A 56,713-nucleotide genomic window follows, 5' to 3' on the forward strand; every position below is an offset into this window, starting at 1 on the left:
GATCTCCGCCGTCGGCGGCCTGGTGCTCTCGCTGGCGCCGGGCCTGCCGGTCTCCGTGTTCGCGACCACCATTTCTTTTGTCATTTACCTGTTCTGCCGGGCCATCGGCTGGCGCCGCGGGCGCCACGCCCAGCGCGACGAGACCGCCGCCCAGCAGCACTGTTCGGCGCAGGACTAGGGACTAGACTGGCAAGTTATGGGATACACGCTGCACCGGGAAGAACTAGAACACCAATCTAGGACGCGCAAATACCTGCTCATAGAGCCCGATAACCTCCCGGAGCACCCGGACGTCGTGCTGTATTTCCACGGTTCCTTGCAGTCCGCCAACGTCTCCCGCCGGTTTACCAACGGCACCTTCGACGAGCTGGCCGAAAAGTACGGCTGCCTGGTGGCCTACCCGGACGGCGTGGACCGCCACTTCAACGACGCCCGCGGCATCCTGCCGGTCACCGCGCGCGAGGAAAACGTCGACGACGTCGGCTTCACCCGCGCGCTGATCGAGCGCCTGCGCCGCGACTACTCCGCCGGGCGCGTTTTCGCCTGCGGGTACTCCAACGGCGGGCAGATGGTCCTGCGCCTGCTCTTCGACGCTCCCGGGCTGCTCAGCGCCGCCTGCATCTTCGCCTCGACCCTGGGCCGCGGCGACAACCACCGCCCAAGCAACCCGGACTCCGCCCTGCAGCCGACCCCGGTCCTGCTGCTGCACGGCACCGAGGACCCGTATGCCCCCTACGCCGGCGGCACGGCCGGGCTGGACGCCCAGCGCACTCGCGGCGAGGTGACCTCGGCCGGCGAGACCGCCGCCCGGCTCGCCGAGCTCAACGGCGCTTCCCCCGCCCCGGAGACCAGCCGGCCCTACCCCGGCGTGCGCGCGGAGACCTGGGGCGGAGATGCGCCCGTGGTGCTGTGGACCATGGAAGGGCTGGGCCACGTGGTGCCGTCGGGCAACGAGGTGGACCCGCGGCTGGGCCCCAACACCCAGGAATTCCTCGCGGCCGAGGTGGCCGCGGATTTCTTCGGCCTAACCGGCCGCGCGACGCTGCCGGGCGAACTCGGATAGCACGGCGCCGGCCGCGACGGAGGCGTTCAGAGACTCCACGCCCGCGGCCATCGGGATGGACATGATGACGTCGCAGTTCTCCCGCACCAGGCGGGAGATCCCCTTGCCCTCGGAGCCGATGACGATGACCACCGGGTCGGTGCCGCCGTCGTAACTGTCCAGGGTGTGCTCGCCGCCGGCGTCCAGCCCAACGACCTGGTAGCCGTTCTTCTGGAACTGCTGCACCGTGCGGGTGATATTGGTGGCGCGCGCCACCGGCAGGCGGGCCGCCGTGCCCGCGGAGGTGCGCCAGGCCACCGCGGTCACGGACGCGGAGCGGCGCTTCGGGATGATGACGCCGTGGCCGCCGAAGGCCGCCACCGAGCGCACCACCGCGCCCAGGTTGCGCGGGTCGGTGATGTTGTCCAGGATGACGAACATGCCGGCATCCCCGGTGTCCTGGACCTGCTGCATAAGGTCCTCGACCTCGGCGTACTTGTAGGGCGGGATCTGCAGGCCGATGCCCTGGTGCATACCGTTGCCGGTCATGCGGTCCATCTCGTGGCGCGGCACCTCGTGGATGGGCACGTTGCGGGTGTTGCACATGGCTACCGCCTCGGACAGGCGCTCGTCGTTCTTGGTTCCCTGGGCGATGTAGAGCGCCGTGGCCGGCACGCGGGCGTGCAGGCACTCGATGACCGGGTTGCGGCCCACCACCATCTCCGGGGTTTCCTTGACGTGGCGCCCGGAGTCGCGGCGCTGGCGGGCCAGCTTCGCCTTGTGCTTGGCGTGGTAGACGCGGTCCTCCGCCTTGGGCGTCGGGCCCTTGCCCTCTAGGCCGCGGCGGCGCTGCCCGCCGGAGCCTTTAACCTGGCCCTTCTTGTTGGTCTTGCGGGTACCTGCCCCGCCGCGACCGTGCGTGCGTGCCATTGGTAGTCCTTCCTGAGTATTTAAAAGTCTTAAGACAGCTGCCAGGTGGCGCCGTCGGGAGTGTCCGTGACCGTAATGCCCGCCGCGGCCAGCCGGTCGCGCACCGCGTCCGCGGTGGCAAAGTCCTTGTCCTTGCGGGCCTGGGCGCGCCGTTCCAGTTCGGCCTGGACCAGCTGATCCAAGGCGGCATCGGCGGCCGACGAGCCCGCGCCGGCTGCCCACTTCTCATCCAGCGGGTCGAAGCCCAAGACCGCGGCCATGGCGCGCACGGACTCCGCCAGCTTCCGGGCGTCCTCCTCGTTGCCGGCGGCCAGCTCCTTGTTGGCGGCGCGGACGGTGGTGTGGATTTCGGCCAGCGCCTTCGGCACGGCGATGTCCTCGTCCATCGCAGCGCCGAAAGCCTCGGTCCACTCGCCCAGCACCAGGTCCGGGAAACGGTTGACCAGGTCCTCGATACGGCGGTAGCCGGCCGCGGCCTCGGTAAGCGCGGCCTCGGAGTATTCCAGCACCGAGCGGTAGTGCGCGGAGCCTAGATAATAGCGCAGTTCCACGGGCCGGACTAATTCCAGCATGTTGTCCACGCTGAGCACGTTGCCCAGGGACTTCGACATCTTCTCGCCGGCCATGGTCACCCAGTGGTTGTGCATCCAGTACCGGGCAAAGCCGTCCCCGGCCGCGTGCGACTGCGCCATCTCGTTCTCGTGGTGCGGGAACTGCAGATCCAGGCCGCCGCAGTGGATGTCGAACTCGGAGCCCAGGTAGTAGGTGGACATCGCCGAGCACTCCAGGTGCCAGCCCGGGCGGCCCTTGCCCCACGGGGTGGGCCAGGCCGGCTCGCCCGGCTTGGCGGCCTTCCACAGCGCGAAGTCCAGCGCGTTGCGCTTGCCGGCGTTGTCCGTCTCGCCCTGCTCCATCTCCTCGACGCGGTTGCCGGAAAGGCTGCCGTAGTCGGAGCCTTCCGCCTTGGTCCAGGCATTAACGTCGAAGTAGACCGAGCCATCGGCCGCGTAGGCGAAGCCGTTGTCGATGAGCCGCTGCATGTAGTCGACCATCTGGGTCACGAACCCGGTCGCGCGCGGCTCCACGGACGGCGGCAGCACGCCCAGCATGTTGTAGGCGGCCGTGAACTCGCGCTCATAGGTGGACACCCACTCCCACCAGGGGCGGCCGTTGTCGGCGGCCTTGGTCAGGATCTTGTCATCAATATCGGTCACGTTGCGCACGAATGCCACGTCCCAGTCCTTGGCCAGAAGCCAGCGGCGCAGGATATCGAAGGCAACCCCGGAGCGCAGGTGCCCGATGTGTGGCTTGGCCTGCGGGGTGGCCCCACACAGGTAGACCGACACATGGCCGGGGCGAAGCGGCTCAAAATCGCGGAGGTTACGGGTAGCAGTGTCATAGATACGCAAAGTCACAACAGTGATTCTACCTAACCGTATCTGCCGTCCTAGTTGGGCTTATTCGCCTCCGCGAACTCGTAATATTCCCGGTTGCGCAAACCACTCGCGGCGGCCGCGTCCACCACCACCGTGGCGTGCCGGTGCCACTGCAGGATGGAGGCCGGGCAGGCCGCGCTCAGGGGCCCTTCCATCAGCCCGGCGACCGCGTCCTGCTTGTTTGAGCCGGTGGCAATCAGCAGCAGGTGCCCGGCGCGCTGGATGGTGCCCAGGCCCTGCGTGACGACGTGGCGCGGGACCTCGTCCGCGGAGGCAAAGAAGCGGGAATTGTCCGCCACTGTCTGCGGGTGCAGCGTCTTCCAGCGGGTCAGGGAGTTGAGCGAACTGCCCGGCTCGTTGAAGCCGATGTGCCCGTTTTGGCCCACCCCCAGCAGCTGGCAGTCGATGCCGCCGGCCGCCGCGATCTCGTCTTCGTAGCCCTCCGCCGCCCCCGCGTCCGGCACGTGCAGCCGCGCCGGCTCGACCCCGAGCGGGTCGATGAGCTCGGTACGCAGCGTGTGGTAGTAGCTCTGCGGGTGGTCGTGGCCCAGCCCGACGTATTCGTCCAGGGCGAAGAACTCCACCCCGCCGGTCTCCAGGCGCCCGGCCCGCGCGCGGGCGATGAGCTCGGCGTAGGTGGCCAGCGGCGTCGAGCCCGTGGCCACCCCGATGACCCCGCCGGGGCGGAAATAGCCGGACAAGATATCCGCGGCCGCCGTCGCGACCTCCGCCGCGGTCTTCCGGATGATGACTTCCATGCTGCTTTCCTCCAGTCCTGCCTCAGCGCGGTGCTTGAGCCCTATTATCCCCGCAATCGCTGCCCGTCGGCGAAGACGGTGCGAACGGCCCCGGCGGGGTCGAATTCCACGAATTCCGCGGGCTGGCCGACCTGCAGGCCGCGCGCCTGGTCCAGCCCCAGCAGGCGGCCGGGGTTAACGGAGGCTGCCCGCGCCGCGGCGGGCGCCCCGTGGCGGGCACTAAATCGCGCGAACTGCTGGGCCAGGGTGCTCGTCCCGCCCGCGATGGCGCCGTCCCCGCCGGCCAGCCGCGCCACCCCACCGACGACGACGACGTCGAGCGGGCCCAGCCGGTAGGCCCCGTCCGGCATGCCGGCGGCCTCCATCGCGTCAGTGACCAGGACCAGGCCTTCCCCGGCGCAGGCGGCGATGACGTCCACGGTCCCGTCGGCCAGATGCACGCCGTCGCCGATGGCCTCGACGGCCACCTCGCCGCGGGCGGCGGCCGCGAGCAGGGCTCCCACGGCCCCGGGCTGGCGGTGGTGCAGCGGCGGCATGGCGTTGAACAGGTGCGTGGCCGTGACCGTCGCCCCGCGGGCGACCGCGTAGTCGAGGATCTCGGCCGTGGTGGCGAAGTCCGCCGTGGTGTGCCCCAAGGAGACGATGACACCGTACTCGACGCAGGCGTCCACCAGCGCCCGGGCGTGGGGCGTTTCCGGGGCGAAGGTCAGCTGGCGGACCGCACCCGCGCCGCGCTCCAGGATGCGGCGCAGCATGGCCGGGTCGCCGTCCTGGATGCGGTCCGGGGCCTGCGCCCCGCACTTGGCGGTGTGGATGAACGGGCCCTCCAAGTGGATCCCGTCCACCACGCCCTCGGCCACCAGCGGCGCCAGCACGCCGACCTGGCGGGTCAGCTCCTCCTCCGTCCCGGAGACCAAGCTCGCCAGGAGGTGGACGCTGCCCTGCTGACGGTGGAATTCGGCCGCCTGCCGGCATTCGGCGAGCGTTCCCGTGGGGAAGGCCCCGCGCGCCCCGCCGTGGTTGTGGACGTCCACCAGGCCCGGCGCGATAATACCCAGCTTATCGGGGGAAGACTCGAGGCGTTCCACGCTTTCGATAACGCCCTCAGCATCCACGCGCACCTGCGCGGGGTAGGGCTCGGCCTGGCCGTCGGTGAGCCGGGCGGCGACGGTACAACCGGCCATTAGCGGTACTCCACTTCCATGACGTGCTGGCCCACGGCCACGTCCCCGGTGCGGATCAGCGTGGTCTCAGCGACTTTCTTCTTGTTGGTCACGACCACCGGGGTGGTCAGGTCGATACCGCGTTCGCGCAGGGCGGCCGCGTCCACGCGCACCAGCGGGTGGCCCGGCTCCACCGCGTCCCCGCGGCTGACCAGGACCTCGAAGCCCGCCCCGCGCAGGCCCACGGTGTCCAAGCCGATGTGGACCAGCACGTCCAGGCCCTCGGCGCTGCGCACCGCGACCGCGTGCTTGGTCTTGGCCACCATGGTGACCTCGCCGGCTATCGGGGAGGCCACGACCAGCTCGTCCTCGTTGCCCGGCACGATGGCAAACCCCGGGCCCACCTGGCCGCCCGCGAAGGCCGGATCCGCCACCTCCTCCAGCGGGATGGCCTTGCCCTCGGTGGGCGCGGACAGCTCCGTCATGCCCGCCTTCTCCGGGGACGCGGTCGCGACAGCCGGAGCGGGAGCCGAAACCGCCACCGGGTGCTCCATCTGGCGCCGCACCTCGTCGTGGACGAACTGCACGTTGGGCCCGATGATGACCTGCACGCCCTTGGCCGAAGGCCGGTATACCCCGGCCACGCCCGCGGATTTGAGCGTCTGCTCCTCCACCCGCTGCGGGTCGTGCACGGTGGTGCGCAGGCGCGTGGTGCAGTATTCCATCGTGTTGAGGTTTTCCGCCCCGCCGAGGCCGGCCAGGATCCGGGCGGCCTGCGCGGCCAGCTGGTCGTCGCCTTCCGCGCTGTCACCACCGTCTTCCGGCGCGTCTTCCTCGTCGTCGCCGCGGCCCGGGGTCTTCAGGTTGAATTTGCCGATGAGGAAGTAGAAGAGGCCAAAGTAGATAAAGAAGTAGGCCACGCCCATCACCAGCAGCATCCACCACTGGTTGGCCAGCGGGTTCTGCGAGGACAGCAGCATGTCGAAGAAGCCGGCGGAGAAGCCGAAGCCCGCCGTCCAGTCGAAGAAGGAGGCGATCGCCATGGAAATGCCCATCAGGATCGCGTGCACCACGAACAGCAGGGGTGCTGCGAACATGAAGGAGAACTCGATGGGCTCGGTGACACCGGTGAGGAAGGAGGCCAGCGCGCCGGCCAGCATCAGAGAGCCGACCACCTTGCGGCGCGACGGCTTGGCGCGCAGCGTCATCGCCAGCGCCGCGCCCGGCAGGCCGAACATCATCACGGGGAAAAAGCCCGCCTGGTACTGGCCGATAACGCCGATGACCTCGCAGTTGGCGCCGTCCCAGACGCCCGGGCAGGAGGCGGCATCGCTAGCCGCCTGGGCGGCGACCAGGGTGTCCGCACCGCCCAGGAACTTGCCGATGTCGTTAATTCCGACCACGTCGAACCAGAAGATGGCGTTCAGCGCGTGGTGCAGGCCGGTCGGGATGAGCAGGCGGTTGGACACGCCGTAGACGCCGGCGCCGATGGCGCCCATGCCCTGGATCCACTGGCCGAAGTTGAAAAACGCGGTGTAGAGCACCGGCCAGAGGAAGTAAAAGGCCCCGGCCAGCGCGATGGAAAACAGGGAGGTCAGGATGGGCACCAGGCGCCGTCCGGAGAAGAACGCCAGCGCATCCGGCAGCTTGGTGGCGTGGAAGCGGTTATAGGTCCAGGCGGCGAGCACGCCGACGAAAATGCCCAGCAGCACGTTCGCCGGGCCGACCGCGTCCCAGCCCTGGGCCGCCCAGTCGAGGGCCTGCTGGCCTTCCAGGGCGGCAGGATCCTCGATGCCGCGGTAGTTGGCCACGGCCTCCGGTCCGACCAGCTTGGTCACGGTGAAGAAACCGAGGAAGCCCGACAGCGCGGCCGCGCCGTTGGAGTCCTTGGCCAGCCCGAAGGAAATGGCGATGGCGAAGAGCACGCCGAGGTTATCCAGCACCGCCCCGCCGGCCTGCTGAAAGACGGAGGCCAAGAAGCTTAAGCGTTCACCTCCCCGGGCGTCGAGGAAATAGCCGATGCCCGTCATCAGCGCCGCGACCGGCAGCACCGCCACCGCGCCCATCAGCGCCTTTCCGAGCTTTTGCAGCGGTCCCATGACCTTGTCCATGGCGCTTTTACTCCTTAGCTTTGTGACAACCGGGCAGGTTTAGCCCCGGTCGGAATACACCAGGGCGGTGGCAATGGCCGCGCGGCCTTCCTTGCGGCCGGTAAAGCCCAGGTGATCGGTGGTGGTAGCGGAAACGCTCACGGGAGCGCCCAGGATCTCGGTGAGGGTGCGCTCGGCCTCCTCGCGCCGCGGGCCCATCTTCGGGGTCTGCCCGATAAGCTGCGCGGACGCGTTGCCAATCCGGTAGCCGTGCGCGGCCAAGAATTCCCGGCACTCGGTGAGCAGGCGGGCCCCGGATACGTTGTCGTATTCGGCCCGGCCCACGCCCACAAACGAGCCCAGGTCCCCCAACCCCGCGGCCGACAGGAGGGCGTCGACCAAGGCGTGGGAGACCACGTCCCCGTCGGAGTGGCCCTCGCAGCCGTCGTCGGCGGCGAAAAGCAGGCCGGCGATCCAGCAGGGCTTGCCGGCTTCGATCTGGTGGGCGTCGCTAGCGATGCCCACCTTGGGCAGGATCGGTTCGTTCATTAGGCACCTCAAATACTGTGGGTTCAGCCTCAGATACTACGGCCTGAGCCAACCGCAGATCTATAGGGGTAGTGATTTTAAATGCCATGGCATCACCTGTCACAGTCACGACCGGGCAGCCGAACCATTCCATGAGGCTGGCGTCGTCGGTGGCGACGAAGTCGCGAGAATCGGTGGCGAAATAAGCCTCGTTGGCCTGGCGCAGGGTGGCCAGGTCGAAGCCCTGCGGGGTCTGGACCGCGCGCAGCAGGCTGCGGTCCGGGGTGGAGAGCACCCGGGAAGTATCCGCGGCCGCCACCTCTTTAATGGTGTCGGCGACCGGCAGGACCGGGATGACCGCCGGCGCCCCGTCGAGCACCTTGCGCACGACCCGGCTAATCATCCCCGGGGGCGTTAACGCGCGGGCGGCGTCGTGGACCAGCACCACCGCGTCCTCGTGCTCGATGGCCTGCAGCCCGGCCCAGACCGAGTCGGCGCGCTCGCCGCCGCCGGCGACAAAGCGCAGCGGGATCTCTTTAGCCTGGCTAGCCAGGGCGCGCTCGGCGTGGGCGCGCATGACCGGGTTGATGAGAACGACGACCTCGTCCACCACGGCGGAATTAATTATCGCCTGGACGGAGCGTTCCAGCAGGCTGCGGCCGGCCAGCTCGACGTAGGCCTTCGGCAGCTCGGCGCCCAGCCGCGTGCCGCTGCCGGCGGCGGCGACGAGCGCGATAACCCGGCGAGTCACTAGTCTTCGTCGTCGAAGGACAGGTCGCCCAGGTCGACGTCGTCCGTGTCGACGTCGGTGGTCACCGAATTGTCCTCGATCAGGCCGGCGGCGCGGTGGCGCTCGATGGTGGCGTTGATTTCGTCCATCATCTTGTCCGCCTTGGCGTCATCGACCGGCTTGGCCAGGGCCAGCTCGCCGACGAGGATCTGGCGGGCCTTGACCAGCATGCGCTTCTCGCCCGCGGACAGGCCGCGGTCCTGATCGCGGCGCCAGAGGTCGCGCACGACCTCGGCGACCTTGTTGATATCACCGGAGGCCAGGCGCTCCTGGTTGGCCTTGTAGCGGCGAGACCAGTTGCCGGCCTCTTCCACGTCCTCCTCGCGCAGGACGGAGAAGACCTTTTCCAGGCCTTCCTTGCCCACCACGTCGCGCACGCCGACCTTCTTGGCGTTCTTGGAGGGCACGCGGACAACCAGGTCGGACTGGTTGATGTGGAGCACCAGGTACTCCAGCTCTTCGCCGCCCATCACGCGCTGCTCGATGTCTTCGATCACCGCGGCGCCGTGGTGCGGGTAAACAACCACCTCTCCGACCTTGAACTCCATTGCCACTCCTTGCTCGATTGTTAAAGAGGTACCCCTAAAGCCTGCCTGGCAGGCACATAGGACAAATATTCTACCACGCGCCACCTCCCCCGGCGCCGGCCGGCCACATCCCCCAAAAGTACACCCCCAATTGCCCTCCCTAGAGCGGGGGCTAGGTCACGTTGAGGTCGAAAACTGTGTACTTGGTTGGAAAAAATACTAGGCTTGATGATCGACAAATCCCTGTGATCTTTAGTTGATGGAGGACAACCCAAAGTGAAGTCCCTGAAGTCTGCCGCCCGTCGCGGTGTCATCGTTTCGGTTACCGCTGCGTCCGCGCTGGCGCTGGCTTCCTGCTCCGCCGGCCATGTCACCCAGACCGCCGACCAGGTCGCTGCCGTTGACGGCTCCGAAGCTTCCACCGAAGATGGCCTGATTGCGGTGCGCGACGTGACCATCCTGGTCGAGCCGGACAACCAGCACGCCTCCCTGAAGTTCACCGCCGTGAATCAGGGCTACGAGGACCAGGCAGCCGAGCTGGAATCCATCACCGTGGACGGCCAGGAAGTCCAGCTGCAGCCGGCTTCCGTCGAGCCGATCAACCGCGATCAGCGCCTGGTGGGCGACTCCCAGGAGAACCTGGACAACATGCCGCAGGCTGAGTCGGACGACATCCAGTACGTCGCCACCACCATGCAGGATGACGACTTCGGCTACGCCGGCCACCGCACCGTGGTCTTCCAGTTCTCCAACGGCGACATCGAGGTCAACGCCACCGTCGCCGCCTCCCAGAAGGAAGCCGGCAAGTACAACCGCGACGTCGAGTCCACCGAGGGCTACACCACCGAGGAGCCCTCCGGCCACTAAGCGCTAAAACTCCTCATCTCCCCTGGCTACGGCCGGGGGTTTTGTTGTCTCTGCGGGAATGTCCGGGGTGTGTTTTAAGCTAGGGTCATGGCAAAGAAGCAGCGTCCCATCCACACCTGTACCGAGTGCAACTACGTCTCCCCGAAGTGGCTGGGGCGCTGCCCGGAGTGCGGGTCGTGGGGCACGTTCCAGGAATCCACGCCGGTCAGCCCGACGGCCGCGACCGCCAGCAAGCCCCAAGGGCTCACCCCGTCCAGCCCGGCGCAGCCGATGACCAAGATCGCCGCCTCGGCCACCCGCACGCGGAAGACCGGCATCTCGGAGCTGGACCGGGTGCTCGGCACGGGCATCGTCCCGGGTTCCGTGGTGCTCATGGCGGGCGAGCCCGGCGTGGGCAAATCCACGCTGCTGTTGGAGGTCGCCTCCCGGTGGACTCAGCAGGACCGCACCGCGTTATATGTCACCGCGGAGGAGTCGGCGGGCCAGGTCCGCGCCCGCGCCGAGCGCACCGGCGCGCTGCAGGACACCCTGTACCTGGCGGCCGAGTCCAACCTGGACGTCGTCTTCGGGCACGTGCAGCAGACCCAGCCCTCGCTCATCATCGTCGACTCGGTCCAGACCATGCAGGCGCCCGGCGTGGAGGGCGTGGCCGGCGGCGTGGCTCAGTCCCGGGCCGTGACCGCGGCGCTGACCACGCTGGCCAAGTCGACGGGGATCCCCATCCTGGTGGTCGGCCACGTCACCAAGGACGGCAACGTGGCCGGGCCTAGGGTGCTCGAGCACCTCGTCGACGTGGTCTTGAACTTCGAGGGCGACAAGCAGTCCAGCCTGCGCATGCTGCGCGGCATGAAGAACCGTTTCGGCGCCACGGATGAGGTCGGCTGCTTCGAGCAGACCGCCACCGGCATCCGCGAGGTCGCCGACCCGTCCGGCCTCTTCCTCTCCCACCGCGGGACCACCCCGGACGGCTCCGCGGTGACCGTGGCCATGGACGGCGTGCGCCCCATCCTGGCCGAGGTCCAGGCCTTGACCGTGGACCCGGTGGCCAAGAACCCGCGCCGCGTGGTCACCGGCCTGGACACCAACCGGGTGCCGATGGTGCTGGCGGTTCTGCAGGCCCGGGCCGGGCAGCGCACCAATGACAAGGACGCCTACGTCGCCACGGTCGGCGGCGTGCGTATTTCGGAGACCGCCACGGATCTGGCAGTCGCGCTGGCCACGTGGTCCTCCCTGCACGAGCAGCCGCTGCCGCCGCGCACCGTCGTTATCGGCGAGGTCGGCCTGGCGGGCGAGCTGCGCCCAGTGCCCAACCTGGCGCGCCGGCTGAGTGAGGCCGCCCGGCTGGGCTATGAAAGCGCCATCGTCCCGGCCACGAAGAACTTGGAGACCAACCTGCAGGTGCGCCAGGCGCAGACGCTACGGGAGGCGATCGAGCTGGTCAGCCCCTAGGACAGGTTGAAGGTGTGGGCCGCCGACGGGTTGTCGCCGATGACGGCGTGGAGGTAGTAGCCGCCCGGCTCCACGGCGGAGCGGTTGTTGCACTGCTCCGGGGCGGAGGTCTGCCGCGACCAGGTCGCCTGGAAGTGGCGCTTCTTGCCAGACTCGAAGGTCTGCTCGCCTTCCTGCACCGACGGGTAGCAGTCTGTGTCCGCCCACATCCGCTGGTTGGTGCCCAGGTTGTAGACCTCGAAGCGCAGCTCCTGGTCGTCGAGGTTGATCTTGCAGTCGGCCTTGGTGGGGTTTTCCACCGTCATGTAGAAGGTGGGCAGCTCTCCCTCACCGTAGGTGGCCTTGTCGCTGCTGGCGGTGATCTCCAGATCGGAGAGCTGACAGGTGTCCTTAGCGTCGGCCGCGACCGGCTCCGAGCTCGCTTCCGCGTCCTCGCTCTCGCGGGCAGATTCCGACTCGGTCTCAGACTCGGTTGCCGTTTGAGATTCCGACTCGGTTTCTGATTCCACCGCGGTCGTTTCGGTCTCCGCTGCCGGGGTTGACTCCGAGGTGGTCTCGGCGGCCGGCTCGGTCGCCTCGTCGTTGCTGGAACCGCCGACCATGCTTAGGACCCAGACCAGCAGAACGACGACCACGACGATGATGACCAACGCCGCGACGCGGCGGCGCTGGTAGATCTCGTTGGGCAGGGGGCGCTTCTGCTGGGGTTTACGGTTAGTCACGGCTTATAGTTTATTGCCTTAGCAGCGGCGACGGCTGGCACCTTCAGGGGTGTGTCTTCGATTGGCCGGCGGTTTCGCAGCTCAGTCCAGCCCGTGGGTCACCAGGGTCTCGACGGTGGAGTCCTCCAACAGGTAGCGGGCGCCGACGACGCCGACGGTCCCCTCCTCGACCTTGTGCTGCAGGACCGAGAGGCTAGCCACGAGCTGATCGACGGTCTCGCGCACGTGCTGGCGTTCGTAGTCGTCGGTGCTCGAGCTGCCGGCGCGCTTGGACTTCAGCGTCGACAGCGCGACTTTCTCGATGATCGCGCGCTGGAAGCCGGCGGGTAGCTCGGCGTGCTGGTCCACCACCGCGGCGGTGGCGGCGACCGCGCCGCAGGACTGGTGGCCCAAGATAACCACCAGGTTGCAGTTCAGGTTCTCCAGGGCGTATTCCAGCGAGCCCTTCACCGCGGTATCCAGGATGTGCCCGGCGGTGCGGATGACGAAAGCATCCCCCAGGCCCAGGTCGAAGAGGATCTCCACGGGGGCGCGGGAATCCGAGCAGGACAGGACCACCACGCGGGGATCCTGCCCGCCGCGCAGGCCGGCCCGCCGCTCCTCGTCGTTGTGCGGGTGCAGCGGAGAGTTGTCGCGGAAGCGCGCGTTACCGGCTTGGAGGGTCTCCCAGACTTCCCGGGGGCTTTGCTTTTTATCTTTCAGTGGCATGGCTCAAATTATAGTCCTGCGCACCGCTCCTATTAGACTCCTGCACAGATATGGATACTGGTGCTTTGCTCGAATGGTTCGCCCACGCCCGCCGGCCCCTGCCCTGGCGGGAGCCGTCGACCACCGCGTGGGGCGTCCTAGTCAGCGAGGTCATGAGCCAGCAGACCCCGGTGGCCCGCGTCGCGCCCGTCTGGCAGGAGTGGATGCGCCGCTGGCCCACCCCCACCGATTTCGCTGCCGCCAGCCGGGACGAGGTCCTGCGCGCCTGGGGCAAGCTAGGCTACCCCCGCCGCGCCCTGCGCCTGTGGGAATGCGCCCAGGTGGTCCGCGACGAGCACGGCGGCGAGGTCCCCGACGGTGTCGATGATCTGCTCAGCCTGCCGGGCATCGGCGACTACACCGCCCGCGCCGTGGCCTGCTTCCACTACGGCCACAACGTCCCGGTGGTCGACACCAACGTGAGGCGCGTGGTCGAGCGGGCCGAGAACGGCAATTTCTTAGCCCCCAACCCTTCCAAGAAGGAGCTCGCCCAGGTCGCCGAGCTCCTGCCGGAGGACAATGGCCCCACCGTCTCCGTGGCCCTGATGGAGCTGGGCGCGCTAGTCTGCCGCGCCAAGTCCCCAGACTGCCCCGCCTGCCCGTTGAAGGAGTCCTGCGCCTGGCAGGCCGCCGGCTGCCCCAGCCCGAGCGCCGAGGAGCTGACCAAGGCCAAGAAGCGGGTCCAGAAATTTGCCGGCACCGACCGGCAGGTGCGCGGCAAGATCATGGACGTGCTGCGCGCTGCCGATGCCCCTGTCCCCCAGGCCGACATCGACGTCGTCTGGCCGGACGCCCCGCAGCGCTCCCGGGCACTGGCCTCGCTTCTGGCCGACGGCCTCGCCGAACAGGACGAGCAGGGCCTTTTCCACCTGCCGCGCTAGGTCCGGATGGAAAAATCGATGAGCCGGGTCAGCGCCCAGTCCGGGTCCGTGAACAGCCGGGCCAGGACCAGGCCGGCACCAATGGAGGCGACCACCATCATGCTGGTGGCCAGGTTAGCCAGGGCCTGCTCCATCTGCCCCTCGTTGAGGTAGTAGACTGCCCGGAACATGGTCACCCCGGGGATCATGATGACCGCGGCCGGCACCGTCGTGGTAATCCGCGGCAGCCGCGCCTTCCGGGAGGCCAGCGCGCCCAGCAGGCCGATGACCAGCCCGCCGCAAAACGCCGCGAAATACCCGGTGGTGCCCAGGTGCAGCAGCAGAAGGCGCGCCGCGTTCGCCACGGTGCCCACCATCGCGGCCACCAGGATCATCCGGCGGGAGGAATTAAACAGGAAGGCGAAACCGGCGATGCCGAAGAAGCTGGCCAGGACCGCCATGGTGTACCAGGTGGCATCGGTAGCCGGCACCGGCGGGGCCGGGTTCAAGTCAGTCAGCCAGCTGACCATGGCCACGGTGAAGGTGGCGGCGAAAATGACGGTGAAGGCATAAGCCAGGCGCACCATGCCGGCATCAAAGTCGAAGCGCGCGATATCGATCAGGGCGGAGAACAACGGGAAACCCGGGATCAAAAAGAGCACCGCCGCCACGTAGCCGGAGGAAAAATCCCCTGGGTCGGCCAGCCCGAGCGCCCCGACGAGCTCGGTCACGAGGAAGAAGACCAGGCTGGCCGTCGCCCCGCCGGCCACGATGCCGCCGATCTGGTGGACGTGGTTGCTCAGCACGAAATGGCGCACGAATTGCCCGCTAAAAGCGGCCAGGGCGACGATGCCCACCGCCGCCAGCGGAAAGAAATTCAGCAGCGCGAAGGCCGCGCACGCCACGGCCGCCGCAGCCGAGAGCACCCAGCCGTTCCAGCGCTTGCGCACGTTGTGCTCGATCCGGTCGAGCTTTTCCGCCAGCTCCTCGGCGGTTATCCCGAAGTGCAGGTGGTGCCGCGTCAGATCCTCTAGCGCCTCAATGCGGGAGGCGTCCACCGCCGGCGAATGCTGCCGGGAAATGACCGTGCGGAAAAGCTCGCCGCGGTGGAAGGTACAGGTAATCTGCGTGAGCCCGACCGTCGCGTCCAGCCGGTCGAAGCCCAGGGCCCGCGCCGCGCGTTTCATCCCGCGCAGGACACGGTAGCCCGACGTGCCCGCCCCCATGAGCAACATTCCCAGGCGCAAGACCACGTCGGCCTCTACGCCCATGCGGCGGTGCTTTTCGTATGGCGGCGGGGTCACTTTAGCGCCAGCGTCCCCGCCAGTTGAGCCCGCCGGGCAGGTTCACCCAGAACCCGCCGCGGGAGTTGAAGGTCACCGGACCAATCTTGGTCGAGGCCGAGGCCCCGCGGCCGGAAAAGTTAATCCAGCTGTTCTTGCCGGTCTTCTTACGTGAGCGGTATTGCAATCCCATGCCAGTGATTCTAACTCACTCTAAGTTACCGGTTTACAGGCACTAGAAAAGCAGCCTCCCGCAGGAGGCTGCTTCATCTCTTTAGCGGCGTCTTACATCGGCTGGCCGGCTCCGGCCGGGCCGTCCTCGTCGCCGTGGTCCTCAGGAGTCTCGGGCGTCTCCGGCAGGGTATCTGCGGTTACCTGCTCCGGCTCCTCGTTCTCACGGACCTCGTCCTCGTCCAGCTCCTGCTCGAAGGTGCCCTCCGGCAGCGGCTTCGGGCGCGGGCTGAAGGTGAAGGTGGCCTGCGAGTTGTCCTTGGACTCGCCGTCCCAGTTCTCCACGTCGACGCTGATGATCTCACCCGCGCCGATCTCGCCGAAGAGGATCTTCTCCGAGAGCTGGTCCTCGATCTCGCGCTGGATGGTGCGGCGCAGCGGGCGCGCACCCAGCACCGGATCGAAACCGCGCTTGGCCAGCAGGCGCTTGGCCTTCTCGGTCAGCTCGATGTCCATGTCACGCTCCTGCAGGGACTTGGACACGCGGCCGATGAGCAGGTCGACCATTTCCATGATCTGCTCTTCGTTGAGCTGGTGGAAGACCACGACCTCGTCGATACGGTTCAGGAACTCCGGGCGGAAGTGCTTCTTCAGCTCGTCGTTGACCTTGGCCTTCATCCGCTCGTACTGCGCGTCCTGATCCGAGGCCGCGTCGGCGGTAAAGCCCAGCCCCACGGCCTTGGAGATGTCCTGGGTGCCCAGGTTCGAGGTAAAGATCAGCACGGTGTTCTTGAAGTCCACCACGCGGCCCTGGCCGTCGGTCAGGCGGCCGTCCTCGAGGACCTGCAGCAAGGTGTTGTAAATCTCCTTGTGGGCCTTTTCGATCTCGTCGAAGAGCACCACGCTGAACGGCTTGCGGCGGACCTTCTCCGTGAGCTGGCCGCCCTCCTCGTAGCCGACGTATCCCGGAGGGGCACCGAACAGGCGGGAGGCGGTGAAGCGGTCGTGGAACTCACTCATGTCGATCTGGATGAGGTCATCATCCGAGCCGAAGAGGAAGTTAGCCAGCGACTTCGACAGCTCCGTCTTACCCACGCCGGACGGGCCGGCGAAGATGAAGGAACCGGAAGGACGGCGCGGATCCTTCAGGCCCGCCCGCGTACGGCGGATGGCGCGGGAGACGGCCTTGACGGCCTCGTCCTGGCCGATGATCCGCTTGTGCAGCTCATCTTCCATGTGCAGCAGTCGCGAGGACTCCTTCTCCGTGAGCTTGAGGACCGGGATGCCGGTCCAGTGCGCCAGCACCTCGGCGATCTGATCCTCGCCGACCTCGGCGATGTCCTCGAGCTCACCATTGCGCCACTGCTTTTCCTTCTCGGCGCGCTCCTCGCCCAGCTGGCGCTCCTTGTCGCGCAGGCCGGCGGCCTTCTCGAAGTCCTGGGCGTCGATGGCCGCTTCCTTCTCCTGGCGGACCTCGGCGATCCGGTCGTCGACCTCGCGGACAGAGTCCGGGGCGGTCATGCGCTTGATGCGCATGCGGGCGCCGGCCTCGTCCAGCAGGTCCACGGCCTTATCCGGCAGGAAGCGGTCGTTGATGTAGCGATCCGACAGGGAGGCAGCCGCCTTCAGGGCGTCGTCGGTGTAGGACACACGGTGGTGCGCCTCGTACTTGTCGCGCAGGCCCTTGAGGATCTTGATGGTGTCCTCCAGCGAGGGCTCTTCCACCTTCACCGGCTGGAAGCGGCGCTCCAGCGCGGCGTCCTTCTCGATGTGCTTGCGGTATTCCTCCAGCGTGGTCGCGCCGATGGTCTGCAGCTCGCCGCGGGCCAGCTTCGGCTTGAGCAGGGAGGCGGCATCGATAGCACCCTCGGCGGCACCGGCACCAACCAGGGTGTGGATCTCATCGATGAACAGGATGATGTCGCCGCGCTGGTTAATCTCCTTGAGCACCTTCTTCAGGCGCTCCTCGAAGTCACCGCGGTAGCGGGAACCAGCGATCAGCGAACCCAGGTCCAGGGAGTAGACCTGCTTGTCCTTCAGGGTCTCCGGGACCTTGCCGTTAACGATGTCCAGGGCCAGGCCCTCGACGACGGCGGTCTTACCGACGCCGGGCTCACCGATGAGCACCGGGTTGTTCTTGGTGCGGCGCGAGAGCACCTGCATGATGCGCTCGACCTCGGACTCGCGGCCGACGACCGGGTCCAGCTTGCCGTCCTTGGCGGCCTGGGTCAGGTTGCGGCCGAACTGGTCCAGCACCAGGGAATTAGAGCGTTCCCCGGAGTTGCCCTGGGAACCGCGCCCGCCGGCACCGGCGCCCACGGGGCCGCCGCCCTTGTTGCTGTTGTCGTTTTCCTGGTTGTTGCCCTCGTAACCGGACAGCAACTGAATAACCTGCTGACGCACGCGCGGCAGGTCTGCACCCAGCTTGGTCAGCACCTGCGCGGCGACGCCGTCGCCTTCGCGGATAAGGCCCAGCAGCAGGAACTCCGTGCCGATGTACTTGTGGCCCATCTGCAGGCCCTCACGCAGGGACAGCTCCAGGACCTTCTTCGCGCGCGGGGTAAACGGGATGTGCCCAGTGTGCGGCTGGGTTCCCTGGCCGATGATCTCCTCGACCTCGCGGCGCACGTCCTCCAGGGAAATCCCCATGGACTCCAGCGCCTTGGCGGCTACGCCTTCACCCTCGTGGATAAGGCCCAAAAGGATGTGCTCGGTGCCGATATAGTTGTGGTTGAGCATGCGTGCCTCTTCCTGCGCCAAGACAATGACGCGGCGGGCACGGTCAGTAAACCTTTCGAACATCTGCTATCTACCCCTTGTGGTTTTTCCTAAATTCTCTATCCACTCTAACGCGCTTTCCCCAGCCTCCATTCTCACTTTCTGCGCCAAGGTAGTAAATCAGCCGCTTTTAGCAGGTCATGAACCTGTACGCCGGTAGCGAACAGGCGAATTTAGCGGGGTGAATTACCCCGCACTAGGCTTTAGGGAAAAGTCCAATTATGAAAGGCTTCGTGAACATTTCCCACCGCTCGGCGCTCCGGCACTACCACGCCGCCGCGGGCCAATCCGCGGGTCGCATTATCAATTACTATTCCACCAGTTTCTCGTGGAGTACCCGGCTTTTCCCCGCTGCGATCCGGCGCGATATCCAGGCCCTGTACGCGGTGGTACGCATTGCGGACGAGATCGTCGACGGCGCGGCCGCGGAGGCCAAGACCGCCGACATCCGCGCCCTGCTGGACGGCTACGAGGAGCAGGTCGTCCACGCTGCCGATGCCGCCTTCCACACCGATCCGGTCCTCCACGCGTGGGCGAACGCGCAGCGCCGCTGCCAGTTCTCCGAAGACCACATCCGCGCGTTCTTCGCCTCCATGCGCAGGGACTTGGACCCCTCCCCGCATGACGCGGCGAGCCTCCAGCGCTACATCCACGGCTCGGCGGAGGTCATCGGCCTGATGTGCCTGGATATCTTCCTGGTCGGGCGCCACCCCGCCGAAGAAGACCGGGCCACCATGGCAGACGGGGCAAAGGCCCTCGGGGCGGCCTTCCAGAAGGTCAACTTCCTCCGAGACCTCGCCGAGGACACCGACTGCCTGGGGCGGGGTTACCTCCCGGAGCTGGATGCCTCCACCAAGCGCCGGTGGTGCGCGGAGATCCGCGACGAGCTCGCCCGCGCGCGCCGCGCCGCCCACCTCCTGCCGCCCGGCGCACGTAGGGGAGTCCTCGCCGCGACGGGCCTGTTTACGGACCTAAACGAGCGCATCGACAGCGCCAGCGTCGACGAGCTGTACGCGCGCCGGATCCGGGTGCCCGCGCCCCGTAAGGCCCAGATCCTGGCCGGCAGCCTCTGGAGGAATGCATGAGTACCTGCGTTGTTATCGGCGCGGGCGTGGCCGGCCTGGCCACCGCCTGCCTCCTGCAGGACGAAGGCTACGAGGTCACCGTGGTCGATCGCCTCGCCGAGCCGGGCGGCCGAGCGGGAAGATTCACCGACTCCGGTTTCCAGTGGGACACCGGTCCGTCCTGGTACCTGATGCCCGAGGCCTTCGAGCGTTTCTTCGGCCGGCTGGGGCACCGCACCAGTGATTTCTTCGAGCTCACCGAACTGAGCCCCGCCTACCGGATTTTCAACGAAGCCGGCCACGCCGCGGACATCGACGGCACCGTGGTCGAATTTTTCGACCAACGCACGCCCGGGCAGGGCGCTCGCCTAGGCGACTACCTCGCCACCGCCAGCGATACCTACCGGATGGCGCTCAAGCACTTCCTCTACACCACCTTCAGCCACCCCTCGCAGCTCCTGCACCCCGATATCCTGCGACGCCTGCCGCGCCTGGCGAAGCTCCTGGGCCAGTCCCTACAAAGCTACGTCGGCTCGCGTTTTAGCGATCCCCTGCTGCGCCAGGTCCTGACCTACCCGGCGGTCTTCCTGTCGACGGAGCCGGCCGCCGCCCCAGCGCTGTATTCCCTGATGAGCCACGCGGATCTCACCCAGGGCGTGCGCTACCCGCAGGGCGGCTTCGCCGCGGTCATCGACGCGCTTTTGGACCTCGCCACCGACCTGGGCGTGCACTTCCAGTGGGAGACCGAGGCCACCGCGATCGTCACGCACGGCAAGCAGGCGACCGAAGTGACCACCAACCGCGGCACGCTGCCGGCGGACCTAGTGGTCTCCGCTGCGGATCTCCACCACACGGAGACCCGCCTGGTGCCCGCCCACCAGCGGACCTTCTCCGATAAGTTCTTCGACCGTCGCGATCCGGGGCTGTCCGCGGTGCTGGTGTTGACTGGCGTGCGCGGTCCGCTGCCCGAACTTGCCCACCACAATTTATTATTCAGCCGCGACTGGGACCCCGATTTCGACGCTGTCTTCCGAAAAGGTGGCGCCTCGAATTCCATCTACGTTTGCAAGACCTCGGCTAGCGATACCTCCGTGGCCCCGGAAGGGTGCGAGAACCTCTTCATCCTGGTGCCCGCTGCCGCCGATGCCGCCCTCGGCCAGGGCAGCGCCTACGGGGAGGAATCGGCGACGGTCGCCGGCATCGCTAGCCGGGCGCTCGACCAGCTGGCCGAGTGGGCAAACGTCCCGGATCTGCGCGACCGCGTCTTCGTCCAGCACACCATCGGCCCCGCCGACTTTGCCGACCGCTACCATTCGCTGTCCGGCGGGGCCATCGGGCCCGCGCACACCTTGTTCCAGTCCGCGTTCTTCCGCGGGCGTATCCAATCGAAAAAGATTGACAACCTGTTTTATGCCGGGGCCACGACCGTTCCCGGAGTGGGGGTACCAATGTGCCTCATTTCTGCCGAAAATGTACTGACAGCCGTGAAGGAATTTAAACTAAAGGTGTAGGCCCTATCTCTCTCTCGAAGAGGAAACCTCACCATGCCACGGTTCAACTTCAATATTCAGCAGATCATCTCCGCTGTACTGTCCCTGCTCACCATTCTGGGGATCATCATCGGCGGCATCTCCTCCGGCAGCTCGATTCCTGCCGCGCCGCCGGCCGCAACGTCCTCGGCCAGCCAGCAGGCCGTCCTCGACGCGACCAACGACTTCCGCGCCCAGAACGGCCTCGCCCCGGTCAAGGCCAACGCCGCGCTCAACGACTTGGCCCAGGACTGGGCCGAGACCATCGCTCGCACCGGCGAGTTCAAGCACCGAGCCAACTACTGGGAGCACTACCCGGCGAATATGCGCCCGGGTGGCGAAAATATCGCCCAGGGCAACCGCGGTGACTCCGGCCGCGTCTTCGTCAACCGCTGGGCCAACTCCCCCCGGGGCACCGCAAGAACATGTTGGATCCGGAAGCTAAGTCCCTCGGCGTGGGCGTAGCCCAGGCTGCCGACGGCAGGCTCTACGTCGTCCAGAACTTCGGCCACGACTAGAACCTAAAAAGCAGACCAGAGAGCGGATTCACTCTCTGGTCTGCTTTTTCTTGCCCTTTTTAGCTCTGCTCAGGCTTAACGATGGGGAATAGCACCGTCTCGCGAATGCCCAGGCCGGTCAGGGCCATCAGCAGGCGGTCGATGCCCATGCCGGTGCCGGCTGTCGGCGGCATGCCCTGCTCCATCGCGGCGAGGAAGTCCTCGTCCAGGACCATGGCCTCCTCGTCGCCGCCGGCGGCCAGGCGGGCCTGATCTTCGAAGCGCTCGCGCTGGATGACTGGGTCGATGAGCTCGGAGTAGCCGGTGGCCAGCTCGAAGCCGCGCACGTAGAGGTCCCACTTCTCGGTAACCCCGGGCTGGGTGCGGTGCGAACGGGTCAGCGGGGAGGTCTCCACCGGGAAGTTCTTGACGAAGATCGGGCCCTCGAGCTGGTCCTCGCAGAGCACCTCCCAGATTTCCTCCACCAGCTTGCCGTGGCCCCAGCCGGTGCCGACCTCGAGGCCGATGACGTCGGCGATGCCCTTGAGCTCCTCCACGGAGGAGTCGATGGTCACCTCCGGCTGGCCCGGGAACTTGCGCGCCAGCGCCTCGTTCAGCGAGGGGTACATCTCAATCTCCGGCCATTCCTCGCCGCCGAAGTCGTACTCGGTGCCATCGGCCAGGGTGACCTTCTGCGAGCCGAAGACCTCCTGGGCCACCGCCTGGATGGACTCCCGGGTGGTGCGGGCGCAGTCGTTGTAGTCACCCCAGGCCGCGTAGGTCTCGAGCATGGCGAACTCCGGCGAGTGAGACTTGTCGATGCCCTCGTTGCGGAAGTTGCGGTTAATCTCAAAGACGCGATCGATGCCGCCGACCACCGCGCGCTTCAGGAACAGCTCGGGGGCGATGCGCAGGTAGAGGTCGATGTCCAGCGCGTTGGAGTGGGTCACGAACGGGCGAGCTGCCGCGCCGCCGTGCAAGGTCTGCAACATCGGGGTCTCGATCTCGTTGAAGCCCTGGGACTCCAGGTAGTTGCGCAGGGCGCGCACGACCTTGATGCGGATCATGGCATTGTCGCGCGCTTCCTTGCGCACGATGAGGTCGTTGTAGCGCTGGCGCACGCGGGTGTCCTCAGCCATGTCGGCAAACGAGACCGGCAGCGGGCGCAGGGACTTCGAGGCCATGGTCCACTCGGTGGCCATCACGGACAGCTCGCCGCGGCGAGAAGAGATGACCCGGCCGGTCACGGAGATGAAATCGCCCAAGTCGACGTCCTGCTTCCAGGCATCGAGGCGCTCCTTGCCGACCTCGGCCTGGGAGAGCATGGCCTGCACCTGGGTGCCGTCGCCGTCCTGCAGCGTGGCGAAGCACAGCTTGCCGGTGTTGCGCATAAAGATAAGGCGCCCGGCGATGGAGACGACGTCCTCGGTCTCCTCCCCTACCGCCAGGTAGGTTACGCCTTCTTCCGAACCGGCGGCCTCGTCCTCGGCCAGCACGCGGTACTTGGCGCGCAGGTCGGCCAGGGAGGTGGTTCGGGCTACCGACACCGGGTAAGCCTCGGTGCCGTCAGCGAGCAGGCGGGCGCGCTTGTCGCGGCGGATCCGTAGCTGCTCCGGGATGTCTGGGGTCTCATTCTTCTTTTGCTCGCTCACGCCCAACAGAATACCGCATGCCATCTGCGGCGGTGTTAACCCGTACTTCATGAAAACGTCGTCCGATATCAATCTGAATCTAAATATCCAGTTACTTCACCGAACTAAGTTCTAGGCGCAACTTTCCATGACTTTCTATAATCGATTTTGGAGCATTCACCCATGGCACTGAAGGGCCGTAATCTTCTTAGTTCCTTGTTTACTTCCTCCCGTTCCAGCCTGACCTGCACCTACAAGTGCGGCAACGCCTGCTTCGGGGAGGCAGACAACCCGACCTCCAACCCGTACTTCGGCGATCAGTTCAGCCGCCGCACCGCGCTGCGCGCCGGCGGCCTGGGCGTCGTCGCCGTCGGCGGCAGCGCCGCCCTGGCTGCCTGCTCGGCCCCGGAGGAGAACACCGGCAGCGCCTCTACCACCACCACCGAGGCCGACGTCGAACTGACCTCCGCCGAGGGTATGAAGTTCGAGCCGGTCGAGCCGAACACCAAGGACGAAGTCGTCGTACCTAAGGGCTACCAGCAGTCCGTGCTCATCGCCTGGGGCGATCCGGTCATCGAGGGCGCCCCGGAATTCGACGTCCACAACCAGACCTCCCAGGACGCGGAGAAGCAGTTCGGCTTCAACAACGACTTCGCCGGCCTAGTAGAGCACCCGAACGACCCGGAGCGCTTGGTCTACGTCTGCAACCACGAGTACACCACCGAGCCGCAGATGTTCCCGGACTACGACGCCGAGAACCCCACCGAGGAGCACGCGAAGATCGGCTGGGCCAACCACGGCCTGACCGTGCTGGAGGTCTCCAAGGCTGAGGGCGGCAACCTCAAGCGGGAGTTCGGCCCGCTCAACCGCCGCATCACCCTGACCACGCCCTTCCGCCTGACCGGCCCGGCGGCCGGTTCGAAGTACGTGAAGACGGACAAGGATCCGGAGGGCACCACCATCTCCGGCACCATGGCTAACTGCTCCGGCGGCGTTACCCCGTGGGGCACCATCCTGTCCGGCGAGGAAAACTTCGACGCCTACTTCGCCAACGCCAAGGTCGACGACGAGCGCGCCCAGAAGTCCCTGGACCGCTTCGGCTTCGAGGACGAGCCCTCCCAGCGCAAGTGGGAGCGCTTCGACGACCGTTTCGATATCGCCAAGACGCCGAACGAGCCGAACCGCTTCGGCTACGTCATCGAGCTGGATCCGCTCGACCCGCAGTCGACGCCCATTAAGCACTCCGCCCTGGGCCGCTTCAAGCACGAGTCCGCGAACGTCCACGTCACCGACGACGGCACGGTGGTCACCTACTCCGGCGACGACGCCCGCTTCGAGTACATCTACAAGTTCGTCTCCTCCCGCAAGATCAAGGAGGGCGACACCCGCCACAACATGACCATCCTGGACAACGGCACCCTCTACGTCGCCGAGCTGAAGGGCAACTCCCCGGAAGAGGAGATCGACGGCTCCGGCGTCCTGCCGGAAGACGGCAAGTTCGACGGCACCGGCGTGTGGAACAAGCTGCTGACCGTGGACGGCGACAAGGCCGAGTCCCACGTGGAGGGCTTCAGCGCCGAGGAGGTCGCCATCTTCACCCGCGAGGCCGCCGACAAGGCGGGCGCGACCAAGATGGACCGCCCGGAAGACGTGGACATCCACCCGCAGACCGGCAAGGTCTACGCCGCCCTGACCAACAACTCCTACCGCGGCGCCACCGGCGAGGACGCGGGGAAGAACCAGGAGGACCCGAAGGAATGGGCCCCGGTCAAGGAGAACAAGAACGGCATGGTCATGGAGATCTCCGACGACCACGCCGGCGAAAAGTTCACCTGGAACCTCTTCCTGGTCTGCGGCGACCCGGCCACCGCGGACTCCTACTTCGGCGGCTTCGACAAGGAGAAGGTCTCCCCGATTTCCTGCCCGGACAACCTGGCCTTTGACTCCCACGGCAACCTGTGGATCTCCACCGACGGCAACGCCCTCGAGTCCAACGACGGCCTGTACGCGGTCACCACGGAAGGCGAGACCCGCGGCGAGCTCAAGTGCTTCCTCACCGTCCCGACCGGGGCCGAGACCTGCGGGCCCATCGTCACCGACGAGCGCGTCATGGTCAACGTCCAGCACCCGGGCGAGGATGACGAGGCCGCCTTCGACGAGCCCTCCTCCCACTGGCCGGACGGTGGCAACTCCACCCCGCGCCCGGCCGTCGTAGTCGTCTGGAAGGAAAACGGCAACATCGGCGTATAGGGTACACTAACCTAACTGTGTTCAGGTTTAGGTTAGTCGCACCCTTGTGCCTAGCGCTCGTGGTCGCCCTGTGTCTGGCAAGCCTCTTTGTCGGCGCGCGGGCGACCACTTTTGCGCAAGTATGGGAGGCCATCCCGGGCGGTTTCCGCTACGCTTTCGACCCCGGCGCGCCCGCGGACGAATTCGAGATGCTCCTGGGCATCCAGCGTCTCCCGCGCACTCTTCTCGCGCTCATCGCCGGCACCTGTCTCGGTGCCGCGGGCGCGCTCACCCAGGCTTTTACCCGCAACCCGCTGGCCGATCCCGGCATCCTCGGCGTGACCGCCGGGGCGGCCGCGGCGGTGGCGCTGGCCGTGTCGACCGGCGTGACGGATTCCTTCGTCTGGCCCGCCATCCTGGGCGCGGTCCTAGTGACCAGCCTGCTGTTCGCGCTTAACTCCAGCGGTAGCCCACTGACTTTCGTGCTCGCCGGCATGGCCCTGTCGGCCGTCCTCATGGCGCTGGTCAACGCCCTGGTCCTCACCAACGACGAGGTGCTCGACGCCATCCGGCAGTGGGCCACCGGCTCGGTCGCGGGTCGCGACTTCGGGACGGTAGAAGTCACCGCGCCCATCGGCATCGTCAGCCTGGTGGCCGCCATCCTGCTGTCCCCGCTGGTCAACCTGGTACTGCTCGGCGATGCCACCGCGCAGTCCCTAGGCGTGCCCGTCTCGGCGGTCCAAGCTGGCGGGGTTATCGTCATCGCCGGCCTGACCGGCGCGGCCGTGGCGGCGGCCGGTCCGGTGGCGTTCATCGCCTTGGCCGCCCCGCACATCACCCGTCGGCTAGCCGGCGTGGACTACCGCCTGATTGTCCCCCTGTCCGGCCTCGTAGGCGGGGTGTGCGCCCTCTTGGCCGACATCCTGGGCCGCCTGCTTGCCCGCCCCGGGGAGCTGCCCATGGGCATCGTCCTGGCGCTGCTGGGCGTCCCGATCTTCATCCTCCTGGTGCGCGGCAACAAGATTGGAGGCAACCTATGATTCGCTGGTTGACTCTCATTGCCCTGGCTGTCCTCGGCGTGGTCGTCTCCGTCATGCAGGGCGATTTGGCGCTTTCCTTCTCCGACGTGGTGGCCGTTTTTACCGGCGGCGGCTCGGCCGCCCACCGCGCGGTCATCCTGGAATTCCGGCTCGGGCGCGCCGTCGTTGCCCTGGTGGTCGGCGCGGCGCTGGCCTACTCCGGCGCGCTCACCCAGTCCGTCGCCCGCAATGGGCTGGCCAGCCCCGATATCCTGGGGGTGACCAACGGGGCATCGTTAGCCGCGGTGGCCGCCATCGTCTTTGGTTGGGGCATGACGCCGGTAGCCGCCATCCTCGGCGCGGCTCTTACCGCCGTGGCCATGGTCTTTTTGGCCGGCCGGGGCCGCAGCATGGTGCAAATCGTGCTGGTCGGCGTGGGCCTGTCGATGTTTTTGTCCTCGCTCACCACCTGGCTTCTGGCCTACGCGCAGCTGGATCGCGCGGCCAGCGCCCGCATGTGGATGGCCGGCTCCCTTAACGGGAGGGACTGGCACCACGCGTGGGTTCCCCTGGCCACCGTGGTCATCGCCGTCGCGCTGGCCGGTTGGCTTTCTTTCCAACTGGCCGCGCTCAGCCTCGGCGACGCCACCGCCCACATCCTGGGGCACAACGTCCGCCTGGCCCAGCTCATCCAGCTGCTGGTGGCAGTCGTGCTGGCTGCCGTTGCCGTCGCGGCCGCCGGTCCGATCGGCTTTTTAGCTTTCGTGAGCCCGCACGTGGCGCGAATGGTCTCCCGCGCCCCCACCCCGCCGCTGCTTTTCTCCGCGGCGGTGGGTGCTACCGCACTGTTGTGGGCGGACATCGTCGCCCGCGTGGTGCTGCCGTGGCCGCTGCCGGTGGGCGTGGTCACCGCCTTCCTGGGCGCACCCCTGCTGTTTATCTTGGTCATGCGCACCCGAGCAAAGGAAACTGTGTGATGGATATCTTTTCTTTGGACAACGTCAGCGTCGGCTACGGGAACAAACCCGTGGTCACGGACCTGAACCTGCGCCTGCCGGAAGGCGGCATCACCTGCCTCATCGGCCCGAACGGCTGCGGAAAATCCACCCTCCTCAAGTCCCTGTGCGGACTCTTGCCCCACACTGGAAAGCTGGAGTTTTATAACCGCGATCTGGGCAGCTGGAACCGGCGGGAGCGCGCCCGCTACCTGAGCATGCTGCCGCAATCCCCCGTGGCCCCGGAAGGGCTGACGGTCGGCCAGCTGGTCGCGCGCGGGAGGCACCCCTACCAGACGTGGTACCAGCGCTGGTCTGCCGGCGACGACGCCGTCTACACCGACGCAGTCACCACCACCGGCCTAACCGATCTCACGGACCGGCCCCTCCACCAGCTCTCCGGCGGGCAGCGGCAACGCGCCTGGATCGCTATGACCATCGCGCAAGATACCCCAGTCATGCTGCTCGACGAACCCACAACGTACCTCGACCTGGCGACGTCCGTCGACGTCCTGCGCTTGGTCCGGCAACTAGTCGATGCCCGGGGCAGCACCGCCATCATGGTCCTCCACGATCTGAACCTGGCGGCCCGCTGGTCCGATCGTCTAATTCTGCTCGGCGCGGACGGAAAGCTAGCGGCCCAGGGCTCCCCGACCGAGGTCCTCACCGAGGACCTTTTGGCCGCAGTTTTCGGCCTCGAGGCGGTCATTGCTACTGACCCCATAAGTGGGGGACCCTTGGTGGTGCCGCGATAGGTTAGGCTAACCTTCTAGGAAATAGTCCGCTACCTAGGAGGCACCCTTGCCCGTCGCACGACGCATCCTCGCCCTGTCCGCCACCGCAGCTCTTTCGCTCGGCCTCGTCGCTTGCAGCGACAACGCTGAGAATTCGGAAAACGCAGAGAACTCGGAGGCCGCTTCCTCTAGCACCGCAGACAGCACCTTCCCGCGAACGATCCAGACGCAGGACAAGGACCGCCAGGAAACCGATCTCACCATCGAGTCCCAGCCCAAGAAGATCGTCTCCGCCTCCGTCACCCTGACCGGCGCCCTGCTCTCCCTCGACGCGCCCGTCGTCGCCTCGGCCGGCGGCAACCCGGACGCCCCGATGTTCGCCGACGGCACCGGCTTCGGCCTGGCCTGGGACGAGGTCGCCCAGCAGAAGGGCATCGACTCCATCTACACCATCGGCTCCGCCTCCGCCGAGGCCGTCCTGGCCCAGGATCCGGACCTGGTGGTCATGTCTAACGTCGGCAACGACTCCGGCGCCGAAATCTACGACCAGCTCAAGGACATCGTCCCGGTCCAGGTCATCGACTACTCCGACCAGTCCTGGCAGGACACCACCCGGGAGGTCGCCGAGGCCGCCGGACTGGAGGACAAGGCCGATGAGGTCATCGGGGACTACGACGCCGCCGTGGAGAAGGCCAAGGGCAACCTGGACATCGAGCAGCCCGTCAACATCGTCTCCCCCACCAAGGACGGCATGAACTTCTTCACCGAAGAATCCGCCCAGGGCCAGATCTTCAGCGACCTGGGCATTGAGGTCGCCACCCCGGCAGAGGACCTCGTCGGCACCTCGGCGCAAGGCTCCAAGCGCGGCGACGTCAAGGCCGTTAACACCGAAAACCTCCCGCTCGCCCTGGACGGCAAGAGCGCCTTCGTTCTCAACCTGGGCGGCAAGCCGGCCGATGAGAAGGTCCGCAAGGATCCCCAGCTGGCCGACACCGAGTCCGTCCGGAACAACCACGTCTACCCGCTGGACGGCGAGTTCTTCCGAATTGACGCCTTCTCCGCGAAGGACCTGGTGGACCACCTGCAGGAAGAATTCGGAAAATAATTCGTACATTTTTTCGAAAAAGGGTAGCACAATGTCGGACGGTTGCGTATTGTGTGGGTTAGTTAGAACAGATTAGCTAACTCACAACCGGGGGAATTATGCAGCCCTACTACACCGTCAATACTCCCTACTGTCCGACTGCTACCGCCTGTACCACCTACCGCCGCAACTACTACTACCTCTGGCAAGACCTCCGCCCTGCTCGCAGCGCTGACGACGAGCTCGCCATCAAGCGCTTAGCCCTAAAAACCGGTCTCTCCTTCACGCGCGCACGGGATTATTGCGAGAGCCTAGAACGGCTCGACACCTTGCCGAAGTTAAAACACTTAGTCGAAACCCTGCACCACCTCGAGTTCAAACAACTCACCCTCATTGATTCCGTCCTCAACAAACTAGGCGCCACCCCGTCCTCGGAATCGCTCGCGCGGATCGATACCGGACTCGCCGACTACCTGACCCCAACGCAGCCCGCCCAGGTCCTGCCCTCCCACGAAAATCTCCGCCGGAAGCTCAACCGGCTCGTCAACGCAGAATTGGAACTTACCCAACCACCCCACGAGCCTCCCCCGCCGCATTATTCCGCCGGGCCCGTCGGCTCCAACCGCGGCGAGATCGTCGCGGAATACGACGCGGAGACCACCGCCGCCATGGACGCCGCCATCCGGAAGGTCGCCAAAGACAACAACGTCAGCCCGGCCAAAGCGCTGGCCGGGCTCGTCCTGGGCAAGTATGGCTCGCCGCGCGTCGTACTCAACATGTTCATGGCTCAGGACCTCCCAGAAAGCGGCGGGTTCATCGACGGCTACGGCTGGGTCGACGCAGACACCGCCGACCACATGGCCGAAAAATCCGACCATCAGCGCGACATGGCAGCCGCGGCCGAAAAACGCAGCTCGAACTACCAGACCCCGGAGGACATCAAGGCCTTCCTCAACGGCCGGGACGGCTGCTGCCGGTACCCGGGCTGCAGCATCCCCGCCATCAGGTGCCAGAAAGACCATTGCAAAGACTTTCACGACGGCGGCCCCACTGCCGCGAGCAACCTGGTCAACCTCTGCCAGCACCACCACAACATCAAGACCGACGGCCGGGTGACTTATATCCTCGACCCGCGCACTGGGACCGTGGTGTGGCTTTCCAACGACGGCACCTGGGAGTCCACGTCGCCGGAAGGCCCGCTGTCCGCGAAAAACGTTAACTGGATGCGGACCATGGCACAGGCGCAGCACTCCCGCCGCGACCGCGCGCACACCAAGGCCACCTCCCCCGTTTTGGAAAACCAGCCCCTACACGAAACTTTCGTGCCACAATAGTGATTCATTGCACACTTCCACGGAGGGTATCATGAACTCACTCATACTCGCTGCCATCGGCGTCGCGATGATGGCCGCCGGGTACCTGCTCTATTCCCGTTTCCTCGGAAACCGAATTTTCCGACTTTCCCCTAACTACGCCACCCCCGCGCACACCATGCGCGACGGCGTCGACTACGTGCCCACCAACAAGTACGTCCTGTGGGGGCACCACTTCACCTCTGTTGCCGGCGCGGCCCCGATCATCGGTCCGGCCGTGGCCGTCATCTGGGGCTGGCTGCCCGCGTTCCTGTGGGTGACCATCGGCACCGTCCTCATGGCCGGAATGCACGACCTCGGCGCGCTGTGGGCATCGCAGCGTCACCGCGGCCAGTCCATCGGTACGCTGTCCGGCCGTTACATCGGCTCGCGCGGGCGCAACCTCTTCCTGGTCGTTATTTTCCTCCTCCTGCTGATGGTCAACACCGCCTTCGCGGTCGTCATCTCCAACCTGTTGGTCTCCACCCCGACCGCGGTCATCCCGACCTGGGGCGCCATCGTCGTGGCATTGTTGATCGGTCAGGCAATCTACCGCTTTAACTGGAACCTGCCGGTGGTCTCCATCGTCGGCGTCGTGGCCCTCTACGCGCTGATGATCATCGGCGACCGCGTGCCGGTGGTGCTCCCGGAGACCGTGCTGGGGATCCCGGCCAACGGCGTCTGGATCATCGCGCTGTTCATCTACGCCTTCGCGGCTTCCCTGCTGCCGGTCTGGGTGCTGCTCCAGCCGCGCGACTACATCAACGGCCTCCAGCTTTTCATTGGCCTGGCCATCCTCTACGGCGCCTTCCTGTTCACCGCCCCGGACATCGTCGCCCCGGCGCTTAACGATGCCGTCCCGGACGGCACCCCCTCCATCTTCCCGCTGCTGTTCGTCACCATTGCCTGCGGCGCGATCTCCGGCTTCCACGGCGTGGTGGCCTCGGGAACCTCCTCGAAGCAGCTGGACAAGGAAACCGACGCCCGCTTTGTCGGATATTTCGGCGCCGTCGGTGAGGGCCTTTTGTCCCTGGGCACGATCATCGCGACCACGGCCGGGTTCAAGACCATCCAAGATTGGGAAGAGATTTATCACGAGTTCAACGCCGGGGGCGTGGACGCCTTCGTCGCCGGTGGTGGCTCGTTGATGAACGAGGGCCTCGGTATCCCCACCTCGCTGTCGGGGACCATTCTCGCGACCATGGCCGTGCTCTTCGCCGCCACCACCATGGACTCGGGCATCCGCCTGCAGCGCCTCGTGGTCCAAGAAATCGGCGAGGTCGTCGGGGTGCGGATCGGCGCCCTGGTGGCTACCTGCATCGCGGTCGGCGTGGCCTTCGCGCTGACCTTCTCCCAGGGCACCGACGGCTCGGGCGGCATGACTATCTGGCCGCTGTTCGGCACCACCAACCAGCTGATGGCCGGCCTGACCCTGGCTATCCTGGCCGTCATCCTGACCTACCTGCGCCGGCCGACCCTGCCGGTGCTCATCCCCTTCGCCTTCCTCATGGTCATGTCCGTCTGGGCGCTGATTATGCAGCTCGGCACCTTCTGGCAGGAGCAGAACTGGCTGCTGCTGGTCATGGACGTCATCATCCTCATCGCCGCCCTGTGGGTCACCGTCGAGGCGCTCGCTTCCCTCCAGCGTGCGCGGCGAAGCCCGGCCATTACCTGGACCGACGAGGACGTCGACGCCCCGGAGCCGGTCCGATGAGCCTGCGGCAGCTGCTCCAGGATTACTACGCCGGCCCCTACCGGGCGACCTTCGCCAAAGCCAAGCAGGAGGAGGATGACCTGTTCCTGCTGCTGGTGATGTCGGAGGCGCTCGGGGTTCCCAACCCGGCGACCTATTACACCCTGGAATTGCTGCCGGTCGTCTACGACGAGTTCCACGCCTGGCATCGGCGTATGGGGATGGATCGCTCCCCGCTGGAGGGCATCTCATGCTGCTAAAACCGGTGACGTTTTTCGGCGGCAAGGGCGGCGTCGGCAAGACCACCCTGGCGGCCGCCGCGGCGTGGAAGGCCGCGCAGCAGCATTCGACGCTGTTGGTTTCGACGGACCCGGCGCACAACCTGGGGCACCTCTGGGACGTCTCGCTGGGCGATACCCCCACGCCAGTCGCCGACCGCCTCGACATCGTGGAGATCGACCCGGCCGAGGTCACGGAAAAACACCTGGCCGAGGTCCGGCACACGATGCACAAGATGATGCCGGAGCGGCTGCACTCCCAGGTCAACCGGCACCTGGACCTGGCCCGGCAGTCACCGGGGACGCACGAATCCGCGCTGCTGGAGCGCATGGCGGACCTGGTCGATACCGACTACGAACGGATCATCTTCGATACCGCCCCCAGCGGCCACACCGCCCGCCTGGTGGAGCTGCCCGAAATTATGCAGGCCTGGACCGACGGGCTGTTGGAGCGGCGGGACCGTTCGGATCGTTTTAGCTCCCTGGTCCGCGGGCTCGGCGGGGAGGCCGGTTCCGAGCAGGTGGATAAGCGCAACCAGGAGATCCGGAGCATCCTCTGGCGCCGCCGGGAGCGTTTCGTGCGGCTGCGGGCGACGTTGCAGCAGGACTCCGAGTTCTATCTGGTGCTAACCCCCGAGAGGCTCCCGGTGCTGGAAACCACCGAGTTTTATCACCAACTCCGGGACAGTGGGATGACCGTGGGCGGGGTTATCGTCAATCGCCGGTCACCGCAGGGGCAAGGCAGCTTTATGGAGGCCCGCCGGCGGGTCGAGGACGCGGCGCTTAGCGGCTTGGCGCTGCCAGTCCCGACCGTGGAGGTGCCGCTACTTCCCGCGGACGTCGGACCGGAGCAACTCGGCTTCATCGCGGAGCTGCTCTGACTGGTACTCGTCCCAGTTCTTAAAGCCCACGCCCAGCGGCAGGCCGACGTTGTCGATAAGGCGTATTCCGCCCAGGGTGGCGGCGACGAGGAGGCGGGCATCGCCCTGCTCGGGCGCGGGGCCGAGGTCCTTGCCGCGTACGGCGACGTAGTCGGGATCCACGCCGGCGGAGTGAAGTACGGCCTCGGTGACCTCGAGGACGTGATCGGCGCCGGCTTCGGCCGCATGCGCCCCGGCGGTTAGCGCGGCGGAGATGGCGGTGGCCGCGGTGCGGTGCTCGGCGGGCAGGCGGGTATTGCGCAGGCTCATCGCCACGCCCTCGGCGGTGCGCACGGTGGGCACGCCGTGGAGGCGAGCCCCCAGGTGCAGGTCGCGCACGGCCTGGTTTAAGGCCAGGTGGTATTCGTAGTCCTTCTCCCCAACCACGACGTCGGAGGGGCGCAGCGCGCCGATGAGCGCCAGCGGCAGCGCGAGATCCTGAACGGGTTCCAGGCCCCGGTCGGGGGTCGGCACGGCGATGGTTTTTCCGTGCGGCCAGAGGGTCTCGGCATCGTAGCGCCAGACCACGTCGGCGTCGGGAGCCTCGCCTTCCCGCAGCGCGACGACCACGACGGCGGAGCGGATGGCGCGGGCCGCGCGGATGAGCGCCTGGTGGCCGGCGTGTACGCCGTCGCCGAGCATGACCAGCACAACGGGCCGGCCGGTCTTCGCGTAGGCGCTGCCAACCATGCGGATCTTGTCGAGATCACTGGTATCTATCATTACTCCCCCAGAATTCTAGGTCGATGTCCCCGCGCAATTCTGCCAGGCGGCGGGCATAGGTCAGGTAGGCGGGGTCGCCGTTGTATCCGGCGATGATCTGCCGCGCGCTCAGCGGCGTGTAGTCGTTGCCGCCGCCCTCCCGGGCGAGAATCTCGCGGAGCATCTCCCGCTTGTAGACTCCGGCGACGAAGTCGGGGCGGTCGGCATCGCTGAGCAGCATGTACTTCCCGTGAGACTCGAAGACCAGCAGGGTGGCGACGGTCTCGCCGAGCTCGTCGAGGGCGTCGACGGCCCAGGCCTCGTCGTCCACCGGGCAGACGGCGGCGACGATCGCGCCGCGGGTCTCCAGGGCATCGAGAGCCTGGGCCCCGCGGGTCAGGCAGGTGTGCATGACGATGGTGCCGGAGCGGACGATGCCGGCCGCCTCCTCAATGGCCGCCGGCAGCCGGTCCTCCTCGACCGCCAGGATGAGAGCCTCCGCGTCCGCGGCGTTGCCGACCTTGTGGCCGGCTTGGGCCAGGCGCTCGGCAAAGAGTTTTCCGGGGGCGGAGTCACCGATCACCCCGATGCGCATGCGCGGTGCGTCCACGACTACTTGTTTTTCTTCATCTGGGCCATGAGCTGCGCGACGGAGACCGAGCCCTCGCGGTGAGCGTCCTGGCGGCGGCGACCGCGCTTTTCTTCCTTTGGCTTGCTCACTTCCGGATCCCCGCCGGAGTCCCAACGCACGGCCTGGAAGGAATCAGTCTGGAAGGTGGGTTCTTCCTTCTTTGGCTCCTGCTCTTCGGCTTCCTGCTTTTCCTTGATGATTTCCTCGAGCGGGGTCTCCTGCTGCGTCTGGTTGCCCAGGCGGCCGGCGATGGCGTCCTCCGAAGGCGCGCCGGCGGAGGTCTGCTTGAAGTTATCCTCGAGCTCCATGATGCGGCGGGCCTCGGCGCGCAGGGCGGCCGGTTCGTAGCCGAACTCGCGGCCCGAAAGGTCCTCCAGCTGCTTGCGGATGGTGCTCAGCTGCTCGCGGATTTCGGCGAGGATCTCCGGTTCCTCGGCGCTCTGCGCCTTCTCCAGCTCCGCCTGGTGGAGCTTCTCGCGGTAGGCGAGCTCGTCCTCGCTCTTCTGCGCCAGGCGGCGGTAGCGGGTAACGAGGAAGAACCCGACCACAGCGGCCCACAGAGCAGCAAGGAGTGCGATCTTTAGCGCGGCGTCGGAACCGGCAATGAGCATGACGATGCTGGCAATAATTGCGAGCACCACCAGCACTGCGAGCCCAATCTGGCCGCGATCGGTCTGGTTATTCATGGGTACTACTCTAACGCGTCCGATCCAGTTTCGGGCGGAGGGACTTCGCAGTATCGTTCCAAAACCACGCCGGCGATGGCCATGGCCAGCCCTCCCAGGGCGGAGGCCAACACGCCGGTCAGATCGTCGGAGGCAGCAGCCAGGCGACCGGCGTTGGGGATGACGTAGCAGGCGATGCCCGCGTACGCGCCGCCGACGATGGTCCCGGTCCAGGCCGAGGCCTTCGCCACGAGCATGAACTGGGCGATGGTAAGCGGGTTCAGCTGGGTGCGGTCCAGGCCGATGCCGTCGTCGCTTTTGGCCTGCCGTACCTTCCAGGCCAGCCCTAAGCAGAGCACGGTCATGACCCACAAGGTGATGGACACCGTCACGGGGATGGACAGCATGGAGCCGTAGAAGCGAGCGGTGAGGATCGCGGCCGCGGCGGCCACGAAGAGCCCTACCCCGATGAGCGTTCCGATGGAGGTGCGTTTCACTTAGCGTTCCTTGATCTCAGCGACCTCGGCCGGTTCCAGCTTCGCGACCAGCTCGCGGACGGGCGCGCCGTTCAGGGTGGCACCCGGGTCGGCCGCCAGCCACGGGACTAAGACGAAGGCGCGCTCGTGGGCGTACGGGTGCGGCACGGTCAGCTCGGGATCGTCGCTGGTATAGCCGGCGATGTCGACAATGTCGACGTCCAGGGTGCGCGGGCCCCAGTGGCGGATGCGCTGGCGGTCGGCGGCCTGCTCTAGCTCCTGGCCGCGGCGCAGCAGCTCGATCGGGCTGTCCGCGACGTCGACGATGAGCACCGCGTTGAGAAATTCGTCCTGGTCGGTAACGCCCCACGGCGGGGTGGAATAGATGGGCGAGGCCGCCACCGTCTCCGCCGCGAATTCGTCGAAGACGGTCTGCAAGAGCTTTTCCCGGTCGTCCAGGTTGGAGCCGATGGATAGTACCGCGCGCATTAGCCCCTCCGGATCGTCTTCTTCGAGCGCCGGGCGACGACGGCGACGTCACCGAAGTTGCGCTCGATGGGCGCCTGCGGCTTATGCACGGTCACCTCGACGGCGAAGAGCTGCTCGTAGGATTGCATGGCGGCGTCGGCGATGCGGGAGGCGACGGTCTCGATGAGATCGTAGGGCTCGCCCTCGACGAACCCGGCGGCGAGATCCGCCAGTTCCGCGTAGTTGATGGTCTCGGCCAGGTCATCGTTCGGGCTGAAGCTTAACCAGCAGGTGATATCGACGAGGAACTTCTGCCCGTCCCGCTTTTCGTGGTCGAAGACCCCGTGGTAGCCGTAGCACTCGAGGCCGGTCAGCTCAATGCGGTCAGCCATTAGTTCCCCTGGTAGTCCGCGCCGAGCTTCCAGGCGGCGGCGACATCGACGGCGTCGCGGGAGACGGCCACCTCGTGCACGCGCACGCACCACGCGCCCAGCTGGGCGGACAGCGCGGTGACGGCGGCGGTGGCGGGGTCGGCTTCCTGCGGGCCGGCCGGCAGGTCGCGGTTTTTCCGGATGCCGGTCAGGAAACGCTTCCGGGAGGCGCCTACGAGCACCGGGTAAGGCCCGTCGATGAATTCGGGCAGGGCTTTCAGTAGTGCCCAGTTGTCCTGCGGGGTCTTGGCGAAGCCCAGGCCCGGGTCAATGCTGATGTTGTTTTCTTTCACGCCGGCCTGCAGCGCCTGCTCGACCAGGTCGTCCAAGACGTTGTGCACATCGCGCACGACGTCCCCGCCGTGGTCAGCCGCGCCCGCGGCGTCGCCGAAGCGGACGGTGCGCCAGTGCATTAGGCACACGGGCAGGTCAGTCTCCCCCATCACGCGGAACATGTCCGGATCGGCCAGGCCGCCGGAGACGTCGTTGAGCAGATCCACGCCAGCCTCGGCGGAGGCGGCCGCCACGCTGGCGCGCATGGTGTCCACGGAGGTAAGGATCCCGTCTTCGTGGAGGGCCTTGATCACCGGGGTGACGCGGTCGCGCTCAACCTCCGCGTCCACGCGGGTAGCCCCCGGGCGGGTGGACTCGCCGCCGACGTCGATGATGTCCGCGCCCTGGGCCACGAGCTCGTGGGCGTGCGCGATGGCGTCGTCGACGGCCAGCCACTTGCCACCGTCGGAAAAGGAATCCTCGGTTACGTTAACAATCCCCATGACCAGCGTGCGGTCGGTCGGGGCGGACAGATCTGCAATCGACATGGTTTCTAGCTCCGGATAAGGCTCATGACCTCAGCGCGTGAGGCCGCGTTGGTTTTGAACCCGCCGCGCACGGCGGAAGTCGTGGTGGTCGCGCCCGGCTTGCGGATGCCCCGCATGGCCATGCACAGGTGCTCGCACTCGATGACCACGATAACCGACTGCGCACCCAGGGTATCGGTCAGCGCGTCGGCGATTTGGGTGGTCAGGCGCTCCTGCACCTGGGGGCGCTTGGCGTACATATCCGCCAGGCGGGCCAGCTTGGACAGGCCGGTGACGTGCCCGTCCTTGCCGGGGATATAGCCGATGTGGGCCACGCCGTAGAAGGGCACCAGGTGGTGCTCGCAGGTGGAATAAATCGGGATATCGCGCACCAGGACCAGCTCTTCGTGGTTCTCGGCGAAGGTCTTGTGCAGTACCTCGGTGGGATCCACGTGCAGGCCGGCGAAGATCTCCGCATAGGAGCGGGCCACGCGGGCCGGGGTCTCTTGCAGGCCCTCGCGGTCCGGGTCTTCGCCCACGGCGAGGAGGAGTTCGCGGATAGCCGCCTCTGCGCGCGGTTGGTCGAAGGAATTAGTCATCGTCGCGGTCCTTGTCGTAGTCTCCGGCGTGTTCGCCGAAGTTGAATCCGTACTCGCCGGACAGGGTCTCGCCGGCCTCTCGGCGCTCGCGGGCCGCGCGGGAAGCATCCAGCAGCGTCATGCGCTTGGGCAGCTCCTCGCCGCGCTCCTTGGCGAGCTCGACCGGGGTCTTGACCGGCTCGCGGCCGGCCTGCTGCGGGAAGCGCACGTTTTCGCCCGGGAAGACGTCGTAAGACTCGCGCGGGACGATGTCGGTGAACAGGCGCTCTAGGTCCGGGCGGCGCAGCGTTTCCTTCTCCAGCAGCTCGGTGGCCAGGGCGTCGAGGTAGTCGCGGTGCTCGGCCAGGATCTCGTAGGCCTGCTGGTGGGCGCGATCGAGCAGGTAGTGCATCTGCTCGTCGATCTTGGCGGCAACCTGCTCGGAGTATTCGCTGGTGCCACCCGGGCGCCCGGCGAAGGGGTCTCCCTGTTCCTGGCCGTATTTCACGGTGCCCAGCTCCGGGGAGAAGCCGTATTCGGTGATCATGGCGCGCGCGATCTTGGTGGCCTGCTCGATATCGGCGGACGCGCCGGTGGTCGGGTGGCCGAAGACCAGCTCCTCGGCGGCGCGGCCGCCCATGGCGAAGACCAGGCGGGCAAACATCTCATCCCGGGTGTACATGCCCTTGTCGTCTTCCTGGGCGGTCATGGCGTGGCCGCCGGTGCGGCCGCGGGCCAGGATGGTGACCTTGTAGACGCGCTCGATGTCCTTGAGCGCCCACGCGGACAGGGTGTGCCCGCCCTCGTGGTAGGCGGTGACCTTCTTCTCCTGCTCGGAGATGATCTTGGACTGGCGGCGCGGGCCGCCCACCACGCGGTCGGTGGCCTCCTCGAGGGCGTCGGCGGTGATCACGTTGCCGCCGATGCGGGCGGTCAGCAGCGCGGCCTCGTTGAGCACGTTGGCCAGGTCGGCGCCGGACATGCCGGCGGTGCGCTTGGCCAGCTGGGTGACGTCCACGTCCTTGCCCAGCGGCTTGTTCTTGGAGTGCACGCGCAGGATCTGCTCGCGGCCGGCCAGGTCCGGGGCGGTGACCGGGATCTGGCGGTCGAAGCGGCCCGGGCGCAGCAGCGCCGGGTCCAGGATGTCCGGGCGGTTGGTCGCGGCGATGAGGATGACGCCCTCGCGGTCGCCGAAGCCGTCCATCTCCACCAGCAGCTGGTTCAGGGTCTGCTCGCGCTCGTCGTGGCCGCCGCCCATGCCGGAGCCGCGCTGGCGGCCGACGGCGTCGATCTCATCGACGAAGATGATGCACGGGCTGTGCTCCTTCGCCTGCTTGAACAGGTCGCGCACGCGGGACGCGCCCACGCCCACGAACATCTCCACGAAGTCCGAGCCGGAGATGGAATAGAAAGGCACGCCCGCCTCGCCGGCCACGGCGCGGGCCAGGAGGGTCTTACCGGTGCCGGGCGGGCCGTAGAGCAGCACGCCGCGCGGGATCTTCGCGCCGAGTTCGTGGTAGCGGGTCGGATCCTCCAGGAAGTCGCGGATCTCTTGGAGCTCGTCGACGGCCTCGTCCGCGCCGGCCACGTCCTCGAAGGTGTTGGTCGGCATGTCCTTGGTGAGCTCTTTGGCCTTGTTGCCGCCGATGCCGAACATTCCCCCGCCCTGCTGCATGCGGGACATGAAGAAGAACAGGAGGCCGAACAGCAGGAGCATCGGCAGCAAGAAGCTGAGCATGGAGCCCAGGAAGGATTCCTGGGTCACGTTGGTCTCGTACTTCTCGGCGTCGGTGTCCTTGACCGCGTTGAAGATCTGCTCGCTGGCCCGGGCCGGGTACTGCGCGACGATTTGCTCGACGCCCTCGCGGTCCTCGACCGTGATGGGCTTTTTCAGCTCCAGGCGCAGCCGCTGTTCGCGGTCGTCGATCTGGGCTTCCTTCACGTTGCCGTCCTGCAACTGCTGGATGGCCACCGACGTGTCCGCCGGCTCGTAGCCGCGGGTGTCGTCGGTCAGGAAGGTAAAGGCGTACAGGGCGATGAGCAGGATCGCCGCAATGCCGCCGTAGCGGAGGATTTTCTGGTTTTTCATCAAGGAATAAGTCTAGTTGTTGCTGTAGACACTGGGGTGCAGGGTGCCCACGAACGGCAGGTCGCGGTAGCGCTCGGCGAAGTCGAGGCCGTAGCCGACCACGAACTCGTTCGGGATGTCGAAGCCGACGTCGAACAGGTCCAGCTTGGCCTTGACGACCTCCGGCTTGCGCAGCAGGGAGACCACCTGCAGGGACTTCGGGTTGCGGTTTTGCAGGTTGCCGATGAGCCAGGACAGGGTCAGGCCGGAGTCGATGATGTCTTCGACGATGAGCACGTCGCGATCCGCGATGTCCCGGTCCAGGTCCTTGAGGATGCGCACCACGCCAGAGGAGGAGGTGGAGTTGCCGTAGGAAGAAACAGCCATGAATTCCAGCTGGGCCGGGATGGACAGCGCCCGGGAGAAGTCCGTCAGGAAATAGGCCGCGCCCTTGAGCACGCAGACCAGCAGCAGCTCGTCCTCGGCGTCGCGGTAGTGTACGGAGACCTTGTCGGCCATTTCCTGGACGCGACGGGCGATGTTGTCTTCGGAGAGGAGGACCGCTTCCACATCGGAGCCGTACCGCTTATCCGGCACGGAGTAGTCCTTGGCCTCGTGCAGAGTCATGGTGGGGTGACCTTTCTTCTTCGCTTCTACCAGTGACAGTTTGCCACCTTGGCGCACCACTTCCAAGCTCTGCACCGCCACCGGACCCTGGCCGCGCCAGTCGGTGCACAGCTTGTCGATACCCCGGATGGCCGCCCGGCTCACCGGCACGCCGTGTGCGTTCAGCCAGCCGGCTATCGCCCGGCGCCGCTGCGGCTCGGCCAGCGCGGCCAGCTCCGCGCAGTCGTCGGTTAAGCGATCCGGGCTCAGCAGCGCGTCGTCGGCGGCGGCGTCCGCGGCCGCCTGGGCCAGCGCCGGGGTGGGATCTCCGCCGATGATGTCGCGCAGCAACGGCAGGACCTGGGTGCGGATGGCCACGCGGCGGAAGCGGGCATCGGCGTTCTGCGGATCCTGCCAGGGGGTATAGCCCAGCTCCCGGCAGGCGCCCTCGGTGTCGGCGCGGCGCACGCCCAACAGCGGACGCCAGACGTTGTTTTCCACCTTTCGCATTCCCGTCACCTTGCCACGCAGGGCCCCCAGCAGCAGGGTTTCCGCCTGGTCGTCGGCGGTGTGGGCGACCAGGACGGGCCGTTGGGCGCCCAGCGCCTGATACCGCGCGAGCCGCGCGGCGGCCTCGGTGGGCTCGGCAACCTCGACGGAGATGACCTTCCCGGCCACGCCCAACTGGCGGGCGGCCTCCACCGCGCGTTCGGAGACTTCCCGCGAGCCGGATTGCAGGCCGTGGTCGACGGAGACGGCGGTGATTTTGTTCTTGTGCTCTCCGTACTCGGCCGCCAGGGCGGCGGTGAGGGCGAATGAATCGGCCCCGCCGGACAGCCCGACGGTCACAGGGGGATAGCCCTCCACGAAGGGCCGCACCGCGGTGCGGCAGGCCAGAAAGTGCGGGGATTTCCGCGGCCAGAAGGGCTCGGTCATGGCTAGTACTGGGCCAGGATGCTGGTCAGCGCGTCCTGGTTGGCGCGGGCCGAGAGCAGCTCGCCGTCGTTGGTCAGCAGGGCGAAAGCGTAGATGCGGCCGGACTGGCCCTGGGCGGTGCCGGCCAGGGCGGCGGTGCCCGTGAGCGTGCCGGTCTTGGCGCGCACGTAGCCCTTGCCGGCGCGGTCGCCGTAGCGCTCGTAGAGGGTGCCCTCCCCGCCGGCGACCGGCAGGTAGGTCAGCAGCGGGCGCAGGCTATCGTCCTCGGCAGCGCGCTCGACCAGGTGGGCCAGCAGCTGGGCGGACAGGCGGTTATCCGGCGACAGCCCGGAATTGTCCTCCAGGTGCGCCCCGCTCAGGTCGTAGCCGGCTTCGCGCAGGACCTCGAAGGTGGCCTCGACCGCGCCGGTGAAGCTGGCCGGCTTGCCCTGGTGGAGGGCGAGCTCGCGGGCGATCGCCTCGGCGGCGACGTTGTCGGAGTGCTTGACCATCTGCTCGGCGCGCAGCGACAGCGGCTCGGATTCGATGGTGGCGGCGACCTGCGCGCCTTCTGGGGCGCTGCCTTCGCCGGCCTCCGCCCCGAGGCGATCGGCCAGCTGCTGGGCGACGTCGTGGGCGGGCTGGTGGCTGCGCGGGACGTCGCCCTCGGTGGTACCCAGGCGCCCGCCGTAGAGCATGGACGGCTGCATGGGGGCGACGTAGCCTTCGTCCACGTTGGCCGAGTCCCAACCGGCGGCCTGCTCGGGGCCGGACCAGACGGAGTTGTCGATCAGCACGCGGGAGGCGCTGCCGATTTCCTCGGCCGCGCGGTCCAGCTGCTCGTGAGTGATCCACACGTCGCCGGCGGATTTAATGATGACGTCGTCGCCGGCGCGGACGATATCGGTGCGCAGCCGCTCGTTTTCATCCAGGGCCAGGGTGGCCGCCGCCGTGGTCAGCACCTTGGTAGTCGAGGCGGGCACGAGGGCTTTGCCCGCGTCCTTTTCCCACAGCACCGCGCCATCGGTGGTGTCGATGATTTGGGCGCCGTAATTGCCCAGGTCTTCCTTGTCCAGCGCCTCGATTTCGCCGACCAGCGCGGCCGCGTCAATATCCTCCGGGGTGGCCGGGGTGAGCGCGTCGTCGGGGGCGGAGACGGCAAACGCCTCGCCGTGGTCCAAGTCGCTGTAGGCCTGCTGCACCGTGATGCCTACCGCCGCAGTCGTGCCTACCGCGGCGGCGGTGACCACCGCAGCGAGGGTCCACCACACATGTTTTGCCTTCATCGCCTAATACCCTACCCCGGGCGCACGCTAGGATGTTCACTAGAATCAATACCGGCAATTTGCATTTCTTTCATGGAGGTACAACGTGAGCGTTGAAGTAACCATCGAGATCCCGAAGGGCTCCCGCAACAAGTACGAGGTGGACCACGAGACTGGGAAGATCTACCTGGATCGCTACCTGTTCACTCCGATGGCCTACCCGGCGGACTACGGCTTCATCGACCACACCCTGGGCGAGGACGGCGATCCGCTCGACGCTCTGGTCCTGCTGCCGGAGCCGGTCTTCCCGGGCGTCATCGTGGAAGCCCGCATCGTCGGCGTGTTCAAGATGACCGACGAGGCCGGCGGGGACGACAAGCTGCTGACCGTGGTCGATGACCCGCGCTGGGAGCGCTACCAGGACATCGACGACGTCGAGCAGCACATCAAGGACGAGATCGAGCACTTCTTCACCCGCTACAAGGACCTGGAGCCGAACAAGGAGGTCACCGGTTCCGGCTGGGGCAACAAGGAAGAGGCGGAGAAGATCCACGCCGCCGCTATCGAGCGCTACCAGGGTTAGTCCTTAAACTATGCGCAACGTTAACCCGACCGAGGTCCCCGCGGGCGCCCAGCTCATCGACGTGCGGGAGGACAGCGAGTGGGCCACCGAGCACGCCGCTGGCGCCACCCACATCCCGATGGGCGGCATCATCGACCGCGTGGGCGAGCTGGATAGCGATAAGACCGTCTACGTCATCTGCCATTCCGGTGGGCGCAGCCTGCAAGTGGCCGCCTACCTGGAGCAGAACTTTGGTCTCGACACGGCGAACGTCGTCGGCGGGACCGATAACTGGAAGGCCAGCGGTTGCGAAATGGCCTAAATAGTTGGCTGACGCCAATCATTTAGGTTTTCGACCTTAGGGGCGCTACTATGATGGAATGACCTCAATACCCACCGAATTGCTAGAATCCCCGTCCTTCCAGTTGGAGCGCCTCCGCCGCCGCACCCGCGACGGCGTGGAGGCCGCCTTGTCCACCAAGCAGACCACCCTGCGCGAGTACTGGGTGCTGACCTGCTTGGTGGATTCTTCTGCCACCTCCCAGTCCTCCCTGTCCGAGCTTTTGGCTATCGATGCCTCGGATATGGTCCGCCTGCTCGACTCGCTGGAAAAGCGCGGCTGGGCCAAGCGCGAGCGCGACCCGCAGGACCGCCGCCGCCAGATCGTGGCCTCCACCAAGAAGGGTGCGAAGGCCCAGAAGGAACTGGCCCAGCTGGTCGACTCCGCCGAGGAAGAGGCCTTGGACTCTTCCACCAACAAGCAGCTCAAGCACCTGCGCAAGCTGGCCAAGTCGATCATTGCCGCGGACGAGGAAGAAGCGTAAATGGTCCCGCAGCACTACCTAGCCAGTGCCCTAGCCCCGCGCCCGCGGACTCTCTGGGACGTGCTGTGCACCACCGCTGAACTCTTCCCGGAAGCAGCGGCCATCGACGACGGCGAGGTGATGACCTACGCCGAACTCATCGACAGCGCCCGCGCCTGGGCGGCCGAGCTGGCCTCCCAGGGCATCCGCCGCGGCGACCGCATTGGCATCCGCATGACCTCGGGCCACCGAGAGCTCTACCTGGCCATCGCGTCCACCCTGGCGGTGGGCGCGGCCTACGTGCCGGTGGACGCGGACGACCCGGACGAGCGCGCCGAGATGGTCTTCGGCGAGGCCGACATCGACGGCCTGTTCACCGACGCCGGCTTCCGCCCGTTGCGCCGGGGCGAGCCCGTCCCGCTGGAGGAGCCGCAGCCGGAGGATAACGCCTGGATCATCTTCACTTCCGGCTCGACCGGCAAGCCCAAGGGCGTGGCGGTAAGCAACCGCTCTGCGGCGGCCTTCGTTGATGCGGAAGCCGCGCTCTTTTTGATCGACAACCCGCTCGGCCCGGACGACCGCGTGCTGGCGGGCCTGTCCGTGGCCTTCGACGCCTCCTGCGAGGAGATGTGGCTGGCCTGGGGCCACGGCGCCTGCCTGGTGCCGGCTCCGCGCTCGCTGGTGCGCTCCGGTATGGATCTGGGCCCCTGGCTCATCCGCCGCGACATCACCGTCGTCTCCACCGTCCCGACCCTGGCCGGCCTCTGGCCGGCAGAAGCGCTGGACCACGTGCGCCTGCTCATCGTGGGCGGCGAGGCCTGCTCGCAGGAGCTGGTCGAGCGCTTGGCGACCGCGGACCGCGAGATGTGGAATACCTACGGGCCCACCGAGGCCACCGTGGTTGCCTGCGCCGCGCAGCTTCGGCCCAGCGAGTCCGTCTCCATCGGCCTGCCGCTCAACGGCTGGGACCTGGCCGTCATCGACGGCTCCGGTAACCCGGTGGCTTACGGCGAGGTCGGCGAGCTGGTCATCGGCGGCGTGGGCCTGGCGACCTACCTGGATCCGGTCAAGGACGCGGAGAAATACGCGCCGCTGGATTCCCTGGGTTGGCAGCGCGCCTACCGCACCGGCGACCACGTGCGGCTGGAGGAAGACGGCCTCTACTTCGTGGGCCGCGTGGACGACCAGGTCAAGATCGGCGGCCGCCGCATCGAGCTCGGCGAGGTCGAGGCGAACGTCGCCGCCCTGGACAACGTCTACAACTCCGCCGTCGCCGTGCAGAAGACCCCCGGCGGCGAGTCCGTGCTGGTGGGCTACGTGAGCCTGGAAGATCCGGACCGCGGCTTCGACGAGCGCCAGGCGCACGAGCGACTAGCCGAGACCATGCCGGCGGCCCTGGTCCCGCGCATCTGCGTGATGGACAAGCTGCCGGTGCGCACCTCCGGCAAGGTGGACAAGAAGGCCCTGCCCTGGCCGCTGCCCGGCGTGGGCGTGGACAGCGCGGGCCTGACCGCCACCGAGGCCTGGCTGGCCCAGCTGTGGGTCGACGTGCTGGGGGTGTCCGTCGATAACGAGAACGCGGACTTTTTCTCCCTGGGCGGGACCTCCCTGGCGGCCGCGACCTTGGTCGGCCGGATCCGCGAGCGCTACCCCACCGTGGCCGTGCGTGATCTCTACGATCACCCGCGGCTGGGTTCGCTGGCCGAGCACCTCGCCGGCGCCGAGCCGCGCCCGGAAACCCACGAGCCGCGCTCGGTGGCCCCGGTGGGTACTGCGACCCGCGTGGCCCAGACCCTGACCAACGTCGTCGCCATGACGCTGTCCGGCATGACCTGGCTCGCCTGGCTCCTGCTGGGCTCGAACCTGGCAGCGGCGGCCGGCGTCGATTTCGCCGTGCACACCAACTGGTGGCTGGTGGCCGTCCTGCTGGTCGTCTTCGCGACCCCGTTGGGGCGCATCCCCATCGGCGCTTTGGGCGCCCGCGCGCTCACGGCCGGGATTTCCCCCGGCGACTACCCGCGCGGCGGTTCGGTGCACCTGCGTATCTGGGCCGCCGAGCGCTGGGCGGACGCCTCGGGCTCCCGCGGTATCGCGGGCGCGACCTGGGTCAACAACTACGCCCGCCTGCTGGGAGTGAAAATCGGCAAATCCGTGGACCTGCACACCCTGCCGCCCGTGACCGGGCTGCTGACGGTGGGCAAGCACGCGGCCATCGAGCCGGGCGTGGACCTGTCCGGCTACTGGGTGGACGGGGACATCATCCACGTCGGTGCCATCGACATCAAGGAGGGCGCTCGCATCGGCGCGCGCTCGACCCTGCTGCCCGGCGCGGTCATCGGCGCTTACGCCCACGTGGAGACCGGCTCCACCGTGACCGGGGCCAAGAAGGTCAAGGCGGAGCAGCGCTGGTCCGGATCCCCGGCGCGCAAGGTCGGCCGCTCCAAGCACCGCTTCCCCGATCACCCGCCGGCCCGGCGCTCCGCCTGGGTGCCGATCTACGGGCTGACCTCGGTGGTGCTGTCACTGCTGCCGATTTGCGCCCTGGCCGCCGGCGCCGCACTGGTGGTCTGGCTGGTAAACGGCCCCGGCAACCCCGCGGTCGGCGCCATGCTTTTCGCCCCGCTAGGCGGGCTGGCGGCCTTCGCGGTCTACCTGGCGCTGACCTGGGCGGGCGTGCGGCTGTTCTCGCTGGGTCTCAAGCCCGGCACGAACCCGGTGCGCTCCGCGGCCGGCTGGCGCACGTGGACCATCACCCGCCTGATGGACGACGCCCGCACCCACCTCTTCCCGCTTTATGCGGGCCAGCTGACCCCGGCCTGGCTGCGTAGCCTGGGCGCTCAGATCGGTTCCGACGTAGAAGTCTCCACCGCCGTGATGGTGCCCAAGTTCGCGGAGGTCAAGGACGGTGCCTTCCTGGCCGACGACACCCTGCTGGGCGGCTACGAGCTCGGCGGCGGCTGGATGCTCACCGGCGTGTCCAAGGTGGGCAAGCGCTCCTTCCTGGGCAACTCCGGCGTGACCGGCCCGGGCCGCAAGCTGTCCAAGAACTCCTTGGTGGCCGTGCTCTCCTCGACGCCGAAGAAGTCCAAGGCCGGCGCCAACTGGTGGGGCTCCCCGCCGGAGCGCATGCGGCGGGTGGAGGCCCACGTGGAAGGCAGCAGCGGCGAGTCCCGCACCTACCGCCCGGGCACGGGCGTGAAGGTCGCCCGCGGGCTGGTGGAGACCCTCCGCCTGCTCGCCCCGATGGCCTCGGCCATGCTTGCCGCCGGCGTCCTGGCCACCCTGCTGTGGCTGCTCAAGACGGCCAACCTGGGCGTGGCGATCGCGCTGTGCGGCCTCGTCCTCATAGCGGCCGGCGCCGTCGCGGTGGCGATCGCCTGGGTGGCGAAGTGGGTCTGCGTGGGCAAACACCGCGCCGCGGATCACCCGCTGTGGTCGGCGTTCGTCTGGCTCAACGAGCTCCAGGACACCTTCGTCGAGGTCGTCGCCGCGCCGTGGTTTTTCAACCACACCACCGGCGCGGGCGAAATCAACCTGGCGCTGCGTTCGCTGGGCGTCAAGATCGGCCGCGGCGCCTGGATTGAGACCTACTGGTTCCCGGAGACGGACCTGTGCGTGGTCGGCCGCGGCGCGTCCGTGGGACCAGGCACGGTGGTCCAGACCCACCTTTTCCAGGACCGCGTGATGAGCCTGGATACCGTTACCGTCTCCGACGGGGCCACCCTGGCCGCCCACTCGGTGGCCCTTCCGGCCGCCACCATCGGCGCCGGCGCGACCGTCGCGCCCGGCTCCCTGGTCATGCGCGGCGATGCCGTGCCGAGCGACTCGGCCTGGCAGGGCAACCCAATCGAGCCGGTCGCCTAGCGCGGGAAGTCCTGGAATTTCAGCATCTTCTCGGCCTTGAAATCCCAGGCTTCCACGCGCACCCGGTCCGGGTAGACCTTCACCCGCAGGCCGGACGATGCCTCCTCCTTGTCCTTCACGATTTCCTCGTCGTGGTCGCCGTCGGGCAGGTATTCGTTGAGGATCGCCCCGGTGTTGACCACCGGGAAGGCGGCGTCTTTGTAACGGTAGGTGCCCCACCAATTGTTCTGGCGCAGCGAGGAGTGCGAGTGGCTGGTAAAGGCCACGATATTCGGGTGCCGGGCGAGCACCTCGCTGAGCGCCTCCAGATCCTCGAAGTCGTTTTGGTACCACGCCGAGTGCGACATCGACACCGTCTGCGGCAGCAGCGGGTGGGTAAACACCAGCGGGGTCACTCCCCGGCCTTCCCAGTAGGCCAGGCGGGACTCCAGCCAGTCCAGCTGTTCCTCCGAAAGACGCTGGAAGGGCTCCTTGCCGCCGCGGTCGATATCGGAGTAGTACTCCGTGTTGATAGAAATCAGCGGCACCCCGCCGGCCGTGACCTCCGCCCAGGGCTTGTCCTGCCCGGAATGCTCCAGGAAGCGCTGGAGATAAGTCTCGGAACCTTCCGGCCCGTACATCTCGTGGTTGCCGATGGTCCACAGTTCCGTGCCGGAATCATGCGGCTGCGCCCGGTGCGCGGCGAGGAAGTCGTCCCACTGCGCCTTCGAGCCGTCATCGACCAGGTCCCCGTTGATCACCAGCGCGTCCGCCTTGTCCTCCATGCCGTTGAGCTGGCGCACCGCGTCCTGGTAGTCCTCCGGGTCACCCTGCACGTCGGAGAGCACATCCACGACCGCCTGCGGCGTGCCCACCTCACCAAGCGGGCGCGTGACTTCCACGTTGTCCAGCGCCCACCACCAGTCATCGTTGCCGTTGCGGTAGACGAATTCCACCCGCATGGTCTGGGCCCCCGCCGGCACGTCGAGCTCCAGGCTCTCGTGCTTGGAGAAGACGTCCTCGGAAAAGACCGCGACCTCGCGCGCCTCGCCGCCGTCAAAGGCCACGCGCACCGTCGCCGACTGCTCCGGGGAGCCCTGCCGGTAGTGGTGGTCGAATTCCAGGTTGACGGTCTCTCCGTCCACCGGGATCTCCGGGCTGCGCAGCGCCGTGGTCATGGAATCAGTCTCGTTGAGGCGCTGCTGCTTGTTATCCACGATGGCCACGTTGCCGTGCGCCTGCGTGAACCAGTGCCGCATGTCCGTGCCGGCCGCCCAGGTCCAATCGCGGATGGTGGACAGCGCCCACCCGTTCCAGCGCGCCTCCCCGGAGCTGACCCCGGACGTAGACACCGACCAGCCCTCCGGCACGTTGTGCGTGAACTTCGCGGGATTAGGAACCGCGTCAAAGCCCTCCGACCACAGGACCCGGTCGCCGGAGTCAGCATCAGAGTCAGAAACAGAAGAAGAACTAGACGACGAGCTCAACGAAGAACCCGACGATAACGAGGATAAAGAGGATAGAGATGAAGTAGAAGACAAAGACGACTGTGCGTGCGCGACCGGAACAGAAAGGGCCGCGGTGCACAGTAGGCTTACGAAAAAACGGGAAGAGTTATTCACCCCAATAACTCTTCCCTACCCCCATCACCGCAGGGTAACGACGAGATTAACCCTTAGGAAACTTCTGTTAGTCACCGATCTGGTCGCGGCCGCGCTTGACGATGTTCTCGTCCACCTCGCCGACGACGGAGTGGTCCTTGTTCGTGTACTCGAACTTGGACAGCACGTAGCGCATGGCGTTGATGCGGGCGCGCTTCTTGTCATTCGACTTGATGGTGATCCACGGGGACTCGTCCGTATCCGTGTAGCGGAACTGCTCTTCCTTGGCGCGGGTGTAGTCATCCCACTTATCCAGGGAGGCCAGGTCCATCGGCGAGAGCTTCCACTGGCGCACCGGGTCGATCTGGCGGATGGCGAAGCGGGTGCGCTGCTCCTTCCGGGTCACGGAGAACCACAGCTTGGTCAGGGAGATGCCGGAGCCCAGGATCATGTTTTCCAGCATGGGCACCTCGCGGAGGAACTCCGCGTGCTGCGACTCGGTACAAAAGCCCATGACGCGCTCGACGCCGGAGCGGTTGTACCAGGAACGGTCGAAGAAGACGATTTCCCCGCCGGCCGGGAAGTGCTGGATATAGCGCTGGAAGTACCAGGAGGTCGACTCCCGCGGGGACGGCTTCTCCAAAGCCACCGTGCGCGCACCACGCGGGTTGAGGTGCTCGTTGAAGCGCTTAATGGTGCCGCCCTTGCCCGCGGCGTCGCGGCCCTCGAAGAGGATAATGTGGCGCTGGCCCGTCTCCTTGGTCCAGTTCTGCCACTTCAGCAGCTCGATCTGGAGCGCGCGCTTGGTGGACTCGTATTCGTCGCGGGTCATGCGCTCGTCATAAGGGTAGTTTTCCCGCCAGGTCTGGACCGGCGAGCCATCCGGCATGATCAGCGCCGGGTCGTCCTCGTCAGAGTCGTCGACGACGTAGCCGTCGGTCTGCGCCAAATCAATCTCGGGAAGTTCGTCGTCTTTGTGTTCAGCCATGTATTAAGTGTAACCTGCCTACCCCATTCTGGCGCGCCGATCTAGACATCTACTTTGCACAAAAGATCAAAAAAGACCCCGTCCGAAGACGGGGTCTCATGCCGACTGCGTCAAGCATTCAGAGCGAAGCTCTTAGGCGAACATGCCGACGAGCTTGGACAGGCCCTTGGCGAAGTCGACCAGCGGCTCCATCCACTCGGTGACGCGGAACAGGTCGGCAGCGAAAGCGGAAGAGCCCTCAGCGAAAGTCTGGAAACCCTCGTTCTCGAAAGTGTGCTCCATGATTTTTTCTCCTTAGTGAGTCGAAACAGATTGTGGGTGGGCATTCAGCCCGTGGTTAGTGGCCGTCTGTGCCACTAACCGATGGAATTACTTAGGCAGCAGCCTCGGCAGCCTTCTCGTTAGCGTCGATCAGGGCGTCGGTCTTCGGGAAGAAGTCAGAGCTGCCCAGGTTCTCGCGGCCCAGGAAGTTGACCAGGCGGGCCAGGCCGTCGAAGATTCCTTCAACGTTGCCGAACAGCTTGCCCCAGCCTTCCCAGGTGTCAACGAAGTTGTCGATGTGAGTCTGGATGAGAGAGAGATCCATATTGAACTCCTAATCTAGTTCCGACTTACGCCGGAGAGGGTTTGCGGTTTTGCAGACACCCTACGGGCGTCACACGAAGTAATTTTGCCACAATATTTTCGGACGTCAACCGGAGCGTGTCTTCATAATTTATTCAACACCAAAAACTCACGTCACACTCGACACTCGATACACAGGCGGTTCAGGTGTGTCACCCCCGCTTTTCCTGCGGTTTTGCCGCAAAATTCCGGATATTTTGTTATTTAGACTTAGCCACGTAACGGACATTTGTTTCGTCGCGATAAACTCGACCGACTTTCAAAGGTGCTAGTGTCAGAATCCCTTAGGTTTCTACCCCAATTTGGGGGCGGGTTCGGGCTCTCGCTTCGAGCTTTTCTGCAGGCTACACCTTAAGTCTGAACAACTCTTAAACGGGCGCTGCGAAGCCCTTAGATGCGCGGAAGGCCGCCTCCCTCATAGGGAGGCGGCCTTAGCGGTTTAGGGTTGCTGGTCGGCTTAGAAGCCGCCCATGCCACCCATGGCATCGGCAGCAGCAGCTGCGTCGCCAGCACCGGCCGGCTGCGGCTTGTCAGCCACGACGGCCTCGGTGGTCAGGAACAGGGCGGCAATGGAGGCCGCGTTCTGCAGGGCGGAACGGGTGACCTTCACCGGGTCGTTGATGCCCTTCTCCATCAGGTTGACGTACTCGCCGGTGGAGGCGTCCAGGCCCTCACCAGCCGGCAGGGAAGCAACCTTGTCGGCCACCACACCCGGCTCCAGGCCGGCGTTGTGGGCGATCTGCTTCAGCGGAGCGGACAGGGCCTCGCGGACGATCTTGACGCCGGTGGCCTCGTCGCCGGTCAGGTCGGACAGGCTGTCCAGGGCGGAAGCGGCCTGCAGCAGGGCCACGCCGCCGCCGGCGACGATGCCCTCCTCGACGGCTGCCTTAGCGTTGCGGACAGCGTCCTCGATGCGGTGCTTGCGCTCCTTGAGCTCGACCTCGGTGGCCGCACCGACCTTCAGGACGGCCACGCCGCCGGACAGCTTGGCCAGGCGCTCCTGCAGCTTCTCGCGGTCGTAGTCGGAGTCGGAGTTCTCGATCTCGGCACGGATCTGCTTGATGCGGCCGTCGATCTGCTCCTGGGCGCCGGCGCCCTGCACGATGGTGGTGTCGTCCTTGGTGACAACCACCTTGCGGGCCTGGCCCAGCAGCGGCAGGTCGGCGGTCTCCAGGGACAGGCCGACCTCTTCAGAGATGACCTGGCCGCCGGTCAGGATAGCCATGTCCTGCAGGGTGGCCTTGCGGCGGTCGCCGAAGCCCGGGGCCTTGACGGCGACGGACTTGAAGGTCCCGCGAATCTTGTTGACCACCAGGGTGGACAGGGCCTCACCCTCGACGTCCTCAGCGATGATCAGCAGCGGCTTGCCGGACTGCATGACCTTCTCCAGCAGCGGGACCAGGTCCTTAATGTTGGAGATCTTGGAGGAGACCAGCAGGATGTACGGATCCTCCAGGACGGCCTCCTGGCGCTCCATGTCGGTGGCGAAGTAGCCGGAGATGTAGCCCTTGTCGAAGCGCATACCTTCGGTGACCTCCAGGTCCACGCCGAAGGTGTTGGACTCTTCCACGGTAATGACGGAGTCCTTGTTCACCTGGCCGTTGCCCACGGTGTACATGGCCTCGGCGATCTTCTCGCCGATAGCCGGGTCTGCAGCGGAGATGCCAGCGGTGGTAGCGATCTGCTCCTGGGTCTCGACCTCCTTGGCCGAGGACAGCAGGGAGTCGACGACGGCCTTGGTGGCGGACTCAATGCCGCGCTTGATGCCCATCGGGTTGGAGCCAGCAGCGACGTTGCGCAGGCCCTCGCGAACCAGGGCCTGAGCCAGGACGGTAGCGGTGGTGGTGCCGTCGCCGGCCACATCGTCAGTCTTCTTCGCTACTTCCTTGACCAGCTCGGCACCGATCTTTTCGTAAGCATCTTCGAGCTCAATCTCGCGTGCGATGGAAACGCCATCGTTGGTAATGGTCGGAGCGCCCCAGGATTTCTCCAACACAACGTTGCGGCCCTTCGGGCCCAGGGTGACCTTGACGGCGTCGGCCAGGGTATTCAGGCCGCTTTCCAGGCCGCGGCGGGCCTCTTCATCGAAGGCGATAATCTTTGCCATGGTGTTTGTGCTCCTCGTTTATTAGATAGGACGACACTCACGTCAGTGCTTGCATGGACGCCCGCGACGGCATGATTGGCGAGTGTTAGACCAACCTCAACCATGCAAACCAAGATTTCTAGCACTCGCCTTCTGCAAGTGCTAAAGACCATTCTGGCACTCGGGACCCCCGAGTGCAAGGACGCCACCTACCACGAGCTGCCCGAGCTCAGGCTGCTCGAGTTTGAGCGGCTCGAGCCTTCATCCGGTTTCGCCTCGTCTACCGTGCTGAGGTAGTCCGGCAGAGCCTTCGGCGCATCCAGGGGTTGCTTAGCCGGGGCCATGTCCAGGCCCAAGTCCTTGGCGAAGATGACGCGGGTGGATTCGTAGACCTCCGGGGCGTCCAGGTTCAGCTCGAAGACCCGCGCGCCGCGCAGGGTGTGCATGGCCAGCGTGCCGTCCCGCAGGCCGTAGGGGCCGAAGCCGGTGCCCGGCGCGTAGCCGAGCTCCACGCCGAAGTAGTTGCCCTTATACGTATTGATGTGGTCGTGGCCGCAGTAGATGCCCTTGACGTCCCCGCGGTTGGCCACCGCGGCGTAGATGCCGGAGTTGAACGCGCCCTTGTAGACGTCCTCGTTCTTCTCCCCGACAATCTGGTGGCGCTGCTTGGCCTTCCCATGGTCGATCAGGGAATTCTTGTCCGGGCCGCCGAACCACATATCGCGGTGCTCGTAGGTGGGGATGTGGAAATACATCAAACCGGGGACCACGGCGCCCGCCTGGGCCTCCAGCTTCCGGGAGTTGTCCTCGTACCAACGGATCTGGGCCGGGCGGAGATAGTCGTAGCCCGGCAGATCCTCCACCGACTGGCCGGCGACTTCCTCCCCCAGGTACGCGCCCGAGTCCAGCAGCCAGAGCGCAAACGCCGGTATCTCCCCGTCCAGGATGGGAATCAGCGTATTCGAAACACCGTAGCCCTCCCCCGTGGCCGGCGCGTTGTGGTTATGGCGGTACTGCCTGACAAAGCGGGTCATCTCCGGCTTCCGCACGGTCACCGCCGCGGCTTCCTCGGCTGGGTCCTCGTCATGGTTGCCGAAGGTCACCGCCCACGCGATGCCGCGCTCTTCCATGGGCAAGACCACGTTGTTGATGGCCTGGTAGACCTGCTCGTTAGTGGTCGGCCCGGCCGCGATGACGTCACCGTTGATCAGGGCGAAATCGGGTTTCTCGGAAACCAGGACCTTCTCCATGAACTCGATGGTCCGGCGGTCGGTGAGGTGGTCGTCCTGCGTGTCGTTGAACTGGATGACCTTAAAGCGGCGCTCGGCGTTGAAGCGCAGGGCATGCGGCGCTGGGGCCGCGACGGCGGCCGGCTGGTGGGCCGCGGCGGCGGCCATCCCCAGCGCGCCGGTGGCGGCAAAAAGTGTACGGCGGTTAAAAGGGCTCACGGGTTTTTCTCCTCTTATATACGAATGCAAAAGCAGAGCCTACGCAGTGGAGATAACCCGTGAGTTAATACTGCGTAAACTCTGCTTATAATTCCGCCAGCGTGCCTTTAGGCCTCCTGCGACTTCTTCGCGGTGTAGCGGTAGACAAAGGCGAGCACGACCACGAAGAGGATGGCGCCGACCCAGTTGGCGGCGGGGCCGCCGTCGAAGATCTCCAGCGGGCTGTCGCCGCCGGAGGCGGCGATGATGGCCGCGTTGACCACGCCGAACAGGGACTCACCGACGATGAGGCCGGTGGCGGCCAGGGTGCCCAGCCGCTTCTTGGCCTCCGCGCCGTTTTGCTTGGCGGCCCAGCGGTTGTAGAAATAGCCCAGCAGCGCGCCGATCGGGATGGTTACCGAGAGCGTGGCCGGCAGGTACATACCCATGCCGGCGGCCAGCGGCGACAGGGACTTGTTCGCGGTGGTGCGCTGCAGGGTCTCGTCGATAGCGATCAGGATGGCGCCGATGCCGGCCCCTAGGAAGATGAGGTTCCAGTCCAGGGAGCTGTCGAAAATTCCGGAGGCGACCGAGGACATCAGGGCGGCCTGCGGGGCGGCCAGCGCGTCTTCGCCGGCGCCTTCCATGCCCTGGAAGCCGAAGCCGGTCAGCATGACCTGCAGGATGGGCGGGATGACCAGCGAACCGAAGACGACACCGATGACCAGCGCGACCTGCTGCTTCCACGGGGTGGCGCCGACCAGCTGGCCGGTCTTCAGATCCTGCAGGTTATCGTTGGAAATCGTGGCGATGCCGAAGACGATCGCGGCGGTAAACAGGGTATACGCCACCAGGGAGAGCGGATCCGCGCTGGTGCCCCGGGTCACGGCGGCGATGATCAGGGAGGCCGCCAGCACCGCGATGATGCCGATGGACGAGATGGGCGAGTTCGACGCGCCGATGAGGCCGGCCATGTAACCGCAGACCGAGGCGATGATCAGGCCGGCCAGCAGCGTAAAGAGAACGGAGACGGTGATCAGCACGCCCATGTGCTCGTGGATGTCGGTGCCCTGCACGAAGTCCCACAGCAGCAGGCCGATGGGCAGCATCAGCACCACGATGGTGGTGGCCACGTATGGGAAGGGGATATCGCGCTCGGTGACGTCGACTGCCTGGCCCGCCTTGCGCAGGCGGGAGGAGGCGAGGCTTTCGCCGATGCCCTTGACGATGGGCCCGATGATCTTCAGCAGCGTCCAGATGGCGGCGATCGCCATCGCGCCGACGCCGATGAAGCGGATCTCGTCCGAGAAGACGGTGTCCACCACGTCCGGCAGGCTGGCCACGGCCGCAACGTCCCCGGTCTTCCAGGGCAGCAGGATGAAATAGGAGATGCCGACGCCGACCAGCATGGCGATACCCACGGGCAAGCCCACTAGGTGGCCGACGCCGATAAGCGCCGGCGAGAGGCTCATGCCCAGGGTGGTCGCGCCCGCTCCCAGCTTGAAATAGCTACCCAGCGAGGAGGCGGCGGCCTTCATTGCCGCCAGCAGGCTCATCCCCGCGGAGACGAGGCCGCCGACCAGGATGACGCGCAGGCCGCGGGCGTTTTCGGCATGGTTGCCGTTGTCGTCGCCGACCTTGAGCACCTCAGCCGCGGCGACGCCCTCCGGGTACGGCAGGTCGGACCCGGTGACCAGGGCGCGGCGCAGCGGGATCGAGTACATGACGCCCAGGATGCCGCCGATGGCGCAGACCGCGGCGGTCTCCAGGAAGGAAAAACCAGTCCAGTAGCCGACCATGACCAGGCCGGGCAGCACGAAGATGATGGCCGACAGGGTGCCGGCCGCCGAGGCGATGGTCTGGACGATGTTGTTTTCTTTAATGTTGTGCCCGGCGAATTTGCGCAGGATAGCCATGGAAATCACGGCGGCCGGGATGGAGGTGGCAAACGTCAGCCCCACCTTCAGGCCGAGGTAAACGTTGGCGGCAGTAAAGACTAGGGTGATCA

At 66.5% G+C, this 56,713-nt stretch carries 53 protein-coding genes and 2 pseudogenes (2 of these 55 cut by a window edge); 22 read left to right on the plus strand and 33 right to left on the minus strand.

Translation table 11 applies throughout. The features are described 5' to 3' along the window. A protein-coding gene (locus ACEE23_RS02420; RefSeq protein ID WP_448871815.1) for a metal ABC transporter permease crosses the window boundary here: on the plus strand, positions 1-178 show its 3' end. The gene continues 701 nt to the left of window position 1, outside the view; 178 of the gene's 879 nt are visible here — the last part of the coding sequence; its start codon lies beyond the left edge, outside the window; the stop codon is at positions 176-178. Positions 179-196: 18 nt separating this feature from the next. Continuing rightward, a complete protein-coding gene (locus tag ACEE23_RS02425; RefSeq protein ID WP_448871813.1) occupies positions 197-1,063 on the plus strand; it encodes an alpha/beta hydrolase family esterase in 867 nt (288 codons plus the stop codon). On the opposite strand, the gene rlmB is transcribed toward ACEE23_RS02425, so the two are convergent. From rlmB to ACEE23_RS02465, 8 genes are read right to left on the minus strand one after another with little or no spacing between them, the layout of a single operon-like run. Continuing rightward, positions 1,025-1,972, minus strand: a complete 948-nt coding sequence (rlmB, locus tag ACEE23_RS02430; protein ID WP_448871811.1) for a 23S rRNA (guanosine(2251)-2'-O)-methyltransferase RlmB — start codon at positions 1,970-1,972, stop codon at positions 1,025-1,027. The two genes, ACEE23_RS02425 and rlmB, sit on opposite strands and share 39 nt — an antisense overlap. A 29-nt stretch (positions 1,973-2,001) precedes the next feature. After that, positions 2,002-3,387, minus strand: a complete 1,386-nt coding sequence (cysS, locus tag ACEE23_RS02435; protein WP_448871809.1) for a cysteine--tRNA ligase — start codon at positions 3,385-3,387, stop codon at positions 2,002-2,004. A 32-nt stretch (positions 3,388-3,419) separates the two neighbouring features. Further along, positions 3,420-4,166, minus strand: a complete 747-nt coding sequence (locus ACEE23_RS02440; protein WP_448871807.1) for a glucosamine-6-phosphate deaminase — start codon at positions 4,164-4,166, stop codon at positions 3,420-3,422. A 44-nt stretch (positions 4,167-4,210) separates the two neighbouring features. Continuing rightward, positions 4,211-5,350, minus strand: a complete 1,140-nt coding sequence (locus tag ACEE23_RS02445; protein ID WP_448873518.1) for an N-acetylglucosamine-6-phosphate deacetylase — start codon at positions 5,348-5,350, stop codon at positions 4,211-4,213. Further along, positions 5,350-7,440 carry an N-acetylglucosamine-specific PTS transporter subunit IIBC gene (gene nagE / locus ACEE23_RS02450; RefSeq protein ID WP_368519859.1) on the minus strand — a complete coding sequence of 697 codons (2,091 nt, stop codon included), beginning with the start codon at positions 7,438-7,440 and terminating at the stop codon, positions 5,350-5,352. Before nagE ends, ACEE23_RS02445 begins: the two co-directional genes overlap by 1 nt. Positions 7,441-7,479: 39 nt before the next feature. Then, positions 7,480-7,968: a 2-C-methyl-D-erythritol 2,4-cyclodiphosphate synthase gene (gene ispF / locus ACEE23_RS02455; RefSeq protein WP_368519860.1), complete on the minus strand. Its 489-nt coding sequence runs from the start codon at positions 7,966-7,968 to the stop codon at positions 7,480-7,482. Beyond that, the gene (gene ispD / locus ACEE23_RS02460; protein WP_368519861.1) at positions 7,931-8,698 is read right to left on the minus strand and encodes a 2-C-methyl-D-erythritol 4-phosphate cytidylyltransferase; all 768 of its coding nucleotides are present in this window, start codon (positions 8,696-8,698) and stop codon (positions 7,931-7,933) included. Before ispD ends, ispF begins: the two co-directional genes overlap by 38 nt. After that, on the minus strand, positions 8,698-9,285 hold the full coding sequence (locus ACEE23_RS02465; protein WP_368519862.1) for a CarD family transcriptional regulator: 588 nt from the start codon (positions 9,283-9,285) through the stop codon (positions 8,698-8,700). Before ACEE23_RS02465 ends, ispD begins: the two co-directional genes overlap by 1 nt. A 255-nt stretch (positions 9,286-9,540) precedes the next feature. On the opposite strand from ACEE23_RS02465, the gene ACEE23_RS02470 reads away from it, so the two are divergent. Together ACEE23_RS02470 and radA are read left to right on the plus strand one after the other, a co-directional pair. Next, on the plus strand, positions 9,541-10,131 hold the full coding sequence (locus ACEE23_RS02470; protein WP_368519863.1) for a hypothetical protein: 591 nt from the start codon (positions 9,541-9,543) through the stop codon (positions 10,129-10,131). An 87-nt stretch (positions 10,132-10,218) separates the two neighbouring features. Continuing rightward, positions 10,219-11,580 carry a DNA repair protein RadA gene (radA, locus tag ACEE23_RS02475; protein ID WP_448871801.1) on the plus strand — a complete coding sequence of 454 codons (1,362 nt, stop codon included), beginning with the start codon at positions 10,219-10,221 and terminating at the stop codon, positions 11,578-11,580. Here radA and ACEE23_RS02480 read toward each other — a convergent pair. Both ACEE23_RS02480 and ACEE23_RS02485 read right to left on the minus strand, forming a co-directional pair. Continuing rightward, positions 11,577-12,302 (minus strand): hypothetical protein, encoded by a 726-nt coding sequence (locus ACEE23_RS02480; RefSeq protein ID WP_368519865.1) that lies wholly within the window; start codon positions 12,300-12,302, stop codon positions 11,577-11,579. The genes radA and ACEE23_RS02480 overlap by 4 nt on opposite strands. 81 nt (positions 12,303-12,383) lie before the next feature. Continuing rightward, on the minus strand, positions 12,384-13,010 hold the full coding sequence (locus ACEE23_RS02485) for a carbonic anhydrase (RefSeq protein WP_368519866.1): 627 nt from the start codon (positions 13,008-13,010) through the stop codon (positions 12,384-12,386). A 50-nt stretch (positions 13,011-13,060) separates the two neighbouring features. Here ACEE23_RS02485 and ACEE23_RS02490 point away from each other — a divergent pair, with 50 nt between their 5' ends. Next, on the plus strand, positions 13,061-13,930 hold the full coding sequence (locus ACEE23_RS02490) for an A/G-specific adenine glycosylase (protein WP_368521253.1): 870 nt from the start codon (positions 13,061-13,063) through the stop codon (positions 13,928-13,930). Here the strand turns inward: ACEE23_RS02490 and ACEE23_RS02495 are convergent. From ACEE23_RS02495 to ACEE23_RS02505, 3 genes are all read right to left on the minus strand, one after another. Beyond that, entirely contained in the window at positions 13,927-15,180 is a 1,254-nt protein-coding gene (locus ACEE23_RS02495) for a threonine/serine exporter family protein (RefSeq protein ID WP_368520040.1), read from the minus strand. The two genes, ACEE23_RS02490 and ACEE23_RS02495, sit on opposite strands and share 4 nt — an antisense overlap. 34 nt (positions 15,181-15,214) lie before the next feature. Beyond that, positions 15,215-15,385 carry a DUF4236 domain-containing protein gene (locus tag ACEE23_RS02500; protein WP_141759328.1) on the minus strand — a complete coding sequence of 57 codons (171 nt, stop codon included), beginning with the start codon at positions 15,383-15,385 and terminating at the stop codon, positions 15,215-15,217. 92 nt (positions 15,386-15,477) lie between these two features. Next, the gene (locus ACEE23_RS02505) at positions 15,478-18,165 is read right to left on the minus strand and encodes an ATP-dependent Clp protease ATP-binding subunit (protein WP_368521254.1); all 2,688 of its coding nucleotides are present in this window, start codon (positions 18,163-18,165) and stop codon (positions 15,478-15,480) included. A gap of 215 nt (positions 18,166-18,380) precedes the next feature. Here ACEE23_RS02505 and ACEE23_RS02510 point away from each other — a divergent pair, with 215 nt between their 5' ends. The 4 genes from ACEE23_RS02510 to ACEE23_RS02525 are packed head-to-tail and all read left to right on the plus strand — an operon-like array spanning position 18,381 to position 21,252. Beyond that, complete coding sequence (locus ACEE23_RS02510; RefSeq protein WP_368520041.1) at positions 18,381-19,226, plus strand: phytoene/squalene synthase family protein; 846 nt, start codon at positions 18,381-18,383, stop codon at positions 19,224-19,226. After that, a complete protein-coding gene (crtI, locus tag ACEE23_RS02515) occupies positions 19,223-20,716 on the plus strand; it encodes a phytoene desaturase family protein (protein WP_368521255.1) in 1,494 nt (497 codons plus the stop codon). Before ACEE23_RS02510 ends, crtI begins: the two co-directional genes overlap by 4 nt. A 33-nt stretch (positions 20,717-20,749) precedes the next feature. Continuing rightward, positions 20,750-21,199, plus strand: a complete 450-nt coding sequence (locus ACEE23_RS02520; protein ID WP_448871797.1) for a CAP domain-containing protein — start codon at positions 20,750-20,752, stop codon at positions 21,197-21,199. Beyond that, positions 21,160-21,252: a hypothetical protein gene (locus ACEE23_RS02525; protein WP_368519871.1), complete on the plus strand. Its 93-nt coding sequence runs from the start codon at positions 21,160-21,162 to the stop codon at positions 21,250-21,252. Before ACEE23_RS02520 ends, ACEE23_RS02525 begins: the two co-directional genes overlap by 40 nt. A gap of 59 nt (positions 21,253-21,311) precedes the next feature. On the opposite strand, the gene lysS is transcribed toward ACEE23_RS02525, so the two are convergent. Continuing rightward, positions 21,312-22,883 carry a lysine--tRNA ligase gene (gene lysS / locus ACEE23_RS02530; protein ID WP_368519872.1) on the minus strand — a complete coding sequence of 524 codons (1,572 nt, stop codon included), beginning with the start codon at positions 22,881-22,883 and terminating at the stop codon, positions 21,312-21,314. A gap of 162 nt (positions 22,884-23,045) precedes the next feature. Between lysS and ACEE23_RS02535 the strand changes: the two genes are divergently transcribed. The 9 genes from ACEE23_RS02535 (at position 23,046) to ACEE23_RS02575 (ending at position 33,127) form a co-directional block, all read left to right on the plus strand. After that, entirely contained in the window at positions 23,046-25,112 is a 2,067-nt protein-coding gene (locus ACEE23_RS02535) for a PhoX family protein (RefSeq protein WP_368519873.1), read from the plus strand. Between the two features lie 59 nt (positions 25,113-25,171). Then, positions 25,172-26,131 carry a FecCD family ABC transporter permease gene (locus ACEE23_RS02540; protein ID WP_368519874.1) on the plus strand — a complete coding sequence of 320 codons (960 nt, stop codon included), beginning with the start codon at positions 25,172-25,174 and terminating at the stop codon, positions 26,129-26,131. A gap of 8 nt (positions 26,132-26,139) precedes the next feature. Continuing rightward, the gene (locus ACEE23_RS02545) at positions 26,140-27,087 is read left to right on the plus strand and encodes a FecCD family ABC transporter permease (protein WP_368519875.1); all 948 of its coding nucleotides are present in this window, start codon (positions 26,140-26,142) and stop codon (positions 27,085-27,087) included. Next, positions 27,087-27,860, plus strand: coding sequence for an ABC transporter ATP-binding protein (locus ACEE23_RS02550; protein WP_368519876.1), 774 nt, complete (start codon positions 27,087-27,089; stop codon positions 27,858-27,860). Before ACEE23_RS02545 ends, ACEE23_RS02550 begins: the two co-directional genes overlap by 1 nt. Before the next feature lie 46 nt (positions 27,861-27,906). Then, positions 27,907-28,944: a Fe2+-enterobactin ABC transporter substrate-binding protein gene (gene fepB / locus ACEE23_RS02555; RefSeq protein ID WP_368519877.1), complete on the plus strand. Its 1,038-nt coding sequence runs from the start codon at positions 27,907-27,909 to the stop codon at positions 28,942-28,944. 308 nt (positions 28,945-29,252) lie between these two features. Further along, a complete protein-coding gene (locus tag ACEE23_RS02560) occupies positions 29,253-30,257 on the plus strand; it encodes an HNH endonuclease signature motif containing protein (protein WP_448871793.1) in 1,005 nt (334 codons plus the stop codon). A gap of 31 nt (positions 30,258-30,288) precedes the next feature. After that, positions 30,289-31,989: a carbon starvation CstA family protein gene (locus tag ACEE23_RS02565; RefSeq protein ID WP_368519879.1), complete on the plus strand. Its 1,701-nt coding sequence runs from the start codon at positions 30,289-30,291 to the stop codon at positions 31,987-31,989. Continuing rightward, a complete protein-coding gene (locus tag ACEE23_RS02570) occupies positions 31,986-32,228 on the plus strand; it encodes a cory-CC-star protein (RefSeq protein WP_290223308.1) in 243 nt (80 codons plus the stop codon). Before ACEE23_RS02565 ends, ACEE23_RS02570 begins: the two co-directional genes overlap by 4 nt. After that, positions 32,219-33,127, plus strand: coding sequence for an ArsA family ATPase (locus ACEE23_RS02575; RefSeq protein WP_368519880.1), 909 nt, complete (start codon positions 32,219-32,221; stop codon positions 33,125-33,127). The genes ACEE23_RS02570 and ACEE23_RS02575 overlap by 10 nt, the downstream gene beginning before the upstream one ends. On the opposite strand, the gene ACEE23_RS02580 is transcribed toward ACEE23_RS02575, so the two are convergent. The 12 genes and pseudogenes from ACEE23_RS02580 to dacB form a co-directional block, all read right to left on the minus strand. Next, a complete protein-coding gene (locus tag ACEE23_RS02580; protein WP_368519881.1) occupies positions 33,071-33,889 on the minus strand; it encodes a pantoate--beta-alanine ligase in 819 nt (272 codons plus the stop codon). The two genes, ACEE23_RS02575 and ACEE23_RS02580, sit on opposite strands and share 57 nt — an antisense overlap. Further along, positions 33,873-34,478 carry a hypothetical protein gene (locus ACEE23_RS02585; RefSeq protein WP_368519882.1) on the minus strand — a complete coding sequence of 202 codons (606 nt, stop codon included), beginning with the start codon at positions 34,476-34,478 and terminating at the stop codon, positions 33,873-33,875. The genes ACEE23_RS02580 and ACEE23_RS02585 overlap by 17 nt, the downstream gene beginning before the upstream one ends. 2 nt (positions 34,479-34,480) lie before the next feature. Beyond that, a complete protein-coding gene (locus ACEE23_RS02590) occupies positions 34,481-35,185 on the minus strand; it encodes a DUF6779 domain-containing protein (RefSeq protein ID WP_368519883.1) in 705 nt (234 codons plus the stop codon). Between the two features lie 5 nt (positions 35,186-35,190). After that, positions 35,191-35,661, minus strand: a complete 471-nt coding sequence (locus ACEE23_RS02595) for a DUF3180 domain-containing protein (RefSeq protein WP_368519884.1) — start codon at positions 35,659-35,661, stop codon at positions 35,191-35,193. Further along, complete coding sequence (folK, locus tag ACEE23_RS02600) at positions 35,662-36,129, minus strand: 2-amino-4-hydroxy-6-hydroxymethyldihydropteridine diphosphokinase (RefSeq protein WP_368519885.1); 468 nt, start codon at positions 36,127-36,129, stop codon at positions 35,662-35,664. After that, complete coding sequence (folB, locus tag ACEE23_RS02605; RefSeq protein WP_368519886.1) at positions 36,129-36,500, minus strand: dihydroneopterin aldolase; 372 nt, start codon at positions 36,498-36,500, stop codon at positions 36,129-36,131. Before folB ends, folK begins: the two co-directional genes overlap by 1 nt. Then, on the minus strand, positions 36,500-37,360 hold the full coding sequence (gene folP / locus ACEE23_RS02610; protein ID WP_368519887.1) for a dihydropteroate synthase: 861 nt from the start codon (positions 37,358-37,360) through the stop codon (positions 36,500-36,502). Before folP ends, folB begins: the two co-directional genes overlap by 1 nt. 5 nt (positions 37,361-37,365) lie before the next feature. Then, entirely contained in the window at positions 37,366-37,938 is a 573-nt protein-coding gene (gene folE, locus ACEE23_RS02615) for a GTP cyclohydrolase I FolE (RefSeq protein WP_296203329.1), read from the minus strand. A gap of 73 nt (positions 37,939-38,011) precedes the next feature. Then, positions 38,012-40,006: pseudogene (gene ftsH / locus ACEE23_RS02620) on the minus strand (ATP-dependent zinc metalloprotease FtsH); the annotation flags it as partial. A gap of 12 nt (positions 40,007-40,018) precedes the next feature. Continuing rightward, entirely contained in the window at positions 40,019-40,606 is a 588-nt protein-coding gene (gene hpt, locus ACEE23_RS02625; protein WP_368520042.1) for a hypoxanthine phosphoribosyltransferase, read from the minus strand. Between the two features lie 33 nt (positions 40,607-40,639). Further along, positions 40,640-41,527: pseudogene (gene tilS / locus ACEE23_RS02630) on the minus strand (tRNA lysidine(34) synthetase TilS); the annotation flags it as partial. A gap of 2 nt (positions 41,528-41,529) precedes the next feature. Further along, complete coding sequence (gene dacB, locus ACEE23_RS02635) at positions 41,530-42,792, minus strand: D-alanyl-D-alanine carboxypeptidase/D-alanyl-D-alanine endopeptidase (RefSeq protein ID WP_368519888.1); 1,263 nt, start codon at positions 42,790-42,792, stop codon at positions 41,530-41,532. Between the two features lie 85 nt (positions 42,793-42,877). Here dacB and ACEE23_RS02640 point away from each other — a divergent pair, with 85 nt between their 5' ends. Genes ACEE23_RS02640 through ACEE23_RS02655 form a run of 4 tightly spaced genes read left to right on the plus strand, consistent with a single transcriptional unit; the run spans position 42,878 to position 48,000 of the window. Further along, positions 42,878-43,354, plus strand: coding sequence for an inorganic diphosphatase (locus ACEE23_RS02640; RefSeq protein WP_368519889.1), 477 nt, complete (start codon positions 42,878-42,880; stop codon positions 43,352-43,354). Positions 43,355-43,364: 10 nt separating this feature from the next. Then, the gene (locus tag ACEE23_RS02645; RefSeq protein ID WP_368519890.1) at positions 43,365-43,655 is read left to right on the plus strand and encodes a rhodanese-like domain-containing protein; all 291 of its coding nucleotides are present in this window, start codon (positions 43,365-43,367) and stop codon (positions 43,653-43,655) included. A gap of 58 nt (positions 43,656-43,713) precedes the next feature. Next, the gene (locus ACEE23_RS02650) at positions 43,714-44,157 is read left to right on the plus strand and encodes a MarR family winged helix-turn-helix transcriptional regulator (RefSeq protein WP_368519891.1); all 444 of its coding nucleotides are present in this window, start codon (positions 43,714-43,716) and stop codon (positions 44,155-44,157) included. Beyond that, complete coding sequence (locus ACEE23_RS02655; protein ID WP_448871786.1) at positions 44,158-48,000, plus strand: Pls/PosA family non-ribosomal peptide synthetase; 3,843 nt, start codon at positions 44,158-44,160, stop codon at positions 47,998-48,000. It begins immediately after the preceding gene. Here the strand turns inward: ACEE23_RS02655 and ACEE23_RS02660 are convergent. The 7 genes from ACEE23_RS02660 to ACEE23_RS02690 form a co-directional block, all read right to left on the minus strand. Continuing rightward, positions 47,997-49,466: a metallophosphoesterase gene (locus ACEE23_RS02660; protein ID WP_368519893.1), complete on the minus strand. Its 1,470-nt coding sequence runs from the start codon at positions 49,464-49,466 to the stop codon at positions 47,997-47,999. The genes ACEE23_RS02655 and ACEE23_RS02660 overlap by 4 nt on opposite strands. Before the next feature lie 202 nt (positions 49,467-49,668). Then, positions 49,669-50,568, minus strand: coding sequence for a polyphosphate kinase 2 (gene ppk2, locus ACEE23_RS02665; protein ID WP_070768679.1), 900 nt, complete (start codon positions 50,566-50,568; stop codon positions 49,669-49,671). A 132-nt stretch (positions 50,569-50,700) separates the two neighbouring features. Continuing rightward, a complete protein-coding gene (locus tag ACEE23_RS02670) occupies positions 50,701-50,850 on the minus strand; it encodes a hypothetical protein (RefSeq protein WP_368519894.1) in 150 nt (49 codons plus the stop codon). 91 nt (positions 50,851-50,941) lie between these two features. Continuing rightward, complete coding sequence (locus ACEE23_RS02675) at positions 50,942-51,154, minus strand: hypothetical protein (RefSeq protein ID WP_368519895.1); 213 nt, start codon at positions 51,152-51,154, stop codon at positions 50,942-50,944. A 495-nt stretch (positions 51,155-51,649) separates the two neighbouring features. Continuing rightward, the gene (gene groL / locus ACEE23_RS02680; RefSeq protein WP_368519896.1) at positions 51,650-53,299 is read right to left on the minus strand and encodes a chaperonin GroEL; all 1,650 of its coding nucleotides are present in this window, start codon (positions 53,297-53,299) and stop codon (positions 51,650-51,652) included. A gap of 188 nt (positions 53,300-53,487) precedes the next feature. Continuing rightward, entirely contained in the window at positions 53,488-54,726 is a 1,239-nt protein-coding gene (locus ACEE23_RS02685) for a metallophosphoesterase family protein (RefSeq protein ID WP_368521263.1), read from the minus strand. 107 nt (positions 54,727-54,833) lie between these two features. Further along, positions 54,834-56,713: the 3' portion of an OPT family oligopeptide transporter gene (locus ACEE23_RS02690; protein WP_368519898.1), read on the minus strand. It continues 79 nt past the right edge of the window; the window shows 1,880 of its 1,959 coding nt (coding positions 80-1,959); its start codon lies off the right edge, out of view; the stop codon is at positions 54,834-54,836.

It is taken from the genome of Corynebacterium sp. 32222D000AT (assembly GCF_053546955.1).

Coding starts and splice junctions, on each gene's coding strand:
- ACEE23_RS02425 (WP_448871813.1), top strand. CDS start 197: ATGGGATACACGCTGCACCGGGAAGAACTAGAACACCAATCTAGGACG.
- rlmB (WP_448871811.1), bottom strand. CDS start 1,972: ATGGCACGCACGCACGGTCGCGGCGGGGCAGGTACCCGCAAGACCAAC.
- ACEE23_RS02440 (WP_448871807.1), bottom strand. CDS start 4,166: ATGGAAGTCATCATCCGGAAGACCGCGGCGGAGGTCGCGACGGCGGCC.
- ACEE23_RS02445 (WP_448873518.1), bottom strand. CDS start 5,350: ATGGCCGGTTGTACCGTCGCCGCCCGGCTCACCGACGGCCAGGCCGAG.
- nagE (WP_368519859.1), bottom strand. CDS start 7,440: ATGGACAAGGTCATGGGACCGCTGCAAAAGCTCGGAAAGGCGCTGATG.
- ispF (WP_368519860.1), bottom strand. CDS start 7,968: ATGAACGAACCGATCCTGCCCAAGGTGGGCATCGCTAGCGACGCCCAC.
- ACEE23_RS02465 (WP_368519862.1), bottom strand. CDS start 9,285: ATGGAGTTCAAGGTCGGAGAGGTGGTTGTTTACCCGCACCACGGCGCC.
- radA (WP_448871801.1), top strand. CDS start 10,219: ATGGCAAAGAAGCAGCGTCCCATCCACACCTGTACCGAGTGCAACTAC.
- ACEE23_RS02485 (WP_368519866.1), bottom strand. CDS start 13,010: ATGCCACTGAAAGATAAAAAGCAAAGCCCCCGGGAAGTCTGGGAGACC.
- ACEE23_RS02490 (WP_368521253.1), top strand. CDS start 13,061: ATGGATACTGGTGCTTTGCTCGAATGGTTCGCCCACGCCCGCCGGCCC.
- ACEE23_RS02495 (WP_368520040.1), bottom strand. CDS start 15,180: ATGGGCGTAGAGGCCGACGTGGTCTTGCGCCTGGGAATGTTGCTCATG.
- ACEE23_RS02500 (WP_141759328.1), bottom strand. CDS start 15,385: ATGGGATTGCAATACCGCTCACGTAAGAAGACCGGCAAGAACAGCTGG.
- ACEE23_RS02505 (WP_368521254.1), bottom strand. CDS start 18,165: ATGTTCGAAAGGTTTACTGACCGTGCCCGCCGCGTCATTGTCTTGGCG.
- crtI (WP_368521255.1), top strand. CDS start 19,223: ATGAGTACCTGCGTTGTTATCGGCGCGGGCGTGGCCGGCCTGGCCACC.
- ACEE23_RS02520 (WP_448871797.1), top strand. CDS start 20,750: ATGCCACGGTTCAACTTCAATATTCAGCAGATCATCTCCGCTGTACTG.
- ACEE23_RS02525 (WP_368519871.1), top strand. CDS start 21,160: ATGTTGGATCCGGAAGCTAAGTCCCTCGGCGTGGGCGTAGCCCAGGCT.
- ACEE23_RS02535 (WP_368519873.1), top strand. CDS start 23,046: ATGGCACTGAAGGGCCGTAATCTTCTTAGTTCCTTGTTTACTTCCTCC.
- ACEE23_RS02550 (WP_368519876.1), top strand. CDS start 27,087: ATGGATATCTTTTCTTTGGACAACGTCAGCGTCGGCTACGGGAACAAA.
- ACEE23_RS02565 (WP_368519879.1), top strand. CDS start 30,289: ATGAACTCACTCATACTCGCTGCCATCGGCGTCGCGATGATGGCCGCC.
- ACEE23_RS02570 (WP_290223308.1), top strand. CDS start 31,986: ATGAGCCTGCGGCAGCTGCTCCAGGATTACTACGCCGGCCCCTACCGG.
- ACEE23_RS02575 (WP_368519880.1), top strand. CDS start 32,219: ATGCTGCTAAAACCGGTGACGTTTTTCGGCGGCAAGGGCGGCGTCGGC.
- ACEE23_RS02580 (WP_368519881.1), bottom strand. CDS start 33,889: ATGATAGATACCAGTGATCTCGACAAGATCCGCATGGTTGGCAGCGCC.
- ACEE23_RS02590 (WP_368519883.1), bottom strand. CDS start 35,185: ATGAATAACCAGACCGATCGCGGCCAGATTGGGCTCGCAGTGCTGGTG.
- folK (WP_368519885.1), bottom strand. CDS start 36,129: ATGCGCGCGGTACTATCCATCGGCTCCAACCTGGACGACCGGGAAAAG.
- folB (WP_368519886.1), bottom strand. CDS start 36,500: ATGGCTGACCGCATTGAGCTGACCGGCCTCGAGTGCTACGGCTACCAC.
- folP (WP_368519887.1), bottom strand. CDS start 37,360: ATGTCGATTGCAGATCTGTCCGCCCCGACCGACCGCACGCTGGTCATG.
- folE (WP_296203329.1), bottom strand. CDS start 37,938: ATGACTAATTCCTTCGACCAACCGCGCGCAGAGGCGGCTATCCGCGAA.
- dacB (WP_368519888.1), bottom strand. CDS start 42,792: ATGAAGGCAAAACATGTGTGGTGGACCCTCGCTGCGGTGGTCACCGCC.
- ACEE23_RS02645 (WP_368519890.1), top strand. CDS start 43,365: ATGCGCAACGTTAACCCGACCGAGGTCCCCGCGGGCGCCCAGCTCATC.
- ACEE23_RS02650 (WP_368519891.1), top strand. CDS start 43,714: ATGACCTCAATACCCACCGAATTGCTAGAATCCCCGTCCTTCCAGTTG.
- ACEE23_RS02655 (WP_448871786.1), top strand. CDS start 44,158: ATGGTCCCGCAGCACTACCTAGCCAGTGCCCTAGCCCCGCGCCCGCGG.
- ppk2 (WP_070768679.1), bottom strand. CDS start 50,568: ATGGCTGAACACAAAGACGACGAACTTCCCGAGATTGATTTGGCGCAG.
- ACEE23_RS02670 (WP_368519894.1), bottom strand. CDS start 50,850: ATGGAGCACACTTTCGAGAACGAGGGTTTCCAGACTTTCGCTGAGGGC.
- ACEE23_RS02675 (WP_368519895.1), bottom strand. CDS start 51,154: ATGGATCTCTCTCTCATCCAGACTCACATCGACAACTTCGTTGACACC.
- groL (WP_368519896.1), bottom strand. CDS start 53,299: ATGGCAAAGATTATCGCCTTCGATGAAGAGGCCCGCCGCGGCCTGGAA.